At 35.0% G+C, this 57,671-nt stretch carries 45 protein-coding genes (2 of these 45 running past the window's edge); 22 read left to right on the forward strand and 23 right to left on the reverse strand.

Annotated features, from left to right (window positions below; all coding sequences use genetic code 11):
- Positions 1–1,022: the 5' end (the start) of a lantibiotic dehydratase gene (locus tag VB798_RS20980; protein WP_323689197.1), read on the reverse strand. It extends 2,083 nt beyond the left edge of the window; the window shows 1,022 of its 3,105 coding nt (coding positions 1–1,022); it begins with the start codon at positions 1,020–1,022; its stop codon lies off the left edge, out of view.
- A gap of 321 nt (positions 1,023–1,343) precedes the next feature.
- Here VB798_RS20980 and VB798_RS20985 point away from each other — a divergent pair, with 321 nt between their 5' ends.
- The 5 genes from VB798_RS20985 to VB798_RS21005 all read left to right on the forward strand — a co-directional run bounded on the left by VB798_RS20985 (position 1,344) and on the right by VB798_RS21005 (position 7,527).
- Positions 1,344–3,524, forward strand: coding sequence for a penicillin acylase family protein (locus tag VB798_RS20985; protein WP_323689198.1), 2,181 nt, complete (start codon positions 1,344–1,346; stop codon positions 3,522–3,524).
- A 110-nt stretch (positions 3,525–3,634) separates the two neighbouring features.
- Positions 3,635–4,642 carry a fatty acid desaturase gene (locus VB798_RS20990; protein ID WP_323689199.1) on the forward strand — a complete coding sequence of 336 codons (1,008 nt, stop codon included), beginning with the start codon at positions 3,635–3,637 and terminating at the stop codon, positions 4,640–4,642.
- Positions 4,643–4,892: 250 nt separating this feature from the next.
- Positions 4,893–5,678, forward strand: coding sequence for a coiled-coil domain-containing protein (locus VB798_RS20995; protein WP_323689200.1), 786 nt, complete (start codon positions 4,893–4,895; stop codon positions 5,676–5,678).
- Positions 5,679–5,760: 82 nt separating this feature from the next.
- Positions 5,761–6,933: a PQQ-dependent sugar dehydrogenase gene (locus tag VB798_RS21000; protein ID WP_323689201.1), complete on the forward strand. Its 1,173-nt coding sequence runs from the start codon at positions 5,761–5,763 to the stop codon at positions 6,931–6,933.
- A 195-nt stretch (positions 6,934–7,128) separates the two neighbouring features.
- Positions 7,129–7,527, forward strand: coding sequence for a c-type cytochrome (locus VB798_RS21005; RefSeq protein WP_323689202.1), 399 nt, complete (start codon positions 7,129–7,131; stop codon positions 7,525–7,527).
- Positions 7,528–7,581: 54 nt separating this feature from the next.
- Here the strand turns inward: VB798_RS21005 and VB798_RS21010 are convergent, their stop codons facing one another.
- From VB798_RS21010 to VB798_RS21045, 8 genes are all read right to left on the reverse strand, one after another.
- Complete coding sequence (locus tag VB798_RS21010; protein ID WP_323689203.1) at positions 7,582–8,535, reverse strand: arabinan endo-1,5-alpha-L-arabinosidase; 954 nt, start codon at positions 8,533–8,535, stop codon at positions 7,582–7,584.
- A 63-nt stretch (positions 8,536–8,598) separates the two neighbouring features.
- A complete protein-coding gene (locus VB798_RS21015) occupies positions 8,599–10,518 on the reverse strand; it encodes a glycoside hydrolase family 97 protein (protein ID WP_323689204.1) in 1,920 nt (639 codons plus the stop codon).
- Between the two features lie 153 nt (positions 10,519–10,671).
- Entirely contained in the window at positions 10,672–12,660 is a 1,989-nt protein-coding gene (locus VB798_RS21020; protein WP_323689205.1) for an alpha-L-arabinofuranosidase C-terminal domain-containing protein, read from the reverse strand.
- Positions 12,661–12,737: 77 nt separating this feature from the next.
- Positions 12,738–13,706, reverse strand: a complete 969-nt coding sequence (locus tag VB798_RS21025; protein WP_323689206.1) for a glycoside hydrolase family 43 protein — start codon at positions 13,704–13,706, stop codon at positions 12,738–12,740.
- A gap of 27 nt (positions 13,707–13,733) precedes the next feature.
- Positions 13,734–15,203, reverse strand: coding sequence for an arabinan endo-1,5-alpha-L-arabinosidase (locus tag VB798_RS21030; RefSeq protein WP_323689207.1), 1,470 nt, complete (start codon positions 15,201–15,203; stop codon positions 13,734–13,736).
- A 157-nt stretch (positions 15,204–15,360) separates the two neighbouring features.
- Complete coding sequence (locus tag VB798_RS21035) at positions 15,361–16,905, reverse strand: RagB/SusD family nutrient uptake outer membrane protein (protein ID WP_323689208.1); 1,545 nt, start codon at positions 16,903–16,905, stop codon at positions 15,361–15,363.
- A 24-nt stretch (positions 16,906–16,929) separates the two neighbouring features.
- Positions 16,930–20,142: a SusC/RagA family TonB-linked outer membrane protein gene (locus VB798_RS21040; RefSeq protein ID WP_323689209.1), complete on the reverse strand. Its 3,213-nt coding sequence runs from the start codon at positions 20,140–20,142 to the stop codon at positions 16,930–16,932.
- A gap of 512 nt (positions 20,143–20,654) precedes the next feature.
- On the reverse strand, positions 20,655–21,698 hold the full coding sequence (locus VB798_RS21045; protein ID WP_323689210.1) for a FecR family protein: 1,044 nt from the start codon (positions 21,696–21,698) through the stop codon (positions 20,655–20,657).
- Between the two features lie 294 nt (positions 21,699–21,992).
- Between VB798_RS21045 and VB798_RS21050 the strand changes: the two genes are divergently transcribed.
- The 3 genes from VB798_RS21050 (at position 21,993) to VB798_RS21060 (ending at position 25,529) form a co-directional block, all read left to right on the forward strand.
- Positions 21,993–22,583: an RNA polymerase sigma factor gene (locus VB798_RS21050; RefSeq protein WP_323689211.1), complete on the forward strand. Its 591-nt coding sequence runs from the start codon at positions 21,993–21,995 to the stop codon at positions 22,581–22,583.
- A 318-nt stretch (positions 22,584–22,901) separates the two neighbouring features.
- Positions 22,902–24,359: an APC family permease gene (locus VB798_RS21055; RefSeq protein ID WP_323689212.1), complete on the forward strand. Its 1,458-nt coding sequence runs from the start codon at positions 22,902–22,904 to the stop codon at positions 24,357–24,359.
- A gap of 468 nt (positions 24,360–24,827) precedes the next feature.
- On the forward strand, positions 24,828–25,529 hold the full coding sequence (locus VB798_RS21060) for an SDR family oxidoreductase (RefSeq protein ID WP_323689213.1): 702 nt from the start codon (positions 24,828–24,830) through the stop codon (positions 25,527–25,529).
- 122 nt (positions 25,530–25,651) lie between these two features.
- On the opposite strand, the gene VB798_RS21065 is transcribed toward VB798_RS21060, so the two are convergent.
- The 3 genes from VB798_RS21065 to VB798_RS21075 form a co-directional block, all read right to left on the reverse strand.
- Entirely contained in the window at positions 25,652–26,608 is a 957-nt protein-coding gene (locus VB798_RS21065; RefSeq protein ID WP_323689214.1) for a hypothetical protein, read from the reverse strand.
- A 754-nt stretch (positions 26,609–27,362) separates the two neighbouring features.
- Positions 27,363–27,989, reverse strand: a complete 627-nt coding sequence (locus tag VB798_RS21070; protein ID WP_323689215.1) for a Uma2 family endonuclease — start codon at positions 27,987–27,989, stop codon at positions 27,363–27,365.
- Positions 27,990–28,072: 83 nt separating this feature from the next.
- Positions 28,073–30,499, reverse strand: coding sequence for a zinc-dependent metalloprotease (locus VB798_RS21075; protein ID WP_323689216.1), 2,427 nt, complete (start codon positions 30,497–30,499; stop codon positions 28,073–28,075).
- A 59-nt stretch (positions 30,500–30,558) separates the two neighbouring features.
- Here VB798_RS21075 and VB798_RS21080 point away from each other — a divergent pair, with 59 nt between their 5' ends.
- A complete protein-coding gene (locus tag VB798_RS21080; protein ID WP_323689217.1) occupies positions 30,559–31,509 on the forward strand; it encodes an EamA family transporter in 951 nt (316 codons plus the stop codon).
- 36 nt (positions 31,510–31,545) lie between these two features.
- Entirely contained in the window at positions 31,546–32,460 is a 915-nt protein-coding gene (locus VB798_RS21085) for an alpha/beta hydrolase (protein WP_323689218.1), read from the forward strand.
- A gap of 88 nt (positions 32,461–32,548) precedes the next feature.
- On the opposite strand, the gene VB798_RS21090 is transcribed toward VB798_RS21085, so the two are convergent.
- The 4 genes from VB798_RS21090 to VB798_RS21105 form a co-directional block, all read right to left on the reverse strand.
- A complete protein-coding gene (locus tag VB798_RS21090) occupies positions 32,549–33,544 on the reverse strand; it encodes a glycosyltransferase family 2 protein (protein ID WP_323689219.1) in 996 nt (331 codons plus the stop codon).
- 404 nt (positions 33,545–33,948) lie between these two features.
- On the reverse strand, positions 33,949–34,635 hold the full coding sequence (trmD, locus tag VB798_RS21095) for a tRNA (guanosine(37)-N1)-methyltransferase TrmD (protein WP_323689220.1): 687 nt from the start codon (positions 34,633–34,635) through the stop codon (positions 33,949–33,951).
- Between the two features lie 15 nt (positions 34,636–34,650).
- A complete protein-coding gene (rimM, locus tag VB798_RS21100; protein WP_323689221.1) occupies positions 34,651–35,178 on the reverse strand; it encodes a ribosome maturation factor RimM in 528 nt (175 codons plus the stop codon).
- Positions 35,179–35,309: 131 nt separating this feature from the next.
- Entirely contained in the window at positions 35,310–35,846 is a 537-nt protein-coding gene (locus VB798_RS21105) for a 30S ribosomal protein S16 (RefSeq protein WP_323689222.1), read from the reverse strand.
- Positions 35,847–36,175: 329 nt separating this feature from the next.
- On the opposite strand from VB798_RS21105, the gene VB798_RS21110 reads away from it, so the two are divergent.
- The 3 genes from VB798_RS21110 (at position 36,176) to VB798_RS21120 (ending at position 40,152) form a co-directional block, all read left to right on the forward strand.
- Positions 36,176–36,724, forward strand: a complete 549-nt coding sequence (locus tag VB798_RS21110) for a gluconate 2-dehydrogenase subunit 3 family protein (RefSeq protein ID WP_323689223.1) — start codon at positions 36,176–36,178, stop codon at positions 36,722–36,724.
- A 54-nt stretch (positions 36,725–36,778) separates the two neighbouring features.
- Entirely contained in the window at positions 36,779–38,503 is a 1,725-nt protein-coding gene (locus VB798_RS21115) for a GMC family oxidoreductase (protein ID WP_323689224.1), read from the forward strand.
- Positions 38,504–38,829: 326 nt separating this feature from the next.
- The gene (locus VB798_RS21120; protein ID WP_323689225.1) at positions 38,830–40,152 is read left to right on the forward strand and encodes a DEAD/DEAH box helicase; all 1,323 of its coding nucleotides are present in this window, start codon (positions 38,830–38,832) and stop codon (positions 40,150–40,152) included.
- Positions 40,153–40,330: 178 nt separating this feature from the next.
- Here VB798_RS21120 and VB798_RS21125 read toward each other — a convergent pair whose 3' ends face one another.
- Positions 40,331–41,101, reverse strand: coding sequence for a TerC family protein (locus VB798_RS21125; protein ID WP_323689226.1), 771 nt, complete (start codon positions 41,099–41,101; stop codon positions 40,331–40,333).
- An 816-nt stretch (positions 41,102–41,917) separates the two neighbouring features.
- On the opposite strand from VB798_RS21125, the gene VB798_RS21130 reads away from it, so the two are divergent.
- From VB798_RS21130 to VB798_RS21155, 6 genes are all read left to right on the forward strand, one after another.
- Positions 41,918–43,594 (forward strand): amidohydrolase, encoded by a 1,677-nt coding sequence (locus VB798_RS21130; protein WP_323689227.1) that lies wholly within the window; start codon positions 41,918–41,920, stop codon positions 43,592–43,594.
- A 222-nt stretch (positions 43,595–43,816) separates the two neighbouring features.
- Positions 43,817–44,581 (forward strand): SDR family NAD(P)-dependent oxidoreductase, encoded by a 765-nt coding sequence (locus VB798_RS21135; RefSeq protein ID WP_323689228.1) that lies wholly within the window; start codon positions 43,817–43,819, stop codon positions 44,579–44,581.
- Positions 44,582–44,597: 16 nt separating this feature from the next.
- On the forward strand, positions 44,598–45,266 hold the full coding sequence (locus tag VB798_RS21140; RefSeq protein WP_407654178.1) for an SGNH/GDSL hydrolase family protein: 669 nt from the start codon (positions 44,598–44,600) through the stop codon (positions 45,264–45,266).
- 6 nt (positions 45,267–45,272) lie between these two features.
- On the forward strand, positions 45,273–46,127 hold the full coding sequence (locus VB798_RS21145; protein ID WP_323689229.1) for a fumarylacetoacetate hydrolase family protein: 855 nt from the start codon (positions 45,273–45,275) through the stop codon (positions 46,125–46,127).
- A gap of 153 nt (positions 46,128–46,280) precedes the next feature.
- Positions 46,281–47,108 carry an amidohydrolase family protein gene (locus VB798_RS21150; protein WP_323689230.1) on the forward strand — a complete coding sequence of 276 codons (828 nt, stop codon included), beginning with the start codon at positions 46,281–46,283 and terminating at the stop codon, positions 47,106–47,108.
- Positions 47,109–47,149: 41 nt separating this feature from the next.
- A complete protein-coding gene (locus VB798_RS21155; protein ID WP_323689231.1) occupies positions 47,150–47,932 on the forward strand; it encodes an L-fucose dehydrogenase in 783 nt (260 codons plus the stop codon).
- 263 nt (positions 47,933–48,195) lie between these two features.
- On the opposite strand, the gene VB798_RS21160 is transcribed toward VB798_RS21155, so the two are convergent.
- Positions 48,196–48,486: a putative quinol monooxygenase gene (locus VB798_RS21160; protein ID WP_323689232.1), complete on the reverse strand. Its 291-nt coding sequence runs from the start codon at positions 48,484–48,486 to the stop codon at positions 48,196–48,198.
- 12 nt (positions 48,487–48,498) lie between these two features.
- Entirely contained in the window at positions 48,499–49,095 is a 597-nt protein-coding gene (locus VB798_RS21165; RefSeq protein WP_323689233.1) for an NAD(P)H-dependent oxidoreductase, read from the reverse strand.
- Between the two features lie 94 nt (positions 49,096–49,189).
- Between VB798_RS21165 and VB798_RS21170 the strand changes: the two genes are divergently transcribed.
- Together VB798_RS21170 and VB798_RS21175 are read left to right on the forward strand one after the other, a co-directional pair.
- Positions 49,190–50,095, forward strand: a complete 906-nt coding sequence (locus VB798_RS21170) for a LysR family transcriptional regulator (protein WP_323689234.1) — start codon at positions 49,190–49,192, stop codon at positions 50,093–50,095.
- A 44-nt stretch (positions 50,096–50,139) separates the two neighbouring features.
- On the forward strand, positions 50,140–51,045 hold the full coding sequence (locus VB798_RS21175) for a histone deacetylase family protein (RefSeq protein ID WP_323689235.1): 906 nt from the start codon (positions 50,140–50,142) through the stop codon (positions 51,043–51,045).
- A gap of 40 nt (positions 51,046–51,085) precedes the next feature.
- Here VB798_RS21175 and VB798_RS21180 read toward each other — a convergent pair whose 3' ends face one another.
- A complete protein-coding gene (locus VB798_RS21180; protein ID WP_184135572.1) occupies positions 51,086–51,496 on the reverse strand; it encodes a hypothetical protein in 411 nt (136 codons plus the stop codon).
- 194 nt (positions 51,497–51,690) lie between these two features.
- Positions 51,691–52,914 (reverse strand): alpha/beta hydrolase family protein, encoded by a 1,224-nt coding sequence (locus VB798_RS21185; RefSeq protein WP_323689236.1) that lies wholly within the window; start codon positions 52,912–52,914, stop codon positions 51,691–51,693.
- A gap of 299 nt (positions 52,915–53,213) precedes the next feature.
- On the opposite strand from VB798_RS21185, the gene VB798_RS21190 reads away from it, so the two are divergent.
- Entirely contained in the window at positions 53,214–56,015 is a 2,802-nt protein-coding gene (locus VB798_RS21190; protein ID WP_323689237.1) for an outer membrane beta-barrel protein, read from the forward strand.
- A gap of 182 nt (positions 56,016–56,197) precedes the next feature.
- Here the strand turns inward: VB798_RS21190 and VB798_RS21195 are convergent, their stop codons facing one another.
- Together VB798_RS21195 and VB798_RS21200 are read right to left on the reverse strand one after the other, a co-directional pair.
- Positions 56,198–56,965 carry an SDR family NAD(P)-dependent oxidoreductase gene (locus VB798_RS21195; RefSeq protein WP_323689238.1) on the reverse strand — a complete coding sequence of 256 codons (768 nt, stop codon included), beginning with the start codon at positions 56,963–56,965 and terminating at the stop codon, positions 56,198–56,200.
- A gap of 36 nt (positions 56,966–57,001) precedes the next feature.
- Positions 57,002–57,671: the 3' portion of a carboxypeptidase-like regulatory domain-containing protein gene (locus VB798_RS21200; RefSeq protein ID WP_323689239.1), read on the reverse strand. The gene runs 419 nt beyond the window's last position; 670 of the gene's 1,089 nt are visible here — the last part of the coding sequence; the start codon falls outside the window, past its right edge; it ends in the stop codon at positions 57,002–57,004.

Consider the following 57,671-nt stretch of genomic DNA (forward strand, 5'->3'; position numbering starts at 1 on the left):
ATAAAATCACTTTGCGTTGGATTCTCTCTTTTTTCACTTACTTGAATCAAAAGCTCAGCAATTTCACTTAGTACTTCTTGATAAACAGCCGAAAGTTTGTTCTCTTGAAATAGATTGACCAAATCTGTTTGAAACAACTTTCCTTCTTCAAAAGGAACGCCAATTTTCTTGATAAGCGATGTGATTTCTTGATAAGCACTTATGTCATTCGTTTGCTTATTATCAATTGCTTTTAATTGATTTTCAATGCTTTGTAAAGTTTCAAGATAATGTTCATCGACATTGTTTTTTTGAAGTACTTTAATGATTTGTTGCGTCAACCCTTCACCAGTAATGGCTGGTTCTAATTCATTAATCAAGAGTTGAGCATCAATTAACTGTTCGATGAAACCCAAAGCATCTTCTTCCGAAATATCATCGTCTATCAAAAGTGGCGCAATTTCCGACATTTTTGCTCCTTTTTTACAAGCATCTAACACCAAAGCAATGTATTCAGACCATTCAAAAGCAGAAATTTGATGTGTTCTTTTTCCATCAACATATTTATACTCTACATAGCGAATTTCTTGACCAATTTGATAAATACTTGAGTTTGGGAAATACAATAAATGACTTTTTATGAGAGGAATTTCTGATAAACTTTGTGCCAAAGCACCAGCATAGTGCATGTCTAAACGAGTACTTCTCCTTTTTTCTGAAGCGATAGTCAAAGCCGTTTCATCACTCCATTCAATCACCGAACAACCTGCAAAAAGTCCAAAAGGAGTACATCGACTACACATTCTGGAATAATATTTACTGAGCGAAAAAACTATTTTTTGAGCTTTTTTGACATCAGTAATATTACCATCTTTCCAAAGTTGCGCTTCATTGAAAAGTACGGGGGATGCCAAATAAAGTGCTTCTGAGAAAGGCGGATGGTTGAGTAATGTTTTAAGGAAATCTTCAGAAATATCATCTGCAAATGGAAGCGTGGGCGTTCTTAGAATGATTTTTTTCAGAAATTGATATGAATTCGACATTAAAAGCTAACGATTGGGTTTGACGGTATTACCAAATTTAATGCTTAATGCCTAAAATTGTACGAATTGATAATTTTTATTATCGTTTTAAAGAATACTTACAGGAAAACTTATATTCTCAATCATTATTTTTCTTAATATATATCACTATAAACCCTTTAGAAAAATCATTGATAAAGCTTCATTATTTCCCCAATTTTCGGAAACAATTCATTTATTAAGGCAGAAAGAGATAAAGTTTAAAGCTATAAGTGGCAGAAATTTCTATGAATTTTGTATGTTTGTTTATACAGAAAACTTCATCATTCAATAAAATCAAATATGAAAAAAGTTATTTTACTGCTTTTTCTTCCTTTCTCTATTTTCGCTCAAAAATTTTCTAGTGCTGAAATCAATCGTTTTAAGCAACAGGCTCAACGAGTAAATATCATTCGGGACAATTGGGGAATTCCGCATATTTATGGAAAATCTGATGCAGATGCTGTTTTTGGTTTACTTTATGCGCAATGCGAAGACGATTTCAAGCGGGTAGAAATGAATTATATTGAAAAATTAGGACGAATCTCTGAACTAAAAGGTGAATCTGAATTATATAATGATTTACAAATTCGTTTGTTGATTGATACAACAGAAGCCAAAGCTGATTATCAAAAAGCAGCACCTTGGTTAAAGAAATTATTGAATGCTTATGCGGATGGAATAAATTATTATTTGTACACGCATCGTACTGTAAAACCGGCGATGTTGACTCGTTTTCAACCTTGGTATCCTTTATTGTGGACGGATGGAAGTATTGGTGCAATCAGTACTGCAGATTTAAGTATTGCCGATTTAAAGAATTTTTATTCAGGCAATTTAGTGTCGGCTGTGGCTGTTCCAAAGCTTTCTGACCATCAAACAGGTTCAAATGGTTTTGCTTTTTCTCCGAAAATTACGGCTTCGGGCAATGCCATTTTGTACATAAATCCGCACGTTACTTTTTACTTTAGGCCAGAAGTACAGGTAGTCAGTGAAGAAGGATTAAATGCTTATGGAGCAGTTACTTGGGGGCAAATGTTTGTTTATCAGGGTTTTAATCCTTATTGTGGCTGGATGCACACTTCAAGTAATGTAGATGTTGCAGATGTTTATGCAGAGAAAATAGTCAAAAAAGGGGAAAAGTATTTTTATGAATATGAAGGCATGTTAAAGCCCGTTTCGGAAAAAAAGATTACGATTAGTTATCAATCAGGAAATGAATTAAAGAAAAAAACTTTTAAGACTTACTTTACGCATCACGGACCAATCATGGCAAAAAGAGATGACAAATGGTTGAGTTTAAAGTCTTATAACCGTTCAATTGTCAGCTTGATTCAGAGTTGGAAACGAACCAAAGCCAAAGGTTTTGAAGAATACAAACAAGTAATGGCTTTGAAGGCGAATACTTCAAACAATACAGTTTTTGCAGATAATAAAGGAAATATTGCTTACTGGCATGGCAATTATATCCCGAAAAGGGATAATCAATACAATTGGGCAAAACCAGTTGACGGTTCAATTGCGGCAACAGAATGGAAAGGTTTACATGCAGTTGATGAAACCGTTCATTTGTATAATCCAGTGAATGGTTGGTTACAAAATTGTAACTCAACGCCTTTTTCGGTAGCAGGATTGAATAGTCCAAAACGAGAAAATTATCCACCTTATATGGCACCAGATGGCGAAAACTTTAGAGGTGTAAATGCTGTAAGAGTATTAGACCGTGAGAAAAAATACACGATTGATAAAGTAATTGAAGCTGGCTACGATACTTATTTATCAGCTTTTGAAATATTGATTCCTGCTTTGATAAAAACATTTGAATATGAAGTAAAACCAAACGATTCACTTTATAATCAATTAAAAGCACCGATTGAAGTATTGAAAAAATGGGATTATCATTCGTCTGAACATTCTGTCGCTACTACTTTAGCGGTTGAGTGGGCTCAAAAACTAAGTCCTGTCATTCAAAGATTGTATATTGACCAAGGAGAAACAGATCAAGTAGAGAATACGAAAAGGTTTGCTGCAAATGCTACGGTTGCTCAATTGATGCCACCTTTGGTGACAGTAGTAAATGATTTGACTAAAAAGTTTGGTACTTGGGAAGTCGCTTGGGGAGAAATCAATCGTTTTCAACGATTAAATGGAGATTTGCAAGCCAAGTATAACGACAACGAACCAAGTGTTCCAGTAGGTTTTGCTTCTGCTTTATGGGGCTCTTTGCCTTCTTATAATAGTCGATATTATCAAGGAACGAGCAAAAGGTACGGAGTAGGAGGAAACAGTTTTATTTGTGCGGTTGAATTTGGGAAGAAAATTAAAGCAAAATCGCTTTTAGCAGGTGGCGAAAGTGGTGACCCATCTTCTAAACATTTTAATGACCAATTGTTGATGTACACAAAAGGAAAATTCAAAGATGTCCTTTTTTATAAGGAAGATGTCTTGAAAAATGCAGAAAAAACATATCATCCAGGCGAATAAGTGTAAATATTATGAAACAAATTGATAAAACGTTTGGTTCGCAGTATATTTGAAAGATTTTTAAATAGAATTTAAACAGTAATTTCAATAACGAATTAAATTAACATTAAATGGCGTATCAACAAGATTTTACTCATGTTACAGGTTCTGAACCTCACCGCTTGCGTACAAGGCAGATTTTAAAGGCTCACCCAGAGGTTAAGAAGTTAATCACTAAAAATCCGATGACGATGGTTTGGATTTTGGCTTGTGTGTCACTTCAAATCCTGATGACTTATTTGGTGAAAGACCAAGCATGGTACATTATTTTGGCTGCAGCTTGGTGTATTGGCGCTTTCCCTTCACATACTTTGTTTATTTGTATTCACGAAGCTTCGCATAACCTTGTTTTCAAAAAGCCTTCTTGGAATGTTTACGCTGGTATCATCGCTAATTTTCCTTCTTTAGTGCCAACAGCTATTTCTTTCAAAAATTACCATTTAAAGCACCATGCTTTTCAAGGAGTTCATGAGTTAGATGCCGATTTACCAGATTATTGGGAAGCTAAACTTATCAATAACTATTTTATTGGTAAAGCCGTTTGGTTATTGTTATTTCCTATTTTCCAAGTAATTCGTACACTTCGTTGTTTAGAATTAGCAGTAATTGACCGTTGGGTAATGATGAATATCATCGCTCAGATTGCCTTTGATGCTGTAATTTGGTATTTCTGGGGATGGTCAGCATTAGGATATATGGGCGCAAGCTTTATGTTCTCTGTAGGGTTACATCCACTTGGTGCAAGATGGATTCAAGAACATTATTTAGTATTAGATAAAGACCAAGAAACTTATAGTTATTATGGTGGTTTGAATTTAATCAACATGAATGTAGGTTACCACAACGAACACCACGATATGCCTTCAGTACCTTGGAATAATTTGCCAAAATTGAAAGCTGCTGCTCCTGAATTTTATGATGATTTGAAATATCATACTTCGTTTGTGAAATTATTTTTTACATTTTTATTCAGTCAAGAAGTAGGTTTATATTCAAGAATTGTTAGAAAAGAAAGAGGTCGTGTAGGCTTAGACGACACTTCAATTCCTGATATTCAGATGGCTGAACAAAAATTATAATACAATTTTATAATTTTATATAAAAAGAATCGTTCTAAATAGCTCCAATTTTGGAGCTATTTTTTATTTTAAGGAAAATCGAAGTTACCATACAAGACTTATTGCTTTTTTAAGAATAAAGTGCGAAGTTTGTTAAACAAAAACCCTTTGCTAAACATAATACTGAATGTTTTGAGGCTCCTCAAAACATTTTTTCGTTGTTATCCCTAATACATAAAACTGTATTGAAATTCAGTAAGAAACACTAAAAATGGCAAAGAAAAACAAATTAAGAATCATCAACTACGTCAAGGATGGAGTGGTATTAAGAAGCGAAGTAGCACCAGAACCCCAAAAAAGAATTACATCAAAGTGGACTGAGGAGGAAATTAATTTCTTAAAAGAAAACTTTCAACATTTAACATCTAGAGAAATCTCAGACAAACTTGGTAGAAGCTGGGAATCAGTAAGAGGGCAACTCAAAAGGTTTAAACTTACTGTTGGAGAAGAACTCAGAAAAGTACGTCAAGCAAGTAGAAAAGGTGTTCCATCGGGTAGGGAAGGCGTTACAAAATGGTCGGAAGAAGCCATCAATTATCTAAAAGAACATCATTATACAAAACCTCTTCCTGAAATTTGCGAACATCTAGGTTTTAGATACGGAGTCGTCTATAAAAAGATGCGTTCTTTAGGATTAAAAGTAAATCCTGAAATTGCTTTAAAAGTAAGAAAAGAAGGTATTGGTCGAATCAATGCCGAAAAGAAGGCTTATTTTAGTTCAGAAGATTTTCTTGAAAAACAACGAAACAAGCAAATCAAAAAACGCACAAACTCAATTAAGCAACGTTTAATGAATAGAGAACTTTCTGAAATTCAGAAGATTCAGAATGAGATAAAAGCTGCCACAAAAAAAATTGAAAAGAATGATGCGTTGATTAACAAACTTGTGAATGAAAAACAGAATTTAAGAGCAGAAGTAAAACGTTCGGAATTAAGAATTAAAGCTATTACAGATAAATTAAACTCGTCTGTTCAATATGCTGAAACCAGTGTTTAAGTAATTAAATACATAGAAATCAGTACAGCCGAAAATGTGTTTTTCATTAACTTTATCACAAACAAAGAAAATAAACTCAACAATGAAAAAACAAATTTTCTCTATTGGAGTCCTTCCCTTATTGGCTGGTCTTTTAATATCTACAGATGCGATAAGTAATGTACATATCAACAAGGACACTCCTGTTTCTAAAAAAGTAGCCAAATCTAGCACAGAAGGTTTAAAAGTAGAAACGGTTGTTACAGGCTTGAATGTGCCTTGGGGAATTGCCTTTTTGCCAAATGGAGATATGTTAGTTACTGAAAGAACTGGTCAATTAAGATTAATTCATGAAGGAAAACTTGTAGCAGAACCTATTCAAGGGCTTCCTCCGATTGTTTCTAAAGGACAAGGTGGACTTTTAGATATTAAACTTCATCCAAATTATGCTAAAAATGGCTGGATTTATTTTACTTATTCTTCGCCAGCGGCAGAAGGAGAAACAGGTAAAGGCTCGAATACAGCTTTGATGCGAGCAAAATTGGTTGGAAATTCATTAACAGAACAAAAAGTAGTCTTCAAGGCTACTCCAAATGTCACCACAAATCACCATTACGGCGGAAGAATTGCTTTTGATAGAGCTGGATTTTTATACTTAACAGTAGGAGAAAGAGGGCAACAAGATGAAGCACAAAAACTTACAACTTTCCAAGGAAAAGTAGTTCGTTTGCATGATGATGGTACTGTGCCAACAGATAACCCATTTGTAGGAAAAGACGGTGCGAGACCTGAAATCTATTCTTATGGTCATAGAAATCCACAAGGTTTTGTGATTAACCCAACAACTGGTGACTTGTGGGAACATGAACATGGTCCACAAGGCGGGGATGAAGTAAATATTTTGAAAAAAGGAGCAAATTATGGTTGGCCAGCTATTACTTTCGGAATTGGCTATGATAATTCTGTTATCAGTCCAGATACCGCACGTGCTGGGATGGAACAGCCTGTTACTTATTACAGACCATCTATTGCTCCATGTGGAATGACTTTCGTGACAAGTAAGAAATTCCCAGATTGGAAAGGTAACTTATTGATTGGTTCATTGAAGTTTAATTATATCAAACGTTGTGTAATTAAAAACAATAAAGTCGTAAGTCAAGAAACGATTTTTGAAAATATTGGTAGAGTAAGAGACATTAAAGAAGGACCAGACGGAAACATTTATGTAGCTGTTGAAAGCACAGGTTCAATCGTGAAAATTAGTCCAGAGAAATAGATTTTAGCAAATGGCTATCGGTCTTCGGTCATCAGCAGTCGGTTTTATCATTTAAAGCGAACTGTTGATGGCTAAAAGCTTACAAAAAAATCTGATAATCTAAAGCTGAATATTGATGACCAACATTCGACTGCTGAAATCCGACGACCGAAATCTGATGACCAATATCTGACAGCCAAAATCCCCTAAAGAAAAATGAAAACTATTTTACTGATTGCTTCGATGTTATTTCTTTCTCCATTTTGGCGTCAGAATGAAGATGAATTAGCAGAGAGTATTGCACGTGGCAAAGAAATTTATCTCAATAATTGCATCGTTTGCCACATGGGAAAAGGAGAGGGTGTCGAAAAATTGAATCCACCTTTGGCTGGTTCAGATTATTTGATGAAAACCCCCGAAAAGGCCATTAAAGCTATCAAATTTGGATTAAAAGATTCGATTGAAGTAAAAGGTGTAAAGTATAATGGCATGATGCCTGAACCGGGATTAGAAAATGAAGAAATCGCAGATGTGATGAATTATATTTCAAATTCTTGGGGAAATAAATCAGCTAAAATTATTGATGTTAAAACAGTAGAGGGAATCAAAAAATGATTCCCTCTTTTAGCTTTGGTAACTTTTCAAAAGTTGTCAAAGCTAATTTATTTATTACTTCCTCTTAAAATAAGGCCAGCCTTTTTTAAAGCCCATTTCTAATAAATTGATTTTAGATTTTCCTTGGTCTTCTGCATCATAATAATGAATAGAAACAATGTTTTTACCTTTTTCTCTTAGCAAACCTACATGTCCTGGTCCTTGGAATTTACCTTCTGTTCTTAGAATAACCGTTCCTCCACCAGCATTCAAATCTTTCCCTGTTTGATCTAAAAATGGTCCTAAAGGATTTTTAGAACGCCCACAAACGATATAATAAGTACTGTTTAATCCTTTGCAACATAAACCATTATTCACAAAGAGGTAATAATATTCTCCTTCTTGAATCAAGCAAGATGCCTCCCAATCCGATTCTCTGCCACCAGCTACTTTTTTGATACTTTCTCCTGTTTTGATTTTTCCAGAAACAGAATCTAATTCTACCGCCCCAATTCCTCCAAAAAATGAACCATAAGTCATCCAAATTTTACCTTGTTTGTCTTTTAAAATACTTGGGTCGATGGCGTTGAAATCTTTTCTTTCTTTAGAAGCTACCACCATTCCTAAATCCGTCCATTTGTATTTTGGTGAATTTGGGTCAAGCGTTTCGTTTGTGGTTAAACCAATAGCAGATTGCGTTACGCCAAAAGATGAACAAGAGTAATACAAATAATATTTTCCGTTCATGAAAATACAATCGGGAGCCCAAAAATGTCCTTGAAATTTTGGGACATATTCTTTAATCCAAGTTGGGAAAGAATCCTTTTTGTAAACCGTTTGAGGTGATATTTTCCAGTTTTCTAAATCACTTGAATAAGTAGCTTTGATGCCGTTACCCGTTGAGAAAATCCAATAATAATTTCCATCTTTTTGTATCGTGGAAGGGTCGTGAGATTCAATTTCTCCCGTTTGTGCTTGGATGCTATAACTGAAGAGTAAAGAAAATAAAGCAAAAATGATGTGTTTCATATTTTTTTGGGAAAAATAAAGCCCATAAAGCTTTAGTAAATCTGAACTTTATGGGCAAAAAAACTATTCAAAAACTGCTACAAAACCGCCGTTGGCTTTTAAGGAGATTTTTGTTTGATTATTTGAAATGTTCATTGGAGATTCTTTCAAGAGTACTTGTTCATCGTCTGTAATCAATTGAGCTTTTTTGTTTTTCAAGAAAGATAAATCAAGGCTCAAATCTTTAGCAATACCTTCGCCATTGATGCCAGCCACGTACCATTTATTCCCTGACTTTCGAGCAACGACAAATAATTTACCCGGAAAACCATCGATAAAACGAGTTTCATCCCAAGTACTTGGTAAGGTTTGCAAGAATTTTTGAGCGAATTCAGGTACATGATTCATGCCTTCTGGTGCTTCCGCAAAATGTTGAATACCAGAAATAAAGACAACCGATAAAGCTAATTCAAAAGCTGAAGTAGTACGTCTTTTAATATTTGGTACTTTATATAAATTCATCGGCGTAAAATCCATTGGGTCGAAAGCATTGCGAGTAAAAGGCAAAGTGGTACAATGGGCAGGCTGTTCGTCGGCAGCAGCTTGGTCGAAAGTAACCATTTCAAAACCTTTTACTGCTTCGGCAGTCATTAAATTCGGATAAGTTCTATGCCAGCCTCTTGGTAAAGTTGCTCCGTGAAAATTCACTAAAAGTTTTGCTTTTGCCGCATCTTCCAAAATATCCAAATAATATTTAATCATTGATTGTCCATCGCCGCCAAAGAAATCAATTTTTACCCCAGCAATACCCATTTCCTTGATTTTGTTGAACTCTTTTACTCTGCTTTCATGCGTTAAAAGCATTCCTTTTGGATGATACTTCACGGTATTCCAATCGCCTGCTGAATTATACCAAAGTAACAATTTTACATTTTTGGTTTTAGCATAATCTGCCAACCATTTTGTTTTATCATAGCCAATTCTAGTATCCCAATCGGCATCAATCAAACAATATTCCCAGTGCATTTTAGCGGCAAAATCGATATAGTCTTTCGTTGTTTCAAAGTTGACAGATTCGTCTTTTTTAATAATCCAACTCCAAGATGCTTTTCCAGTTTGGATAAATGAAGTATCCATTTTAACAGCAGGTTTAGCTAAATCTGTTCCTAAAGTAGATTCTGTGATGGTTTTCAATGAACCCAAAGCGATTACTCTCCACGGCGAAAGCCAAGGTAAAGTGGATTGCGGATTAAGTTCGCCGCCTGTAAATACTTCTGGAGCTTGTGGGAAGCCAATTTTATATTCACTATTAGGCGATTCTGCTCTTAAACGAGTTGCACAATAGGTGCCATCCAAACCAGCTTCTGTCAACAAAACCCAAGTGCCATTACTTTGAAAAAGTGCAGGATATACCCAACCAGCTTTGATAGGCGAAATAATACCTGCTAAAATGTTTTTCTGATAAAATTCTTCATAAGAAGGATGGCAATGTTCCCAACCTGTTTGGGCATCACTCATGGGTTGAAGCCAAGCTTTGGTAGCTTCTGGAAATTTGAAAGAAGTAATTTCTTCACTGATTTTTTTAATATCAGTTGAGTTCTCAGGGAAGAAATATCTAAAAGCTACACCATCGTTTGAAACTTGAAAAATAATGTCAAGTTTTTTGCCTTGTGCGTTTTTCAATTTAAAAACCTGACGGTTGGCTATATAGGTAATATTACTTTTTTTGGTTGTACGAATTGTGTATTGATCTTTTACCAAAGTCGGTTTACTTGATCCCAATAATGCAAGCCCTTTTGTGAAATCTCCGTCTTCACGAATAAGTCCTAAACTGGAAGATGCTAAAACAGTTTTGCCTTGGAAGCTTACTGAATACTTTGCCTGCTGATTTTTGATGGAGAAATCAACAACAATTTGACGATTTGGACTGAATACTTTTTGTGAAAAAGCACCAAAAGAAAGCAATAAAAGAAGGAATACTTGTAATGATAATTTTAGGTTCATTGTAAGGAAAGATGGTTTGATGAGTAATACATAAACTAAATCAATAAAACTCTTTACAGAATTTAATGATTGTAAAGTTCAAAAAAAATCGCCTTATCGGATAGATTTTTGATGGATAATCTACTCGACAAGACGATTTTAATGGCTATTTTATTATAACAACTTAACTCTTAGTACTGTAAATGAATTTGGTGCTAAAGTCAAAGAGATTTTTTTCTTTGGATTTAGGGTGATAGTCTCTTCTACTGGACTGATGTTTGTTGCATTTTCAAAAGTATTTAAAGCTTCTGGATTAGCATTTTTCAAGACAATCAATTTAGCTTTTGCATCGATTTTTTTGATGCCTTCTAAATTTACTTCACGTACTTGCTCTTTGTCTGAAACATTGGCAATTTTCAAAATTACTTCATTGGTTTTTTTGTCTAAAATACCCGAAGCATATAATTCTTCTTGACCAGTAAGCGGTGTTCCATTTTGAGTGGTAGTCAAAACATGCGTTCCTTTATTAGTAGAATACAATTTTTGTACATAATAGTTTGGCGTACCATACGAACGAAGGTTATCTACCCAAATCATATCGGGTGTCCATTGCCAGCCTTCTGCATGTGCAAAAAGTGGTGCATACGATGCCATGTTAACTACTTGTGCATTACGTTCTAAGCCTGTCATAAAGGCTGCTTCTGATAAAGCACATTTCCAATTGTTTACATTTTTTACACTAACAGTTTTGTCACTTTGTGCAGCATATTCACCTGCAAATATTTTTGAACCATTACGGTCGTAAGAATCATAACGACCAGCATTTTTCAAGAACCAATCAGGAGTACGGTAATAATGTTCGTCAATAATATCAGCATTCATTGCACGTAACTCTTTGTTCAAATAATCAAATCTATCGCCACTAGGGTCAGTACCAGCACTGTTTACCAATTTGATATTTGGATATTTTGCTTTGATAGCCTTCGTAAACACTTTTAACCGTTCTACATATTGTGGACCCCAGTTTTCATTACCGATTCCTAAATATTTTAAATCGAATGGTGCTGGATGACCCATGTCTGCACGTACTTTTCCCCATTTAGTATTAGGTTCGGCATTGGCAAATTCAATCAAATCTAGGGCATCTTGCACATACGAATCTAGTTCATTGACAGGCACAACTTCAGCGGTATTGAATTGACAAGCCATTCCGCAATTTAAGATTGGAAGCGGTTCAGCACCAATGTCTTCTGCCAATTGGAAATATTCAAAAAAGCCTAAACCAAAGGTTTGAAAATAATCTGGTGCTGGGCGATGAGCAAATTCTACGTTCCAACGGTTAATAATCAACTGACGTTCTTCAACAGGACCAAGTGTTTTTTTCCATTGATAACGGTTGGCTAAATCTATACCTTCTACGATACAGCCACCCGGGAAACGAATAAAGCCTGGTTTCATATCTGCCAATAGTTGAATCATATCTGCACGCATTCCCCCTGGTCTTTTCTTCCAAGTATCTTCTGGAAATAATGAAACCATATCAAGGTCGATTTCTCCATTTCCTTCAAACCAAATTCTAAATTTTCCTTTTGCTTCAGTTTCAGTGGCACTGAAACTGATGGCTTCTTTTTTCCAATCATGTCCGTTTCCAGTAGGGATAAGGGTTGTTTCGCCGATAATATTACCTTTTGAATCAAGTAATTCTAAGTGGAATTTTACTGAGCCTTTTTGATGACGATACAGTACTGAAAAATCATATCTCAGTCCTTTTTTAATTCCCATTCCTTTGAAGCCTTCGTTGGTAATTCCTAGTTCTCCTTTAGAAATGTTATTGGCTTTTACACTGATAAATCTTGGATTAACAGTATTACCTTGGCGATTCTGAATGATAATATCGCCTTCTTCTGCCTTTTTGCGTTCAATTTTCCATCCCATCCAAGGCTTAGAAAATTCAAAAGAGCGGTTTTTAACTAATTCAGCATAGATACCACCATCAGCACCCATGTTAATATCTTCAAAAAATACTCCCCACATGGTAGGCTGAATTTCAGCAACGGGCTGTGTGGCTTTGATATTAATGACTGGGGTTTGAGCTTTTGTTGATACTGGCAAGGCAATTGCAGAAGCGAGTAATGAAAAGACCGTTAATTGTTTGAAATTCATGAGATATATTTAATTAAAAGAAAAATTTGTCGTTAGCCAATGTATTTAAGTAAATGCAGGGTAAAATTACTAAAGATTTATTTAACTGCTTTTACTCCTTCAGAAGTCATGACGATTCTTTTAATCGTTCCATCTGAATTATATTTTAAATCATCAATACAAACCGAACGGTGGAAACTTCCAGCATCTGGGACTAAGGCTCCATTGTGATAAACAAAGTAAGATTTTCCTTTGAAATCAATAATAGCATGATGATTGGTATTACAATTTCCCGCAATTTCGTTGATAGTTCCTTTAAATTCCCAAGGACCATTAATGCTTTTACTCATTGCATAAACTGTTTTTTCTGGAAATTCAATCGAGTATGAAAGATAGTACCAGTTTTTGCGTTTGTGTACCCAAGGCGCTTCTGTAAACTTTGTAGGAAGATTCACTTTCATGATTGGTCCATCCAACTCTGTCATATTATCTTTTAATTTGGCATAATAACAAAAAGTATTACCCCAGAAAAGATAAGCCTGTCCGTCGTCATCAATAAAAACAGATGGGTCGATATCATCCCAACTGATTTTTGTATCTCTGGTCATGTCATTAGTAATAATTGCTGAACCACGAGCATCTGTAAATGGTCCAGTCGGACTATCAGAAACTGCCACACCAATGGCTTTTCCATGAATTGTTCCATGTTCTACAGCTACGTACCAGTAATATTTATTTCCTTTTTTTATTACTTGCGAAGCCCAAGCATCGCCTTTTGCCCAAGTAAAATTTTTAGTATTTAATGGGCTTGGATGTTCTTTCCAATTAACCATATCTGTAGATGAGTAACAAAGCCATTCGTTCATTACATAGCGTTGTTCACGAGTTGGCGCCTCATCATGACCAGCATAAATATAGACAGTTCCATTGTCAACCAAAGCTGCTGGGTCGGCAGTGAACTTGTCTTTAACTATGGGGTTGCCAGACATTTTTACTTGAGCATTTACTGAAAAGCTGAACAATACTTGTCCCGCAAATAATAGTTTTAAAAGGTTTTTACGATTCATGATTTAATTTTAATTGATATATAAATACTATTTTTTCTTTCCCCAAATACTTGTCCCTTTGTTATTCAATCCTGTAAAAATGATGGTTTCTTTTTTATTTTCCCAGTCACGACCTCTATCTACATATACTTGGTCTGTAAAACCATTACTCCATTTTAGTTCTAACCAAGGTGCAATATACGTCCATTTGTTCGCTGCATCGCCATTGATAGCACCACTGGCATTCAATGTTAAATTAGTAGCATACTGAAAATCTGGCTGACTTTGTTCCTTATCATAACCCGGAACAATTTTGTAACCAAGAATAATTTGCTCCCAATCTCCAACTAAATCATTACTGGTGATTGCCGTTGTAAACTCACCAGCATAACGTTCAGGCGAGGCTACAGGCCAGCCGTCTTTTGTCCAATATAGCTTTCTGCTATGAAGAATCATGAAATTTGAATCATTTCCCGGACGTCCTTGATGACTAATATAAAATTGACCATTATTTTCAAAAACAGCACAGTGCGAAACTCCTTGCCAGCCAGCATGACCATTGAATTGATATGGTGCAATAATCATTGGTCCATGGTCTTGATTGGTATTTACATCTTTTCCATCATAATCATAAAAAGGTCCTTGTGGAGAATCCGATTTTGCTACACGAACATTGTATTTAGTTGCCAACCAATCGTAAGCGATAAACAAATAATATTTCTTTTGTTCTTTATTATAGATGATTTCTGGCCCTTCGATATTACCATTATATACGCCACCTGTAAAACCACGATTGGCAATTCTTTTACCTTTATCACCTGGACTCAAAGCTAAACCTGTAGCTGGGTCGAGTTGTAATATATAAATTCCATCCCAAGCAGAACCGTAGTACATCCAATGTTTACCTTGTTGGTCAATGAGTACAGTTGGGTCTATTGCGTTGGTTTGTATCGTATTATCGTCTTTAGAAACTACTGTTAATCCTTGTTCTTTCCAAGGACCAGTAGGAGAGGAGGAAGTTGCTAAACCAATAGCACTTAAACGAGGTTTAGCTGATGAAAGCGAATAATATAATCTATATTCGTTCCCAACTTTAATAACATAAGGAGCCCATAATGAATTAAAAGGCGTTCCTCCACCTTGTTTAATATAATCAGCTCCTTTTGTTGGAAGTCCTTCGAAAACCCAACCGTAAAATTTCCATTCAATTAAATCTTTAGAAGAACGAATTTGAATACCGGGACGAATATCCGTTCCGTAAGCAACGTCAGTATTGTAACAGTAATAAGTATCACCGTCTTTAATGATTGAAGGGTCGTGAACATTGTAGCAACCCCACTTCAAATAATTTGAAGCTGGTGCAATATCTGCATAATTATCTTTGATAGAATTAATATCAAAAGTTGTGGGTGTAGTTGTGGGCAAAGGTTGGATGACAGTATCAACTTTATCGCTACTACAAGCGGCCAAAAATAAAGTATAAGAAATAAAATATATTGTTTTTTTGAATTGTAACATGAGTAGGATAGGTTGGGTTGATGAATAGAAATTCAGTGATTGTTTATTTTTTTCATTAGGGGGTGACTTAAGTCGCCCCCTAATGAAAAAAATACTTTAGTTAAAAGTGGTTTAATGAAAGTAAAACTACCGTTCACTAAACCACTTAATCACTCAATTAATAACTCAAATTTTGTTTTACACCTGGGTTATTATCTATTTCATTTTGTGGAATTGGGAAGAATTCACGACCAGCTTTGAAAGTATTAAATTCAGGGTCCCTTGATTTCAACCAAGCTAATTTAGTTGGGTCATTCAACCAACCCCAACGACGAATATCATCGAATCGGTGACCTTCTAAACTAAATTCCAATAAACGTTCATGACCAATTTGTTCACGCATTTGTGCTTGTGTCATATTTGGTTTTACAGTTGCTAAATTTGGTAAACCAACACGGCTTCTCACTTTTTGAATAAGTGGATAAGCAGCAGCAGTTTGTCCTGTTTCGTTCAAACATTCAGCATACATCATCAATACATCAGCATAACGCATCAATCTTTCGTTGATACCCGAACGCCAGTCAAATTCATCCGCTTTGGTATCATCATTAGCATATTTACGGCAATACAATGAATTCAGAGCTCCAGCATTTCCAGCATATCTTACCGAGAATTCTTTTCCATAAACCATCAAACCCGGTTTGTTGTAAAACATAGTGGCAACTAAACGTGGGTCATCTTTGCCATCCGTTGTTTTTTCTTCCAAGAAATCATTAAAGACAGCTCTTGTTGGTTGAACGTCCGTCCAGCCCAATCCATTTGCACCATAAGTAATTGCTCTTGCAGAAACTCTACCCCACGAAGCAATTGGCTCGCCACCCCAGTTTAAGTCTGTTCCACCTGCCGTGCGTTCGAATTGCACTTCAAACAATGATTCTTTATTGTTTTCATTGGCTTCAGTAAAATTGTCACGATAGTTTGGTACTAAATCATAAATACCTAAATCAATTACTGCTTTGAATTGAGTCGCTGCTTCTGTGTATTTATGGTTTGTCAAATATGCTTTTCCTAAATAAGCTAACGCTGCACCTTTTGTAGCACGACCTAAATCTGTACCAGCATAAGTAGTAGGAAGCATATCTGCTGCTTTCTTGAAATCTTCCATTACTTGTGCCCAACCTTCTGCTTCTGTAGATTGTTTTACAAAGAAATCTTTGGTTGATTGCACTGAATTTGTTGGTAACATTACATTTCCAAACATATTCACTAGGTGATAAAAGTATAAACCACGCAAGAAGTAAGCTTCGCCCAAAATGCGTTTTTTAAGATTGGCATCCATCGTAATTCCTGGAACGTAATCTAATACTTGATTCGCTTTAGAAATACCTTCATAATATGCTCCAAAAGCCCAGCCATAAATTGCCCAGTTACCAGCATTCATGGCAAATTTACCTGAGTTATACATTTGATCCCAAGGACTATTACTCATTGCATCATCGCCACGGTTATCTAATAACAATGGTGTTGAACGCATATAACTGCCATCAATTGCTAAACTTAAGTAAACTGAATTAATCCCTTTTAAAGCGTCCTCATCATTTTTCCAGAAAGTAGAAGATGTTTGAGAATTTGGGTTTACTTGATCTAATTTATCTTCGCAAGAAGTAGTTATCAATAAAGTTGCTGATAAGGCAATGATAACTTTTTTGTTAAATATTTTCATTGTAATAAATTCGTTTGAGTGAAATTAAAAACCAACTTGAACGCCCAATAATACTGCTCTTGGGTTAGGATATGAACCATTATAATAACCTCTGCTGAACAATCCATCGCTTTCGCCCATAAAGTCTGGGTCGAAGCCTTTGAAGCCAGAAACTAAGAATAGGTTTTGTCCTGAAACATAAAATCTCACTTTGCTTACTTTTAATTTATTTACGATTGAAGTCGGTAAAGTATAACCTAACTGAGCATTCTGTAGTCTTAAATAGGTGCCGTTTTCAACAAATCTATCAGAATCTCTACCGTTTGAATTTGGGTCACCAATGATTGGTCTTGGAACGTTGGTATTGGTATTTGATGGAGTCCAGTAGTTCAAAGCATCTGTTGAACCATTACTGTATTGCAAGCCCATCAAATCACGATACATCCCATTGTATATTTTGTTACCACCACTACCTTGAATGAAAGCAGAGAAATCAAAGTTTTTGTAAGAAGCGTTGAAGTTCGTTCCGAAGTAAAAAGTTGGAATCGTATTTCCTAGATAAGTACGATCATCAGAAGTAATAACTTTATCGCCATTCAAATCTTTGAATTTTACATCACCAGGGGCTGCATTGGTTTGTGTTGCATGGTTTTTAACATCATCAGCATTTTGGAAAATACCTTCAGAAACATATCCGAAAATCTGACCAATTGGTTGACCAACCTCTGTTTTACTTGCCGCTCCATAAATTGGATTATTCGTTCCACCCAAAGCCAATACTTTATTTGAAAGCGTATGGAAGTTTGCTGAAACTGCATATTTGAAATCACCAGTTTGTTGGCGGTAGCTAGCCGTAAATTCAAGTCCTGAGTTACTCAAAGATGCGGCATTCGTTAAGATTGAACCATTTGTTGCTCCCACTGAAGTAGGGATTGGAATATTTGCCAATACATCATAAGAACGGTTATCGTAATATTCAACAGAAAAAGAAACACGGTCTCTGAATAAACCTAATTCCATTGCAGCGTTTGTAGTACGTTTACTTTCCCATCTGATTGAAGGGTCAACAACTTGAGTTCTGATAGCACCCGGAGCTAAAACTCCACCAAATACATAACCTGTGTTGGTATTGATATAAGTATCTGTCAAATAATCACCTACATTTTGGTTACCCAAAGCACCGTAACCTCCTCTTAATTTTAAAGAACTGATTGCTTCTGGAAGTTCAATATCATTGTGAACATTCCAAGCTACCCCAACAGAAGCAAAGTTTCCATAGCGATTTTCTGGTCTGAATTTAGAAGAACCATCACGGCGATAATTTACAGTCAATAAGTATTTATCTGCATAATTATAGTTCAAACGAGCCAACACAGATGATAAAGTAGCTTTTGAATCCCAACCTGTTACACTTTTACCGTTAGCTGTATTTACAGCAGTATTCATGTTCAATACATAAGGTTCAACTAAGCCTTTTGCACTTGCTTCAGTTCTTGAATAAACACCTTGTTGGAAAGTATAACCCGCCAATGCTTCGATTTTATGTTTACCAAATTCATGCGAATAGTTCAAAGTGTTTTCAGCCAAAGTCGTCAAGTTATTTTCTCTTTTCTCGAATAAATAGGCATTAGGCGTTAGATAATAAAACCCTAAATCATACTTTGGTTCGAAGAATAAGTATCTAGTATCAATACGGTCAGCGCTTAATTGAAGTTTGTATTTCAGGTTTTTCAACAATTCTAATTCTCCAAAAACTGAACCTAAAAACCTATTACGAGTATCAGTTCCTTTCAATAAAGAGTTCATCCCGATTACGTTTAAAGTAATGGCTCTTTGTGTGTTTTTATCAGCACCACCAAAACCACCTAAACGATTTTCGTCATACACTGACATTGTTGGAATGGCTGTCAATAAACTAGTGATAGCGCCTCCAAAAACGGCATGTTCACGAGTATTTTCTGCGCCAATTTTCTCTGAATTGGTATAGCCAATTTTTGCTCCGAACGAGAAAATACCCTTTTTACCAGAAATGTTTCCGTTGAAAGTATAACGCTTGTAGTTCTGTGGACCAGTTACCGTTGAGCTATTGTTGAAGAAACCTAATGAAGCACTTGCTTTGACGGTTTCTGAACCGCCTGAAAAACTTAAGTTATGGTCTTGAATATAACCTGTTTTCAAACCTTCTTTTTGCCAGTTTGTATTTACATTACTGATATAAGCTGGGTTGGTAGGGTCGTTGGCAGGAGCAATTGTTAAACCAGCATTTAATTCTGCGGCACTCACAACATTTTGGTAGCCTACTCTGTCCATTACTGAAATCGTTTTTGCGATATTTTGAACACCAGCATAAGCATTATAATCAACTTTTAAAGGACCCGCTTTGCCTTTTTTAGTCGTGATAATTACTACACCGTTCATCCCTCTCGAACCATAAATCGCACCAGCCGAAGCATCTTTCAATACTGAAATAGATTCAATATCATTCGTAGAAAAATCAAAAGGACTATCTACTAAAACTCCGTCAATCACAAAAAGAGGATTATTATTTGTCAATGAACCAATACCACGAATTTTGATATTCACAAAACCACCAGGTTCACCTGAACTTTGTACTGTTACACCCGGAACTTGTCCTTGTAAAAGTTTTGCAACATCATATGAAGCGGTTTTCTTAGCATCATCAACTTTTACAATACCTACTGAACCTGTTAAATCTTTCGCTTTCTGAGTACCATAACCTACCACAACTACTTCGTCTAAAGCTTTAACATCTGACAATAAATTGACATTGATTAATTTACGACCAGCTACAGCAATTTCTTTAGAAACATAACCGATTGAACTAAAAACTAAAACGGTAGCTTCATTATCAACTTCCATCGAAAACTCTCCTAAAGCGTTTGTAACAGAACCTTTGTTTGTTCCTTTAATTAATACGCTTGCTCCGGGAATTCCGTCACCACTTTCGCCACTTGTTACTTTCCCTTTAACTGGAAAGCCTGCAACTTTGATTGATTGAACGGATTCACCACCTAAAAAACTGGTTTTTCTGTCATTAGAAGCAATTACGTGAATATGTTTTTTTACTTGTTTGAACTCCAAATTTACTTCTTTCGATAAAAATGCAAGAATTTCAGTCAATGAACGGTTTTCCATGCTCATCGTTACTCTCATTTTATCATTCAAGAAAGCATCATTGTAAGTAAACTTGTAAGCAGTTTTCTTTTCAATTTCTTTAAAAACTTGCAAAATGTTCATTTTATCGACTCTAAGAGTCAATCTCGTTTCATCAAAGCTATTAGCTTGAGCGTGAATAGACCCGATTACGTTCAAAATGAGCAAAAATATTGCTACAAAAAGATATTTTGAACACCGCACACTTGGTAGTAAATGAATTTTCATAAATTTGTTATTGTATTTTAAATACTTATACTTTTTTAATGCTTATCCTCCAAACGCCAATTTTTAGGATAATTTTATTAAAGGTTCTTTTGCTTTGTATATTGATTGTGTTGCTATTTTCTTGCAGAAAAACAGTTGACACAATCATATACAATTCAAAAACCCTTAACTAGTGTTGTTTGAATTTCTTAGTTTCATGAAATTTAGAAGGGTTTTATTGATTAAAGACTGATTAATTTTGAATAATAATATATTAGTAGTTAGGTAATTAATGAATACAATTTAGTTGACATTTTTTTTCGTAAATAGCTGATAGTTAGAAGATTGAAATGCTAGTCGCCAGTCACTATTTACTAATCACTACTTAATCAATTGTGAATGAGAATTGTTTTGCCAGCTATTTCGTATTGAAAGCCAGAAGTAAAAGCAATCCCTTGCATGATATTTTCAAGTGTTTCTTGCTGAAATTCTCCACTATAATGTCCTTTTAGCTCAACATTGGGAAGGACGATGATATTTACTCCGTACCAAATCTCTAACTTTGTAAAAACATCAGTAAAGTTATCGCCATCAAATACTAATACTCCTTTTTTCCAACCAGTTGCTTTTTCAAGGTTCACTTTTGTTTTTAGGATATTAGCTGTATTATCTAAAGTTCCCATTTCATTAGGAGTAAGGAATTGAGACTTTCCAGATGCTTTGTCTTCCATTTTTACTTTTCCAGTTGCTACAGCTACTTGTACTATTTTTTCATTAGCGTAAGCTCTAACATTGAATGATGTTCCTAATACTTGCGTTTTTACTTTGCCTGTTTCCACAATAAAAGGTTTCTTCTTATTTTTAACAACTTCGAAAAATCCTTCACCAACAAGCGTAACTACTCGATTGGTTTTGCTAAAAGCTACTGGATAATTGATGCTACTTCCAGCGTTGAGATGTACAATACTGCCATCTGGTAATATTACTTTGGTGCGTTGTCCTTTATAAGTAGTGGCTACTTCTATTGAATTGTCTGAGCGAACAATGCTGAAAGGAGCAGGATTTTCGTTACTTGTCCAATAAACACTTCCAATAAATGCCATAATAACAGAAGCTGCTGCCGAAAGTCCGAATAATGTTTTTCGGAAATTGATTTTGCGAATTAACTTTCTATCAGCGTCATCTTTATTTTGTTTAAATGCTTTGATTTGTTCAAACATTTTATCTTGTTCTACTTCGTCAAGCATAAATTCATTTTTATAATGCAGAGATTTCACGAATCGTTTTGCCAACAACAAATCGCTTCTTCTTTCTGGATGCTTTTCTGACCATTCTTGCCAATGTTCATCCAACTCAGCGTTTGGTTGGTTAACCCAATTCACAAAATTTGGGTCTTCGAGTAAATCTTTTATTTGTTCAATGTTAGAGTACATATTTGTAGGTTTTCAATTAATAAAGACAAACAATGCTAGGATGACCATAGCAAAATCAATAAAAAATGAATTTATAGTGAATAAATTGAATAATTCATTGAAAATTAAGGTATTAGCTTCTGTTTTATTTTTAATTATTCTATGATATTCTGTAACTAAAAGTATTTATGCGTAGAAAAGTAAAAGTTTTTATTTTTTTTATACAATTTGTTGGTTTTGTAAATATTTTATTATCTTTGTGTATGATTGTGTCAACTTGACACAAGTTTTCAAAAGCTCAACGAACATAATTAGATGGATAAAGTATCTGACAGCCAGCTTTGGAATGAGTTTCTAAAAGGAAGTGATTCTGCCTTGGAGACGATTTATCGCCAATACGTGAATGTATTGTACAATTATGGTCGTCAATTTTCAAGTGATACGGATTTGGTGAGAGATGCTGTTCAAGAGTTATTTTGTGAATTGATACAAAGTCGTGAACGTTTGGGTGCGACAACCTCGATTAAGTTTTATTTATTGGCAAGTTTGAGAAATAAGTTAGTCCGTAAAGTAAAACATGAAGATAGATTTTCTAGTTTGAATGACTTTGGCGGAGATTTTCAGATTGATTTTGCCGCAGATTCAGATATTTTACGTGAACTTTGTTTAGATCAGTCGGGAGAACTTTTACAAGAAGCATTTAATAAATTACCGATAAAGCAAAGAGAAGCAATTTTATTATACTTTTACGAAGATGTGAGTTACGAAGAGATTGCCCAAATCATGGAAATGACGAAAGTAAAATCAGCAAGAGCCTTAATTTACAGGGCATTAGATTCTTTACAAGAGATTTTTAATGTTGGTTCAAAATACTCCTATCCTTGGGAATATCCATTGGTTGGTTAGATTTACTCTCTGGACAAATATTCATAAAAAAATTCCCGTTTGAATTGAATTTCAAACGGGAATTTTTCACTTTAAAACTTATAGTAATTAGTTTTTGTAGTAAAACTCGCTTGAGAATGAGTTTGTTACATTTTTTAATTTGCTTTAAAATGGGACTAAGGTTTTGTAGTAGGTTACATAATAATATTATAATGAAAATGGATATTGGAGTTAAGGAAGTAATCTCTAATCATTTAACCCTAATAAATCCCCAAATTTTGAAATCAAGCTGTCTTTCGTTAAGTTTGTTAATCAACCAAACTAACCAATAAATCCTTGATGGAAAAAAATACTTCTCCCACTACTTCACAAGAACTAAAAAAAGAACTAAGCCTAACTGATGCCACTATGATTGTGATTGGCTCTATGATTGGCTCTGGTATTTTCATCGTTTCAGCAGATGTTACTCGTAACTTAGGTTCTCCCGGTTATCTATTACTGGCTTGGATTATCACTGGGATAATCACTTTGATTTCAGCACTTTCTTATGGCGAATTGGCGGGTATGATGCCCAATGCTGGCGGTCAATACGTTTATCTCAGAGAAGCTTATAATTCTTTAACGGGTTTCCTTTTTGGCTGGACTACCTTTTTGGTTATCGAAACTGGAACGATTGCTGCCGTTGCCGTCGCTTTTGCCAAATATACTGGTGTTCTGCTTCCTAATTATATCGGTACTGAACATAAATTCCTTCTTTTTGATACCCAACAACTTTTAGCAATCGCCCTTATTTTACTCCTAACTTTCGTGAATGTTCAAGGTGTAAAGAATGCTAAATTGGTTCAGCTAATCTTTACAGTTACCAAAATTGGGGCTTTATTGAGCTTGGCTGTTGTTGGAATAATTGTTGGTTCAGACCCTAAAAAAGGGATGTGGGCAATCAATTCAATTGATTTCTGGAGTCCAGTGAAAATTATATGGGAAAATGGTAAAATTATGGATTACGAATACTTGTCGGGCATAGGTTTATGGTCGGCAATGGGTTTGGCTTTGATTGGTCCATTGTTTTCTTCATCGGCTTGGAATAATGTTACTTACACCGCTGGCGAAATGAAAAACCCTAAACGTGATATTCCATTAAGTTTATTGTATGGAACGCTAACGGTAAGTGCTTTATACATTCTGGCAAACATTGCTTACTTAATGCTTTTGCCAGTACAAGGACATCCCAATGCTGAGGATACGCTTTCAAGAGGGATAATGTTTGCAACGAATGATAGAGTAGGGACAGCTGCCGCTGAAATGATTTTCGGCAATCCTGCTACTATCATCATGGCGATTTTTATCATGATTTCTACTTTTGGCTGTAATAATGGTATCATTTTATCGGGAGCGAGAGTCTATTATGCGATGGCAAAAGATGGACTTTTCTTCAAAAAAGCAGGTGAACTCAACAGTAAAGGTGTACCTGCTTTTTCATTATGGATTCAATGCGGATGGGCTTGTTTATTGTGTTTAACAGGTACTTATGGTGATTTATTAGATTATACCGTTTTTGCCATTTTAGTATTTTATATATTGACCATCGTTGGAGTATTCGTTTTGCGTAAAAAACAACCCAATACTCCACGTCCATACAAAGCTTTTGGCTATCCCGTTATTCCTGCGATTTATCTTTTATTTGCTACGGGTCTCTGCGTGAATTTATTGATTTACAAGCCCGTACCATCTTGGGCAGGTGTTGGCATTGTAGCTTTAGGAATTCCTGTTTTCTATTTATGGAAAAAGAAAGCATAAAAATAGTACAACAGATTTCCAATCTGTAGAAAACAATAGAACAGGTCAAAAGCAAAACTTCTGACCTGTTTTTTATTAATTTAATCGTACCAATGTGGAATTGAAATATACTAATCATTGACCAAGCCGACAAATTACCCAACTTCTAATCATACCAATGTGGAATTGAAATGATAAATACATTTGGTCGGGTTTGAGCAACAATTCTTTTAATCGTACCAATGTGGAATTGGAATATTGGGCTTAAATCTTTCAAATCTTGCCGAACATCTTCTAATCGTACCAATGTGGAATTGAAATGCGATTTACATCATCTCCAAACAACATAAGTACCGATAACCCAATACCGAAACTTTTTTGCATTAACAGAAGTTGAACAAGAACAGTACAACGGATTTCCAATCCGTATAATTATAGCATTGACGGATTGAAAATCCGTGATACAAACTTATTTCAAAATCAATCAACATGACGAAAATTGCTCTTATTACTGGAGGTTCAAAAGGAATCGGATACGGCATTGCCGAAGTATTAATCAAAGAAGGAATCAAAGTGGCTATCACAAGTCGTTCGCAAAGTAGTGCAGACGAAGCTGCATCAGAATTGAATAAAATCAAAGAAGGTTTCGCCATTGGGATTGAATCAGATGTAAGAAATTTGGCTTCTCAACAAAATGCTGTTGATACGATTCTTGCTACTTGGGGAAGATTAGATTATGTAATTGCTAATGCAGGAGTAGGTCATTTTGCACCGATTCAAGACTTAACTGATGAACAATGGCAAGAAACAATTGATATTAACTTAACTGGTACTTTCAATAGTATTAAGGCTTCTTACTTGGCTTTGAAAGAAACTCAGGGATATTTTATCACAATTTCAAGTTTGGCTGGCACTAACTTTTTCCCCAATGGCGGAGCATATAATGCGAGTAAATTTGGTGTGGTAGGTTTCTCTCAAGCCATTATGATGGATTTAAGAAAAGATGGAATCAAAGTAACAACGGTTATGCCGGGTTCTGTCGCTACCCATTTCAATGGACATTCTCCATCTGAAAAAGATGCTTGGAAGATTCAACCAGAAGATATTGGTCAGATTGTAGCAGATTTAATCAAAATGCCTGCAAGAACTTTACCAAGTAAAATAGAAGTTCGCCCAACGATGCCAGCGTAATTAATTGTGATTGAGTGAATTGTGAATCTTCTGAATTTATTACAATTGTAGAATATTTTCCTTTTTTCTTAGCAGGTGAATTTGTTCACCTGCTAAGAAAGTCTTTAGCTCCAGTATGCTACTTAATTATAAACAAACTCAAGTTGAAAAAGAGGCTTCTGCTTTTTCTTAACAGGAGGAATCGAATTGATTTTCAACGTAATAAAATCTGTATCTGTAGAAGAACTATAGTTGGTATCGGTATTACTTTGTTCCGTCCAATTTCTGGTAAGTACTTGTAATTGCTTTTTCAATTGCTCGAAATTAGCTTTTACTTCTTCTTCACTTTCGCTTTCAAATAATACGCTTTTGTAATTGGCAGTTTGTCCATTATTATCTTTAAAAATAAGAGCATTTTTGCCACTTACTAATTCAAGATTAGTCTTAAAACTCTCTAAACCAGCCGTTTTATCTTTCTTTTCTTCTTTTTTATCCTTCTTGATTTTCTCGCCAGTGATATTTTTAAAGTTTTCCTTTTTCGATTTCTCCAAAGCCTTAAACTGATTCGCAAAAGTTTGGTCAAGTCCAGATTCTATTGCCGAAGCCGTAGTAATGGTTTTCGCAATTTTATATTTTCCTAATTGTCCAGCATCCATCGAAGTCGCCAACAAAGTATAAGTCCCCGTTACAGGAGCAACATAATGAAACTTATTGATGCTATTGCCTTTGAAAGGCTGAGAATCATAGCTAAGTTCTTGCTTATCTTTAGCAGGTGTTTTTAAGCTCAACATTACTCTAAAATTAGCAGAAGAATGTTCTAAAAAAAGTTCTTCGCCAGCATGTAATAGCAATTTATAAGAATCATAATAACGTTTTTCACCGTTTTGATTAGCCGTTAAATCTTTTGGGCTAAGACTCGCCTCCACAAAATCCTTTGCTTGTTGCACACCAGCTTTCAGCGGATTTTTATTGAGTAATTCAGTCGAATCAATTTTTGAAACTTTAACAGCAGGAGTTTTTTTTGCAGGCTTTTTCTTTTGAGCAAAAGTATTAAAACAGAAAGTAAGAGGAAGTAAAATAAATAACAACTTAGTTTTCATTGTATGGGAAATTTTGGGATTTCACGCAAGAAGGCACAGAAAAATAAAACATGCAAATTTTAAGCAGATTTTGAGAGAAATTAATATTGAATAAATAGTAAGAAAGCTAACCTTGGTGGATAGCATTTCATTATGTCGATTTACTCCTGAACGTTGCAGGAAGGAATTTCAATGTGCCGATTAGCTCCTGCACGTTGCAGGGAGGAATTTCAGCGTGTCGATTGTCTCCTGCACGTTGCAGGAAGGAATTTCAGCGTGTCGATTGTCTCCTGCACGTTGCAGGAAGGAATTTCAACATGTCGATTTGCTCCTGCACGTTGCAGGAAGGAATTTCAACGTGTCAATTGTCTCCTGCACGTTGCAGGAAGGAATTTCAATGTGTCGATTGTCTCCTGCACGATGCAGGAAGGAATTTCAGCGTGTCGATTTGTTGCTCCGAGTTGGAGGAATGAATTTCAGTGTGCCGATTTGTTGCTCCGAGTTGGAGGGAGTAATTTCAGCGTGCCGATTTACGTCCTTTGTGGTGTTTTACGGGGTCGCCTAGATCACCAAGCCTTGCGTCAGCAACTCGTCATCTCATAATCTTCAAGATTATGAGTATAAAATTAAGTTTTTTAGCATTGAAGGTTGGTTCGTTGCTGGCGCTCATCTCGTTGGAGAAAAACTCCAACGATGGCGAAAAGGTCATTAAAAGAAACAAAAAGCCCAATCATTCAAAGGAACAACTGGGCTTTTTGTTTAATAATAAAGATGACTATTCCTCAAACTTAATTTTATGGTAAATATCCGCTAAAGAAATACTGCTGTTTTCTACGGGAAGGGCATCTTCAAGGCTATAAAAATCTTGATTAATCCAAGTATTGGGGTTTTCAGAACGAATAAAAGTTGAAACACTTACTTTTTCTGGATTAATATAAATCACTTGATGAAGGCTACTCAGTAATTTGTATTCCGACAGTTTTTCTGATAAATCAAAGGCCTTGGTTGCTGGCGAAAGTACTTCTACGATGATATAAGGATTGGTGATGATAGCACGAGACTTTTCTTTAAAAACAGGATTTCCTTTTACCACCATTACATCGGGCATATAATAACCTCCCTCAAATTTGGGAATTTGCACACCAGAGTTACTTCCTAAAACAAGAATATCATCGTTGTTGAAAAAAAGCATATTGAATATTCTACCCAGATTCATAACAATGGCTTCATGCCATAATGATGCTAATCCCATAGTAATAATTTCGTTTTCATGATATTCTATTTTAAAAGGCAATTCCTTTGTCACAGAAAAGAAGTCTTCTTCTGAGGCAGGGATGCGTACCAATTGCTGAGTATTCAACTCAGTTAAAATGGTTTCTTTCAAATTTTTAGCAATAACCATAGCCTTGTTTTTTATCAAATTTAAACAAAATCTACCAATGTAGCTTTGACAAATTTTAAATTTGTCAAAGCTCAGTAATCAAACTAAAATTCATCTTCACAACCAATCGGAGCACCCGGAGGCAATTCTTTATGAGCCGTTACTTTGGCTGCTGAAGGATTTTTCATTCTTTCCAAAGCATAGTCTAAATGTGCTTGATAGCTGACATCTTTTACGCTTTTCTTAGTTTCTTCAATGTATGCTTTTAAGTCTTTCAAGCTTTTGCCCATCAATGCTTTTACTTGGTAACTCGCTTTTTCATTGACACTTAAAGCTAATAAATGCGTGAGCAAAATTTGTTCAGTTTGTAATTGTACTTCTAATGCTAAACCAGTTTTGCGGGGTAATTTCCAAGTATTTTCAATTAATTGTGTATTGAGTTCGTCTAAAGTAATACCTTCGCCACGAGCCGCATATTCTACCATTCTTGAAGCACGTTCTGGTTGTAATAAAAATTGTAAAGGAAAATCTGCCGCCGACTCTGCCGCTGAAAGTGCATCAAAGGCTAAACCTGTTCTTTTCTTAAACAATTCTCTTGAAGCATTATAACCAGCAGGACGAGGAGGAATTGATTTAATAATGTTTTCTGGAAGCGTTAAAACGTCAGGACTCAAACATTGAATGGCAGCTTTTAATGCTCTTTGTTGTGTTTCTTTTGAAACCAAAATCGTTGGAATTTGTCCGTCGCCACGCACCGCATAACGATAGTCAACGCTACCCACAATTTTGGAAACTGCTTCAATTTGGTAACGATGTAAATTATAAATCGGCACTAAAGCGTCTTCCAAAAATGCCATCGGTACGCCTTCACGAATGGTTTTTTCGCCAAAGTTGGCTAAAGCTTTTTCTCTTACTTTCAACAAAACGTTTAGGTTTTCGACTGGGTCTTTGCCCTCATCCCAAAGATGTGCGTTTGGACTCGCTGAACCAGCAGGACGAGCATCTTGGTCAGTTAAAAACAATAAACCTTTGTTGCGAGCATCTTGTAAAATTTTATTTAAACCTGCTTTTTCATCTGTTCCTTTCGGGAAATCTTGGTAGCCAAAAGCGATAGAAGTTTTGTCCCATTCGCCAATGCCCACAGCATAAGCATCTGATAAATCAACTTCACCTTTTGCATTTAAACTTACTCTTGGATGCGGATAGTCCATCACCGAAGCACGATTATTAGTACTCGCCGAATAGTTGTGCATAATTCCTAATGTGTGTCCAACTTCGTGAGCGGCTAATTGTCTGAGACGTGCCAAAGCCATTTTTAACATAGGGTCTTTTTCTGGATCTAATTTCTTGCCATTTTCAAAAGGAGAAAGTAAACCTTGAGCAATCAGATAATCTTGACGAACACGCAATGAACCCAAAGTAACATGACCTTTCAAGATTTCGCCAGTGCGTGGATCAATCACCGAAGCACCATACGACCAACCACGAGTAGAACGATGCACCCAGTTGATAACATTGTAGCGAACATCCATTGGGTCGGCATCATCAGGTAATAATTTTACTTGGAAAGCATTTTTATAACCAGCAGCCTCAAAAGCCTGATTCCACCAAGCCGTTCCTTCCATCAAAGCTGAACGAATAGGCTCTGGCGTACCATTATCTAAATAATAAATGATGGGTTTTACAGCTTCCGAAACTTTGGCATTCGGGTCTTTTTTCTTCAAACGATGTCTAACAGTGTAATATTTCTCAACGGGTTCGCTCACTGGTGTTGAATAATCGAAATAAGAAATCGCATTGAAACTTGAACGTGGGTCAAATTCTCTTTTTTCGTATTGATTATCGGGCAATTGCACAAAACTGTGGTGCATTCTCAAGGTAATTGCCTCAGCACTTGGCGTAACAGATTTTACAAATCTACCTGCATCACTTCCCCCTGTAAACGTTAGGCTTACTTCAAATTCTGAGTTTAAAGGAAAATTTTTGGTACGTTCAAAATACATTGCCGAACGAGATTTATCTAAAGCGTATGAACCTTCGCCCATGCCTTTGATGCGGTCGGTAACGCCCATGGCATCTTGCATTAATAAATCGGTTATTTCTACCAAGTACTTGCCATTTTCTTCGGCTTCAATGGTAAAACCTGCTAAAGTAGATTGAGCAAAAGATTGCGTTACGGCACGCTTTTCGTTGCTATCGTTTGTGATAGCACGATACTTTAAATTAGGTTGAATCAATAAAATTTTTCTTCCTACTTTATTGAAAAACACTACTTTTTCATCGCCCAATAAGCCACGGTCTAACCCAATATCATTTGAACCCAAACCAGCAGGCAATGAAGTAATGTATAGGAATTCTTGGTTGAGGTTAGATACTTCTAACCATACTTTTCCATTGTCTTCATCCCACCAATAATTCATAAAACCTTCGTATTTTTTGAAGGAGGCAGTCTTTTCAGAAATACTTGGGAGTTTGTCAGCAAAGGTTTGAAAGCAAAAAAAGAGTAGGATTAATAAAGGTAATTTTTTCATGTTTGATGAATTAATTATTGTTTGTTGAAAATATACAGGCAGAAGCCTTCTTAAATTTCGTGAAAAAATCTCAAATTTGGGGTATGAATCAACAAAATCATCAATTAAAAATCTGGGCGGGCTTAATTACACTATACTTAGTTTGGGGTTCAACCTATTTAGCTTTACGTTTTGTCGTAGAAACAGTTCCATCCATGATGGCATCTGGCTTTCGAAATCTTATCGCAGGAACTATCCTTTTTATTTTTTCTATCATCAGTAAAAAGTATCAGAAGCCTACTCGTAAAATGCTGTTTACAACCATTGTTACGGGATTTTTGATGCTTACTTTTGGCAATGGATTATTTACAATTGCGGCAAAATGGATACCTTCAAGTTTTTCAGCATTGTTCTCAGCCATAGGGCCAGTACTGTTAGTTTCTTTGCTTTGGTTGATTAATCATGAGAAACCAAATCTTAGAGTAATTGCAGGGGCTTTTCTTGGAATTGTCGGCGTTGGTATTTTAATGACATTGAAGTCATTGGCTTTAAAAGGCTATGAACAATATTATATGCTTGGTGTATTATTCTTGTTTTTAGCAATTTTTGCTTGGAATTTTGGCGTTGTCATTGTAAAAAGAGCCATGATTTTTGATTTCCACGCTTCGCAAATTTCTGGAATGCAAATGATGACAGGCGGAATATTTTCGTTGATGATTAGCTTAGGTTTAGGAGAATTCAATCACTTCGATTTTTCAATCATTCAGCCTAAAGCATATTTATCTTTTATTTATTTAGTAGTTTTTGGCTCTAGTTTGGCTTTTCTAGTTTTTAACTGGTTATCTAAAGTAACTTCGCCAACTTTGGTGGCTACTTATACTTATGTGAACCCATTGGTGGCAATGATTTTGGGTTCATTATTTGCTGGCGAAAGCCTTCATCCATTAATGCTTTTGGCGGGAGCAATTATTATTACAGCCGTAATTTTAATCACTACTGCAAGAAATAAAACAACCGTAGAAAATACTTGACACAGCACATTAATTTTATCTTTCAAAACCAATCTTATGAAAAAAATCATTTTAACATTTACTTTATTATTAAGCATGAAGTACGCACAAGCGCAACAAGAAATGCCATTGTATTCAAATGGTGTTCCGAATGCTAAACAAGTACCGAATACACAAAAGTCTGTTACGGATAAAAATGGCGTACTCCGAATATCTGAAGTAACAGTGCCAACATTAACAGTTTATCCAGCCGATGCCGATAAAGCTAACGGAACTGCCGTGATTATTTGTCCGGGTGGAGGTTATGGTATTTTGGCGGCTAGTCACGAAGGTTCGGATGTGGCAAGTGTTTTTAATAAAATGGGCGTTACTGCTTTTGTATTGAAGTATCGTTTGCCTAATGACAATGCTCAAATTGATAAATCAATCGCACCTTTACAAGATGCACAACACGCATTAAGAACTGTGCGTAAAGATGCGAGTAAGTACGGAATCAATCCAAGTAAAATTGGCATTATGGGTTTTTCAGCTGGTGGACATTTGGCTTCAACGGCAGGAACACATTTTGATAAACAAGTAGGAGAGGTAACAAGCGAAGTTTCTGTTCGTCCAGATTTTATGATTTTGGCTTATCCTGTAATTACTTTTAAAGATTTTGGTCATGCGGGATCAAGAATTAATTTAGTTGGTAAAACAGCAGACCAAACCTTAATTGATGAATATTCAAATGAATTGCATGTTACGAAAGATACCCCACCAACATTTTTAGTTCATGCTGGTGATGATACGGCTGTGCCTGTGAAAAATTCTTTGGTCTTTTATGAAGGATTACAAAAAAATGGGGTGTTGGCTGAATTGGTGATTTATCCAAAAGGCGGACATGGTTTTGGTTTAAATAATAAAACCACGAATGAAAAATGGATGGACAATGTGAAGAATTGGATGGATTCTTTAGGATTATTGAGTAAATAGCTTTGAGTATTAAGCTGTGAGTTTGAAATTTTTCTCAAACTCACGGCTTTTTGTTTTAATTTAATGAATTTATAACCGATAACGGCAACTAACGGAATCTTAAATCAATATTATCATTCACTTCAATTTTATAAAAACCTTTTATTTTGAAGACCGTTTTCCAGAAGAATTTTAAGAAAACTAATGTTTTTAAGGCAAATATTTTCTGACTTCTTAGTTCAAAGAATGGATTTCGGAGTTTGGAAATATTGACAGAGATTTTCCACAAGTAAAAGAAAGTCGCTAATGAAGTGTAATGAAAAATGAGTAAAAGATAGAACCCCAAACCATATTCTTTACGAATCCAAAGTAAGTTGGACACTTGCATTTGCGTTCCAAATCGGTTGATAGGGGAGATGTTCGTTCTTCTAAACGGAGAATCTTTTTCTAAATGAATAAATTGTATTTCCTCAAAACAGCAGATTTTTCCAACCTTTCTTAGCCTGCCAGCCCATTCAAAATCTTCGGCATACATAAAAAAGTCTTCATCCATTTTGCCCGCTTTTTCGATGGTTTTTCGAGCAACCAACATAAAAGCACCACAACATAATTCAGATTGATTGGGGTCTTCAAATTGTGGTTCAGGAAAAATCTTTTCTAAATACTTGTTCATCGAATTTGGAGCGATAATCAAGAATTTCAAAAACTCATTTCTATTTCTGAAGTATGGCATTTTTACCAAATCAGCCGTTACTTGTATTCCCCCAATTGCCGAAATATCTGGATTTGCTTTAAGTTTTTGCCAAGCTTTAAAAATTGAATTCTCGAAAAGTAATGTATCGGCATTCAACAATAAAAAATAATCTCCTTTAGCAATTACCATTCCTTGATTATTTCCTCTTGAAAAACCTGAATTATAAGTACTTGCTACCCAAACGATATCTGGATGAACTGATTTGATGATATTTTCAGAAGTATCTTGTGAATCATTGTCAACCACAATTACTTCATAACTAACATCTTGCGTAAATTTTTTGATAGAACTAATACAATTAACTGTTAACGTTGCTGATTTATAATTGATAATGATAATCGAAACATCCATGCGAAACTGATTATTTGAAAATTCTAAGGACTAATTTTCTATAAAATTACAATTAATTCAGTTGGGGCTTAGGTTTATTGATAGAGTAATTTATGAATAGCCTGTTATTTCCTTAAAAAAAACCTTGATTGATTGTTCTGGAAAAGTAAGCATACAAAAAAGCCCGATGCCACAGACATCAGGCTTTCTAAATATAATCCTTACTTTATTTAATGTTATTGTCTTTGAATCGCTATTAAATTGTATCCCTCTCACATATTCTCTTCGTTACAAAAATAATAAAAAATCCAAATAAATAAACATATAATACAATTATTTGTAAGAATTATTTATTTTTTTTGATTTCGCCTTTATTCTTTATAAAAAATGGCTCAATCAATATCTTAAATCACTCAAAATGATGGCTACAAACCACTTTTTTGGTATAAATCTGGTCTTCTCGCTTTAGTGCGTTCGATTGATTGTTCGAATCTCCATTCATTAATTTTGGCTTCATGCCCAGATAAAAGTACTGGCGGTACACCAATTCCTTCAAATTCAGCAGGACGAGTATAAACTGGAGGCGCCAAAAGATTATCTTGAAAAGAATCTGTCAATGCCGAAGTTTCATCATTTAATACGCCCGGAATCAATCGAATAATGGCATCTGCACAAACTGCCGCTGCCAATTCTCCTCCAGAAAGTACGTAATCACCAATTGAAATTTCTTTGGTGATAAACATATCACGTACTCTTTGATCAACACCTTTGTAATGTCCGCAAAGAAATAAAAGATTTCCTTGCAGTGACAATTGATTGGCTGTTTGTTGATTGAAAGTTTCGCCGTCGGGCGTCATGTAAATGATTTCGTCGTAATGTCTTTCACTTTGTAAATGGCGAATACAACGAGCAATTGGCTCTACACTCATCACCATTCCTGCACCTCCACCAAAAGCGTAATCATCTACTTGGCGTTGTTTTGAAAGAGAATAATCTCTTAAATCATGCAGAATGACTTCTACATGACCAGCCTCTTGTCCACGTTTTAAAATTGAATGAGCAAAAAAGCTTTCCATCAATTTTGGCACTACCGAAATAATATCTATTCGCATGGTCGGAATCTGGAATTAGTCTTCTAAATACACTTCTAACAAACCTTCTGGTAAATTTACATGAAGTATTTTTTGTTCTTTTTCTGCTTGAAGTATAATTTCATCAATCACAGGAATTAATACTTCTTTACCTTTATAATCCATCACCAACAAGTCCTGCGCTTGCATAGAATGCACAGTTTGTACTGTACCTAAATGACCTAAATTTTTATCAACTATTTGGAAACCAATGATTTCGTGATAATAGAATTGGTCATTATCAAGTTCAGGAAGTTCATCTAATGGCAAAAAAGCTTGAAGATTAATCATTGCTTCCGCTTTTTCAAAAGTATCAATATCTTCAAAATGTACAATCGCACGATTGCCAGAAAGGCGGTAGCTTTCAATAAAATAAGGAACTAATTCCCCTTTTACTTCCAAGAAAAGGCTTTCTAAATCTTCATAATCTTCAGGAAAATCTACATCTAACCAAAGGATTACTTCGCCTTTTAGTCCATGTGTTTTGGTGATTTTTCCTAGTTCAAAACAATCCTCTTTAGTCATTGCTATATTTTTAGTATCAACGATACTTATTGTCTTTGTTGGAATGAACCAATGTGTACAAATAAAAAATGATACAAAACAGCTTATTAAAAGAGTTTTGTATCATTTTTAAAGAAATTTCTTTGAGAAAATTACTCAGCAGATTCTGTAGTAGCTTCTTCACCTTCAGCTGCTGGAGCTTCAGTTTCTTCTGCAACAACTTCTTCTTCTACAGTGTTTTTCTTAGCAATTGCAGCAGCACGAGCAGCATTGATTTCTACTTCTCTTGCTAAACGAGCAGCTTTATCAGCAGCTTTGCTTGCATCAAGACCATCAGCTTTACCAGAGATTTTTAAATCTTTGCTAGTTTTCCAGTCATTGAATTTAGAATCAGCAATATCTTGAGAGATAGCACCTTTGTTAACACCCACTTGCAAGTGTTTTTTCAACAATATACCTTTATATGACAAAATTGCACGAGTAGTATCTGTTGGTTGAGCACCGTTTAAAACCCATTTCAAAGCACTTTCTTCATTCAAATTGATTGAAGCAGGGTTTGTGTTTGGATTGTACGTTCCGATTTTCTCAATGAATTTACCGTCACGTGGAGCTCTTGCGTCAGCAATAACGATGTCATACATCGCTAATTTTTTACGTCCACGACGTGCTAATCTAATTTTAACAGCCATTTTTTATTTACGTTTTAGTGAAGGAACCCGTCCTTCGGTTATGGTATTTGTAAATTGGAGTGCAAAGATAGTTAAAATTAAGGATTTAACAATGCTAGAATGATAAAATATTTTACAATAACATAAAAAGAATACAATTTGAGGTTAACTAAGCATAATTAATATTTACTCAGTTGAAAAACATTCTATCATTAAACAATTGCTTTGAATTATTCCTGCACTGATTTACATGGTTAACAAAAAGTACTTTAGCGAAAAATAATGCAAATTTTTGCAATATAAATGTAATTTTACGTTCAGATGAATATAAACAAAACTTAAATAAATACATGAAAAGAAGAGACGCAATTGCCAGAATGGCCTTAACGATGGGAGGAATTCTATCTGCTGGTACTTTGGCAACAGTTTTAGAAGGCTGTAAATCAGGCAGTTCATCGGTGGCTACAGGTGTTAGTTTTTCGCCTGAGCAAAGTGCAATGATTGCTGAAATTGCTGATATTATTTTACCTCGCACTCAAACGCCTGGTGCAATAGATGCAAAAGTGCCTGAGTTTATCCAGATGATGTTGAAGGATTGCTACAAAGAAGATCAGCAAAAAGCTTTCTTTGAGGGCTTAACTAAATTGGATGAAGACGCTAAAAAGGCTAATAATACAGAATTTTCTAAATCGACACCAGCGCAAAAACTGGCTTTGATTAAAGCAGAAGATTCGGCGAAGGAGCGCTCTGAATTCTGGAAAACAATGAAAGATTTGACAATTTTGGGATACTTTACCTCTGAACCTGGAGCTACCAAAGCTTTAGCGTTTTTAGAAGTGCCGGGTAAGTATGAACCAATCAAATTACAAAAAGGACAAAAAGCTTGGGCTATGAGCTAATTGTTTTCGAAAGAAGTCAAATATTTATTCATTCAATTTCAAATCAATACGAAAGTGGAAATTACAGGAACAGGAAATAAAGCAAATACCTATGATGCCATTGTTGTTGGCTCAGGAATATCAGGCGGTTGGGCTGCCAAAGAATTATGTGAAAGAGGTTTAAAAGTAATCATGCTTGAAAGAGGGCGTGATATTAAACATATTCAAGATTACCCGAATGCTACTAAAGCTCCTTGGGAATTTGAACATCGTGGTCGTGTAGATAACAAATCTGCTGAAGAACATTATATCGGTGTCCGTACTGGTTATACCGTAAATGAACCTTGGAGAGACATGTTTGAAAACGATAAGGAAAACCCAATTGTTGAGAAAAAACCAATCGACTGGATTCGTGGATACCATGTTGGTGGTCGCTCTTTGATGTGGGGGCGTCAATCATATCGTTTGAACGAAATTGATTTTGAAGCAAATGCCAAAGAAGGTATTGGTACAGACTGGCCAATTCGTTACAAAGATTTAGCTCCTTGGTATGACCACGTTGAGAAATTTGCTGGTATCAGTGGTAATAAAGATGGTATTGATGTTTTACCGCATGGCGACCATTATTTGCCAGCAATGAACATGAACGCTTTGGAAAAAGAATTGAAGAAAAGAATTGAAAAGGAATTTTCTTCACGTCATTTCATCATGGGGCGTACTGCTCACTTAACGGGTGAATCTAAAATTGCGTATGATTTAGGTCGTTCGCAATGCCAGTTCCGTAACCGTTGTATGATGGGCTGTCCTTACGGCGGATACTTCTCTACTCAATCTTCAACTTTACCAGCAGCAGTAAAAACTGGAAATTTAACACTTCGTCCTGATGCTATTGTTCAAGAAGTAATTTATGATGATAAATTGGGTAAAGCTGTTGGTGTAAGAATTGTTGACCAAAATACTTTACAATCAATTGAATATTTTGCAAAAATCATTTTCTTGAATGCTTCTGCTTTTGGAAGTACAGGAATTATGTTGAACTCAAAATCTCAACGTCATCCGAATGGTTTAGGTAATGAATCTGATCAATTAGGTCGTAACATTATGGACCACCATTTAGCGGTTGGTGCAAGAGGTGAATTTGAAGGTTTGGAGGATGACTATTACTATGGTCGTCGTGCAAATGGTATTTATATTCCAAGATACCGTAACTGGGGAACTGACAAACGTGATTATTTACGTGGATTCGGTTATCAAGGTGGTGGTTCTCGTGAAGACTTTGGTCGTGGTGCTGGACAAGAAGGTGTTGGTGCTGACTTTAAAGATGCTTTAAGTTATCCAGGTAAATGGACATTTAATATTGGTGGTTTTGGTGAAGTAATTCCAAATCCTGAAAACAGAATGACGCTTGACCCAACTCAAAAAGATAAGTGGGGAATGCCATTATTAGTGTTTGATGCAGCTTATGGCGACAACGAACTAAAAATGCGTGTCGATATGAAAAACGATGCCGCAGAAATGTTAGAAAAAGCAGGTTTGAAAAATATTGTTGCTTATGATGACCAATCTAAACACTTAGGAATTGGTATTCACGAAATGGGAACTGCTCGTATGGGTACTGATGCGAAAAACTCTGTGTTGAACAAAAATAATCAAGTTTGGGGTGCTGACAATGTATTTGTAACAGATGGCGCAGCGATGACATCGGCTTCATGTGTAAACCCTTCACTTACTTATATGGCTTTAACAGCAAGAGCAGCTGCTTATGCAGTTGATGCTTTGAAAAAAGGTGATTTAAAATAGATGTTGGATTTCTGATGTCGAATTTTGGATTTCAGAAAATACATAATAGTAAACAGAAAGTCCTCAATTTTAATTAATTGGGGACTTTCTGTTTAATAAGTAAGAGTTGTGAGTGATGAGTTGTGAATTGAAAATTTTAATTCACATAGAATACCCTTTGTTTCATGAATGCTTCTTGGAATAATATAAAATTGTTTTATGAATTATTTACTGTAAAAGCATAAAGCCTAATGCCTAAAGCGGGCAACAATCCAATGATAATTGCCTATTAATTTATCTTTCAGGAAGTTTCAACCTACCTTTGTGATAATAATCAAATTACGGTCATGACTTTCGAAGAATTAAATCTTAATAAACAATTACTTAACGCCCTCAACGATTTGGGCTTTACTTCCCCAACAGCTATCCAAGAAAAAGTTTTTTCGGTAGTGATGTCTGGTAAAGATGTCTGTGGAATTGCACAAACTGGAACAGGAAAAACGTATGCTTATTTATTACCTTGTCTTCGTCAGTTGAAATTTTCAAAAGAAAAAGACCCACAATTAGTTATTATCGTTCCAACTCGTGAATTGGTAGTGCAAATTGTAGAAGAAGCCCAAAAACTTCTTACTTATATGAGCTACAAAGTTCTGGGTGTATATGGTGGCGTAAATACGAAATTACAAGTTGCAGAATTATTGGAAGGTGCTGATATTTTAGTAGCAACACCCGGAAGATTGGTCGATTTAATATCAGTAGGTGCATTTACTGGAAAATCTGTCAAAAAATTAGTTATTGATGAATTTGATGAAATGTTAAATCTTGGTTTCAGAGCGCAATTGAAAGTTGTTTTTGGAAGATTACCTCAAAGAAGACAAAATTTACTTTTCTCTGCTACGCTTAATGAAGAAGTAGAACAACTAATTGAAGATTATTTCAATAGTCCAGTAAGAGTAGAGGCAACTCCCGTTGGCACGCCTTTAGAAAACATCAGTCAGTCTTATTATGAAGTACCGAACTTTTATTCAAAGGTTAATTTCTTGAATTTATTATTAGAGAAAGATGAAACGATGAGTAAAGTATTGGTTTTTGTTTCTACCAAACATTTAGCAGATGTATTGTTCGAACAGATGAATCCAGAACAAAGTGAATCAATAGGCGTGATTCACTCGAATAAAGCACAAAAACATCGTTTTGATAGTGTAATCAAATTCCAATCTGGCGAATGCAGAGTCTTAATTGCTACTGATATTATTGCAAGAGGATTGGACGTAGCAGAAGTAACCCACGTTATCAATTTTGATTTGCCAGAAACACCACAAAACTATATTCATAGAATTGGTAGAACGGGTAGAAAAGAAAGAAAAGGCATTGCAATTTCATTTGTGGTAGAAAAAGAGAAAGAATATCTTTCTGAAATTGAGAATTTGATGAATTACCAAATTCCAATGCTTGATTTACCAGAAGATTTAACGCTTTCAACTAAAATTTTACCTGAGGAAATAGAAAGAGTAGTAATGAAAACGATTCAAGTGAAAGCAACCAAACGTGAAGATGTAGGTCCAGCTTTTCATGAGAAATCTGAAAAGAATAAAAAGGTAAATGTAAGAAGAAACCATGCCGAAGAAATGAAAAAGAAGTACGGAAGAGCTTACAAAAAGAGAGAGTAAGTAAGAGTGATGAATTGTGAACGAAAAATTATAAGCTGTCTATCGGATATAGTTTAACTGATTGAGTATAAAAACAAAAAAGCGGTCGAAATTAGTTTTTCGACCGCTTTTTTTGTTTGACTATAGTTCAGTTAGGAACGTAATGTCGGTAGTAAAAGCACCTTTTTTATGAATAAAACTATTTCTTCTTGCTATGATGCGGGTAATTAAAGAAATAAGAAGTAAGCAACGGAATAGCAAAAATCCCAACGGTTAGCATAGATACATAAGCATCAGCTTCTTCGCTTTCCATGAATTTAGCAATTGGATTTTCTGGTAGAAAATGCGTGAGTAAAGATAAAGTCAGCTTTAAACCCAATACACCGATTACTAAAAAGGCTGCTGTTTCCAAAAAAGGATACTTTTCCATTAATTTCACAAAAGCTTGTGCTACGAATCGCATCGCTAAAATGCCGATAAACACCCCAATGCAAATCAAATAAATATTATCTGTGAAAGCTACTGCCGCAAAAACGTTATCAATAGAAAAAGCTAAATCCATTACTTCCACTAAAAAAACGGTAGCCCAAAATGGTCCTAATGCTCCTAAAGTAACACGGTAAAGCCAATTACTTTTCTTGTCTAATAAGTCATCATCTTGTTGTGGTGTTGCTTCTTTTTTGAAGTAATCATAAGTAAGGAATAATAAATATAATCCACCAATTGGTTTCAACCACCAAACTTGTACTAAGTACGACGCAAATAAAAGACAAAGACCTCTAAAAAAATATGCACCAATAATACCATATTTCAGCGCTTTCTTTCTTTTTTCTGGAGACAAATCCATGACCATTGTTGCCAAAACTGCTGCATTATCAACGGAAAGAAGACTTTCAATCAGAATTAAATTCCCCACTACCAAGGCCGCTGCGCCTAAATCATTACCAAAAATTTGATGCAAAAAATCCATAAATATTGTTTTGTGTTCAAAAGATTCCCAAAGTTACAAACTTTGATGCCTAAAAGATAAGGCAAGCAAGAATATTAATTTGATTGGTTTAATAGGATTGTAAATGGATTTTAAAAGCTTTTGATAATCAAATATTGTCAGTTAAGAAACAGCCAATTACAATTATGAAACAAATGCTTACATTTGAGAAACAACATCTTACAATGAAGAAATAGATACTTACATTTGAGAAACAGCATCTTACACTAAATAAACGAGTGCTGACATCTGAGAAACAATATATTACAATGAAGAAATGATTGCTGACAGTTGAGAAATAGCCAATTACATTAAAGAAACGAATGCTGACAGTTGAGAAACAACACATTACAATGAAGAAACGAATACTGACAGTTGAGAAATAGCCTATTACAATGAAGAAATAAATACTGATAGTTGAGAAACAGCCAACTGTAATAAAGAAATGAGAGCTGATAGTTTAGAAATAGCCAACAACAATGAAGAAAGCCCTAACAACAACAAAGAAATGAAGATAAGTATTAAAGAATTAAGGATTAGCAGCTAAGCAATAGGAAATTAAAAGAGTATTCAACTTAATTGATGTCGTGATTTTACAGAGGCTTTCTTAAAATGCAATATACTGAAAACTAGAATAGGTAAAATCTACTAAAAGTAAAATAATGCTAAGCAAAAACCCTCTAATGATAGCATTTTTAACATTTCTATATCAAAATAATCATTGAAAATTATTAAATTTAGTAAAGCTGTCTGTAAACATTCATCTTCAAACCAAACTATCTTTAATTATTCATCAACATGAAAAAAAACTTTTACGCATTATTCAACCTAATGCTTCTTTTTTGGCTATGTCAACCAATCATTTTTGCTCAATCTAAAAAAGCATCGACTGTCAGTACTGAAATTACTTTAATTGATGCCAAGAAATTAGAAAAGCTCCGTAAAGAAATTTTAGAAGAAATAGACAAAAAGCAAGTCTTTTCTCAGCAAATGGTCGATATGATTTTTAGTTTTGGCGAACTGGGTTTCCAAGAATATGAAACTTCTAATTATATTACCAACATTCTCGAAAAAGAAGGTTTTACCATTGAAAAAGGTGTTTCAGGTATTCCAACAGCGTGGATTGCTAAATGGGGAAGTGGCAAACCTGTTATCGCTTTAGGTTCTGATATTGATTGTATCCCGAAAGCATCACAAAAACCGGGTGTAGCCTACCATGACCCAATTATTGAAGGCGCACCGGGACATGGAGAAGGACATAATTCTGGACAAGCGCTTAATATTACGGCAGCTTTGGTGATTAAAAAAATCATGGAGCGTGAGAAGATAGCTGGGACACTTGTACTTTGGCCGGGTGTAGCGGAGGAATTAGTTGGAACTAAAGCAATTTTTGTACGTGATGGTCACTTTAAAAATATTGATGCCTGTATTTTTACACACGTTGCCAATAATTTGGGCGTTCAATGGGGTGACAATGGAGGGAATGGACTAGTATCCGTAAAATTTAATTTTGAAGGCGAAGCTGCCCATGCGGCAGGCGCACCTTGGAGAGGCAAAAGTGCTTTGGATGCCGTTGAATTAATGAATATCGGCTGGAATTTTAAAAGAGAACATTTGTATCCATCGCAACGCTCGCATTATGTTATTGTTGATGGTGGCGACCAGCCCAATGTTGTGCCATCTAAAGCATCTGTTTGGTATTATTTCCGTGAAAGAACCTATCCGAAAATCAAAGAATTATACGAATCTGGTGTTGCTATCGCCAAAGGAGCAACGATGATGACGGGAACGACGATGTCTTACGAAGTACTAGGAAGCGCTTGGCCCGGACATTTCAATAAACCCATTGCAGAGAATGTTTTTGAACATATCAAAAGAGTAGGTTTACCAAAATGGTCGGAAGAAGACCAACTGTTAGCAACTTCATTGCAAGCAGAATTGAAATCGCCAGAGAAAAAGGGATTAGCCATGAAAATAGATACAACTATCGAGCCTGTTTTGGTAAGTATGGGCGGAGGTTCAGATGACATCGCTGATATTTCTTGGAATCTTCCTACGGTGGTGTTGCGCTATCCTTCTAATATTCCGGGTTTACCGGGGCATCACTGGGCTAATGCTATTTCGATGGCAACACCTATTGCACACAAAGGAGTAACCGCTGGAGCAAAAGTAGAAGCACTTACTTTATTAGATATGTTGGTGAAACCAGATTTGATTACAAAAGCTTGGGATTATTATAAAAACGAACAAACCAAGGATGTAAAATATGAATCGTTGATTTCGCCGACGGATAAGCCCGCTATCAATTTGAATCAGCAAATTATGGCGAAGTTTAGACCTGAAATGAAGAAAGTATATTACGACCCTACTAAATATAAAAGCTATATGGAACAATTAGGAATTACTTATCCAACTGTTCGAAAGATAACTCCAACAGAAGGAAGTACAACTACTGGAAAGAGTGGAGGTAATTAAAAGCAAAACAAATAGCGTATTATCATCACAAAGAATTTAGATTGCGTAAACAATAGAAATTGCTTGATTCGATAAAAAGACGACTGATATAGTCGTCTTTTTTTGTGTTTATCAATAATTATTAGAAAAATTTAGGGTATGTTTCCGTAATAAACTACTTATACATTCTGATTACTTTTTTTCATTAGAAGAAGCCAAACAATCAAGAAAAAATCATAAACAATGTTTTCATTAACTAACAAGTCAGTCGTAATAACAGGTGGAGGTTCGGGAATTGGTCGTGCAATCTCATTATTATTTGCCAAACAAGGAGCAGAAGTAAATATTCTTGAACTCAATGAAGCTGCCGCACAAGATACAGTAGCAGAGATTCGTTCAGAAGGAGGCAAAGCCAATGCTTATGCTTGTAATGTAACCAATCAAGATGCCGTAAAAACAGTATTTGCAACTATTGGTCGTGTAGATATTCTGATTAATAATGCAGGAATTGCTCACGTTGGTAATCTTGAAAAAACTTCAGAAGAAGATTTTGATAGAATTTTCAGCGTAAATGTTAAAGGCGCTTACAATTGTTTATACGCAGCCGTTCCGATGATGAAAGAAGTAAAAGGAGGCGTTATTTTAAACATGGCTTCGGTAGCTTCATCAGTTGGCATTGCAGACCGTTTTGCCTATTCAATGTCGAAAGGAGCAATTTTAACCATGACATTATCTATCGCCAAAGATTACTTAAAAGATAACATTCGTTGTAATTGTATTTCACCAGCCAGAGTACATACACCTTTTGTAGATGGCTTTTTAGCGAAGAATTATCCGAATAATATCGAAGAAATGTTCGAAAAACTTTCGGCTTCACAACCAATTGGTAGAATGGCTAAACCAGAAGAAATCGCTTTTCTAGCATTATATTTATGTTCTGACGAAGCAGGTTTTGTAACAGGTTGTGATTATCCGATTGATGGAGGATTTATTAGATTGAATAACTAAATTTTAAACAATACTCATGAAAAAACTATTGCTATTATCGGTATTATTCTGGTCGATGACCTCTTTTATTCAACAAGAAAAACCTAAAAAAATCATTTTCTTTGGAGATTCTATCACGCAAGCAGGCGTACAGCCCAATGGTTATATCACTAAACTGCAAGAAATGATAGACAAAAAAGGAGACAAAGCCAATTATGAATTGATTGGTGCAGGTATCGGAGGCAATAAAGTTTATGATTTATACTTACGTTTAGAAGATGACGTATTGAGCAAAAAGCCAGATTTAGTAGTAATTTACGTGGGTGTAAACGATGTTTGGCATAAAGCAACTTCAGGAACGGGAACAGACCCCGATAAATTTATCAGATTCTATCAAGCATTAATCAATAAGATTCAAGCAAGTGGAGCGAAATTGATTTTATGTACTCCAGCAACCATTGGCGAAAAAACTGATTTCAGTAATCAACAGGATGGAGATATGAATCAGTACAGTAATTTTATCAGAAATTTGGCAACGAAGAATAATCTTCCACTTTGTGATTTAAGAAAAGAATTTCTTGGACACAATTTGAATAATAATCCAGAAAACAAAGATAAAGGCATTTTAACAACTGATAGAGTTCATTTAAACGAGCTTGGAAATCAATTTGTTGCCGATAAATTATTCCCTTTAATTACAAAATAAATTGTTATGAAATTATTTAGATTTGGAGAAGTAGGTAATGAAAAACCTGGTGTAATCTTAGAAGAGAAATGGTTAGATGTTTCTGCATACATTCAAGATTATAACGAAGTTTTTTTTGAAAATGATGGCTTAGATAAACTAAGTTTATTGTTAGTAGAAAAACAAAATGAATTAGAAGAAATTCCAGCAGGAGTACGCATCGCTTCTTGTGTGCCTCGTCCTTCAAAAATTGTTTGTATTGGTTTGAACTTCGCAGATCACGCTCGTGAAACTGGTGCAGCCATTCCAGCAGAACCAATTATTTTCTTCAAGGCGACGACTGCACTTTCTGGACCAAATGATGACATCATCATTCCTAAAAATTCTGTAAAAACTGACTGGGAAGTAGAATTAGCCTTAGTAATTGGCAAAAAAGCACAATATGTTGACGAAGCTGATGCTATGAATTATGTAGCAGGATATTGTTTACACAACGATGTTTCTGAAAGAGAATTCCAAATTGAAAGAGGAGGGAACTGGAGTAAAGGAAAAGGTTGTGATTCATTCGCTCCACTTGGTCCATTCCTAGCAACTACAGAAGAAATTGAAGATGAGAATGATTTAAATATGTGGTTGAGTGTAAACGGTAAAACAGTTCAAAACAGTAATACTGACCAATTGATTTTTAAAGTACCAGCTTTAGTTTCATACTTGAGTCAATTCATGACTTTATTGCCGGGTGATGTGATTTCAACAGGAACACCTCCGGGAGTAGGTTTAGGGTTTAATCCTCCAGTTTTCTTGAAAGAAGGCGATGTTGTTGAACTAGGAATCGAAGGTTTAGGAACACAAAAGCAAACCGCTAAAAACTGGAAAGCATAATTTTTTATTTAAAAATAAGTTATGTAGTTTGAAAATTTGAAAATGGAGAGAATGCAAAGGAGTTTCGAGCTTTGTGTTTTATCTTTAGGTAATTAAAGCTTACCTCTTTTCAAGTTTTCAAACTATTTTAATTTTAAATAAAAAACAAATCTTATGACGATAGATTCACATCAACATTTTTGGCAGTATGACGCACAAAGACATGATTGGATTTCGGAAGAAATGAAAGTTATTCAACGAGACTTTTTGCCAAGTGATTTAGCTCCAATTTTACAAGAAAATAATATTTCGGGTTGTGTAGCAGTACAAGCAGACCAAACATTGGCTGAAACAGATTTTTTGATTGATTTAGCTAATAAAAACGATTTTATTAAAGCAGTAGTGGGTTGGGTAGATTTATTGGCAGTTGATGTTGACGATACTTTAGAACAATATGCTGAACATAAAATAGTAAAAGGTTTTAGGCACATTGTTCAAGGTGAAGCAGATACTGAGTTTATGTTGAGACCAAAATTTAAAGCGGGAATTACCGCTTTAGGCGCTTTTGATTTTACTTATGATATTCTAATTTATCATTATCAATTAGAGCAAGCCATTCAATTAGCTAAGTTCTTTCCCAATCAAAAATTTGTGTTAGACCATATTGCCAAACCAGATATTAAGTCTGGGGAGTATGCAGCATGGCAAACCAATATTAAGAAATTAGCTTTACATCAAAATGTATATTGCAAATTATCAGGCATGGTTACCGAAGGTGAATGGAAAGATTGGAAAGTATCTGATTTTAAAATTTATTTAGATACTGTTGTAAAAGCCTTTGGCACAGAGCGTATCATGTACGGTTCCGATTGGCCAGTTTGTTTAGTTGCAGCGCAATATGAAGAACAATTAGGGATTGTCAATGAGTATTTTTCTGCTTTTTCTAGTTTAGAAAAGAAAAAGGTCATGGGTGCTAATGCACTCAAATTTTATAATATTTAAACCTTACCAGAGCCAAATAAAACTCTGGTAAATCTTTTAACATGAACTTAGGACTTAAAGAAAAAGTAATTATCGTTTCGGGCGGTGCAAAAGGAATTGGCGAAGGCATTTCTGGCGTATTAGCTACTGAAGGAGCTTATGTAGCAATTGTAGGCAGAAATGACGCTGATAATCAAAAAGCAATTGAGAAAATTCAGGCAGCGGGCGGACAAGCGTGGTCGTTCGTAGCAGAATTATCTCAACCAGAAGAATGTAAAAAAGCCATTGATGAAGTAGTGGCTAAATTTGGCAGAATTGATGGAATTGTGAACAATGCTGGTGTAAACGATGGCGTAGGTTTAGAAAGCGGAAATTATGAACGTTTTGTAGCATCATTACACAGCAATTTGATTCACTACTACTTATTGGTGCATCATGCTTTACCTTATTTGAAAGAATCAAAAGGAGCAATTGTAAACATTGGTTCTAAAACGGCTGAAACTGGACAAGGTGGAACTTCTGCTTATGCGGCTTCAAACGGTGGAAGAAATGCCCTTACTCGTGAATGGGCAGTTGAATTATTACCTTATGGCATACGTGTCAATGCGGTAATTGTGGCGGAATGTTATACACCATTGTATGACCGTTGGATTAAAACTTTACCAAATCCAGAAGAAACGTTAGCGAAAATTACAGACAAAATTCCATTAGGAAAACGCATGACTACTTCAGAAGAGATTGCCAATATGGTAGTGTTTTTAATGTCAAAACGTTCAAGCCACACAACTGGACAATTAATTTATGTAGATGGCGGTTACACGCATTTGGATAGAGCTTTGTTGTAGGGTTTTTAATTTTTCTTGTTGGTCAATATGAGTAAACCTAAATTTTTCCTCTAAAAAGAGAAATTTAGATGTTCTTGGATTTGTTCTCGTCCTTACTTTTCTTTCCTTGATGAAAGAAAAGTAACAAAAGAAAATCAAGAATTCCTAAACTCGCTTCGCTCAAACAGTAGGAATTCATTGCTCATCAATCACAAAAAAGCGGTCGAAATTAGCTTTTCGACCGCTTTTTGATTTTTTAATACTGGATGATTCTTGTTTATTCTCTAAGCTATTTTCTCTGCTTGATAAACCGTTACTGGTTCTTCCAATAATTCATCGAATTGAGCAACGAAACTACCAATATAAGCTTGCTGATTGTGGTTTTCTAAACCTGCCATACTTTCCCAAATTTCGTGAAAAGTAAACAGATTTGATTCATTGATAGATTGGTGCAAATCATATTGAATACAAGCTGTTTCTTTTCTGGATTCAGTTACTAAGTCTGTTAAAATAGCTTTTACTTTTTCAACATGTTCAGGTTTGCTTTTTACGATAGCCGTCAGGTAAATATTCATTTTGAAAGGATGTTAGTTTAAAAACGTTTTACGGAGATGTTCTTGATACAGATTCATATCTCTTGCAATATTACTATTTTTCTCTACATCGTGAAAATGAAAACTCTCAAGTGGCTTCATTCCTGTAAAAGCATTCATTCTGTGAAAACCAAATAATGGACCATCATCTACACTTCTTTCCATGAAAAATTCATTCGGTAAAGTAAACGCTTCTTTAGGTGCATTCCACGAAGTCGTCAGCATATACTTTGTGTTTTTTAACATTCCTCCCGTACCATAATTGATAGCAGGGTTCGCTGATGAACGTCCATCACTATGATAAATACCCTTGTTATAACCTTCAGTAAATACAACGTCAATATACTTTTTCAAATCATGTGGTAATTGAAACCACCAAATGGGCGTATGATAAATAATTACATCTGCCCAAACATATTTTTCAACTTCTTCTTTAGGGTTATATTCTTCGTTGATGTTCGTAGTTTTTACTTCGAAATCAGCATGTTGATTGAAAAAACTAATACTTTCTTGGAAAATTGTTTCATTGAATCTTCCGCCAGAATGACCGAACTTTTGTCCGCCATTAATGATAAAAATTTTTGTTGTCATGATTTCTTTGTTATTGATGGAACAAAAGTAGAAGGCGAATATGTATTATAAAAATAAGATGATTTATAGGAAAGTATCATTAAAATAATAGCAAATGGTAAACTTAGAATGGTATCGAACTTTCAAAGTAGTGTATCAAACAGGAACTTTGACCAAAGCAGCAGAGCAATTATTTATTTCGCAACCTGGAGTAAGCTTACATTTAAGTTCGCTGGAACATTATGTAGGCTATAAATTATTTGATAGAACGGGGCGTAAAATGATTCCGACTGAAAGAGGCAAAGTACTCTATAATTTTACCATGGAAGCTTTGAGTAAATTAGAAGAAGCCGAGAAGAATTTTCAGAAAAGTACTGAAAAACACACCCCAACCATTAGCTTAGGAATGTGTTTTGAAGCCTTTCAAAATGCTTTAGAGGAATTTATTCCAAGCTTTGATTTTAATATCATTCTTCAGTTTGGAGAATATCCTTTGATGATTGAAAACCTAGAAAAAGGTATTATTGATTTAATCGTTACGCCACAAGTATTAGAAAAAGAAGGTATCGAATACTTTCCTTTTTCTGCTGAAAAAATCATTATGGTCGGTGGAAACGAAACAGATTTAGAAGCCTTCAATAAAGTACTAGCGACCAACGATGACGAAATGCTAGAAAAATGGCTTAAAAGTCAAAAATGGTATGGAACAACGGGCGATATGGAACACCTGAGGCATTTTTGGCAATTGAATTTTAATAAGTATCCAGATTTTCGTCCGAATTATATTGTTCCAAATTTGAATTCTATTATTCGGTGTTTAGCACAAGGACAAGGTTTGGCAATTATTCCAGATTTTTTATGTCAGAATGAAATTGATAAAGGAAATATTCAGTTAATCTGGGAAGGGAAAAGTATTTTAAAAAACACTATCCATTTTGCTCATCGTAAAAAGACAATTTATGATAAGGAAATAGCTTTGATTAAAGAAAATATAGCGAGTAAAATGAAGGGAATTAACTAAGTAAGTTAGAATCTATAGAAACATCTGAAAGTTAAAGTTATTTTATGTTAAAAATTGCTTATTCTCCAATATATCAACATCCATTGCCAGAAGGACATCGTTTCCCTATGTTAAAATATGAGCTTATTCCTGAGCAACTTTTGTATGAAGGTACTTGCAATAAGGATAATTTCTTTACGCCCGAACCTGTTACTGAACAATGGATTTTAACAACGCATACAAAAGCATATTGGGAAGATTTGAAGTACTTGAGGCTTGAACCTAAAATGATTCGAAAAATCGGCTTTCCCTTATCAGAGCAATTGATTTTAAGAGAAACGATTATTACTCAGGGAACGATAGATTGTTGTCATTTTGCTTTAGAAAATGGTATTTCTATGAATGTAGCTGGCGGAACACATCATGCTTATTCCGACAAAGGAGAAGGTTTTTGTTTATTGAACGATGTGGGGGTAGCGGCAAATTATTTACTGGAAAATCATTTAGCCACAAAAATACTAATCATTGATTTGGATGTTCATCAGGGAAATGGAACGGCAGAAATTTTTAAAAACAATTCAGCTGTTTTTACTTTTTCAATGCACGGAAAAGAGAATTATCCATTGCATAAAGAACAATCTGATTTAGATATTGAGCTGAAAACTTATACTAAAGATGAAGAGTATTTGAATATTCTTTTCGAAACATTACCTAAATTAATCAAAGAGCAGAAACCTGATTTTCTCTTTTATATTTCGGGTGTTGATATTTTAGAAACCGATAAATTAGGGAAATTGAGTGTGTCGAAAGAAGGATGTTATCGAAGGGATGAATTTGTATTTGAACAAGCTATCGAAAATAAATTATCAATAGTTGTATCAATGGGAGGAGGATATTCTCCTAAAATAATTGACATAGTAGAGGCTCACTGTAATACTTTTAGGTTGGCTCAAAAGATGTTTTTTGAATGAAAAAGGCTGATAAGAAATCTTCTTACCAGCCTTTTTATCTTTAAAAAATAGAAATATCGTCTTTGAAAGTATCTGTTTTTTTGTCTTTTTTTACTTTTTCAAAAGTTACTTTCTTAGTTTTGCATTCTGTTTTTAAGCCTTTTTGAATCTGTAAATTATGTTCAAAAAACTCTATGGCTCGCTGCACTTTCTTTTTATTGATGGTCAGGAAATACGGTTGACGACCATTCTTTTGTATCAAACGGGCGTCTAGTTTATAAATAGTTCCTTCTGGGAAATCAGCGATAATTTTTGTTGGGCAACCAATTTTTAGGTCGCAGGGAATAGCTTGTCCATCAATGGTTTTTAATCTCGGACGGTTACGACGAGTATCAAAGTACACCTTAGCGTAAATGTCCAAGAAGATTTTCTTCTCTAATTCGGGCATTTCAGAAATTAGCGAAAGTTGCATTGATTTTTAAGGGATTTTAATGGTTTTGATAAAATTATAAACAATAATTCAAATTTTCAATAGCCTAACAAGAGTTATGAATTATTATTTATGAATTATGAATTTTAAGTATTAATATTTAGCACTTCAATTCAAGTAATAACGACTTTAGTTTACTGATGCTATCTAATCATTTTACTTAGATTTAACGCTTTTTATTTTTTACCATTGAAAAAGTTGAAAGTTCCGATGGCATAATCTTGTAAAGTTGAGCCATGTGTTCCACCAGCCTTTGTGATTAAAGTAACATTGCCACCTTTTGCTTTCATGGCAGTAACGGCTGTAGATGAATTCAGATAAAATACTTGTTGATCAGCATTGCCATGATACAATTGTGTCTCTGTTTTTGGAGCCCAGTCAAAAACGTCATTGTCTTTCACGGCGTTTAAAAATTGAGTATCTGTTCCATCATTGATATTCTTTTTGAAAGCATCAGCAAAAGCAAGATTGAAACTTACAGGTACATTTGCATTATTACCATTGTTTTGAATATCTGTAGCATAAGGTTCCTTGAAATAAGTATTCATCGCTCTGTTGAGTCCGTAAATACGGTTATAAGTTTGTACTACCCAAATATAAAGTTGATTGTACTCTGGAATCGCATGAGTAGTTTCATTAATCAAATACTTCATGAAAGCCGTTTTATTATAAGCGCCAGCACCACAAGAAGAAGCCACTAAATTGAATTCAGTTGGGAATTGTTCTTCAATTTTCTTTTGTAAAGACATCGTTGCAAAACCTCCTTGAGAGTAGCCCGTAATCATCAATTTTTTACTCCAGTTTAGTTTTTCAGTCGTAATAAATTCTTTAGAAGCACGAATCATATCCAAACTTGCTTGTGCTAAACTTTCACGATGTTCATAAGGATGAACAATACTTTTTGAAGCTCCGTAGCCAATATAATCTGGACAGGCAATAATGTAACCATTTGAAGCGAAAAGGGAAGCAATTGTATAAGATTCGCTACTTGTTCCATAGTTTGATGGAGCATCGTTATCAGAACGAATCGTTCCGTGTTGCTGGCTGATTAACGGTATCGCCTCAGTAGTTTGTGGTACAATTAAAGCACCCGAAGCTTGAATTTCAGTGCCGTCTGTATTTTTGGTTTTGTAAATAATTTTATAGGCTTTGATGTCATATTTCAACAAACCGCTAATGAATATTGCTACAAGTGGGTCGTTGATTCCGCCCGTTAGCACATCAGTTCTGGTTTTTAGTACATCTTTTGAATAAGTACCAATCAGCGTGCTACTTACTAAGTACTGATTACTTGGGATTGGGTCTGGGTCACTGATTTTATTCTTACAACTTGCAAACCAAATGCCTAGACAAGTCATTAAGAAATATAATACTATTTTGTGTTGTTGAGGTTTATTCATTTTGTTGTTTTTGGTTTACTAACGATGAAGACAATTAATTATTTAAGAAATGAGGTCCAAAATTTGGTATTTGTTTAAGGGATTCAAAAAAAATAAATTTTATCATTAAACCATTATCATTGGACAGAATCTAAGGCATTTATATGAATTATCAAAGATAAACAATCCTTACAAATTCAAATTTACCATAAAAGAAATTAATTAGAGATAAGTCGCACAATTATTCGTGCTTGTCTCAAATCTGAGTGCTTCGACTACGTTTTTTTAAATTTGTGTTAAAATAAAAACAAACTTTCGCTATGAAAAAATTATTTATCCTCTTAGCCCTAATCCTATCTTGTACGAAATTCTATGCTCAAACAGTAATTAGCGGAGAAATTAGAGAGATGGCTACCCAAAAAACTTTGAAAAGTGCTTATGTATCACTTGTTAATCTTGCAGATTCTACCCGTAAAAGAACCATTCCTACCAACGATTTAGGAAAATTTCAATTTGCTCAAGTAAGAAAAGGAAATTATTCTATCCGTGTAAGCTTCTTAGGATATAAAGAACTCAGACAAAATATTACGGTTGCAGACGAGCCAAGTATCGCTCTAGGCACAATGCTATTGATTGAAGATAGTCAGACCCTCAACGAAGTAAAAGTAGTTGGGCAAGTAGCTGGGGTAATTCAGAAAAAAGATACTTTGCAATTCAACGCAAGAGCTTACAAAGTAAATCCTGACGCTAATGCTGATGAATTAATTGAAAAATTGCCGGGTGCTGTTGTTGAAAATGGCAAAATGCAAATTCAAGGGGAAGAAATAAAACAAGTAATGATTGATGGAAAGCTTTTCTTCGGAAAAGACGCAACCGCAGCCATGAAAAATATTCCAGCTGAAGTAATTGATAAAATTCAGGTATTTGATCAATTGAGTGAACAATCACAACTAACGGGATTGGATGATGGTAATACGACTAAAACCGTAAATATTACAACTCGTCCTGATATGAGAAATGGTATTTTCGGTAGAAATTCAGCTGGTATTGGTACAAACGATTCTTATCGAGTAGGTTCAAGTATTAATCGTTTTAAAGGAAGTAGCCGTTTAACGGTTTTGTTTCAATCGAATAATATTAATCAACAAAACTTTTCTTCTGAAGACCTTACAGGAGTAGCAAGCGGAAGTGCGCAGTCACGTAGAGGTGGTGGCGGAGGTGGAAACCGTGGTGGCGGTGCTGGTGGCGGAGGAGACAACTCTAGCAACTTTTTGGTAAATAATCAACCGGGTTATAATACCACTAATGCTTTTGGCTTAAATTACTCGAATGAATGGGGAACAAAATTGAAATTGCAAGGAAGTTATTTCTTGAATCAATCAAGTAATTCTATCGTAGAAAACAGTTTTCAACAATATATTCAAAGCTCAAATGCTGGACAAACCTATGCTGAAAACAGTAATTCAAGTACAAAAAGCTTGAATCATCGTGCGTATTTTAGGTTAGAATACAAAATTGATGATAACAATTCATTAGTAATGACACCAAATTTAAGTTTTCAAACGACTGATGCGAACTCTGGTTATGACGGTGTTACTAGCTTGAAAGGAAGTAGCTTGAATGATGTTTTAAATAAAAATGCTAGTAATAATAACGCCATTAATTTTTCAAATAATCTCCTTTTCAGACACCGATTTGCTAAAATGGGTCGTTCGTTGACGTTCAATGTAACGACTACTTATAACGACAGAAATGCTGAAGGTTCGTTGAAATCTGTTAATAATTTTTACGGAACAAATCCATCTGCTAGAATTTTGAACCAGCGTTCAAATACTGATGCCAATGGTTTAGGGCTTTCTACAAGTTTATATTATTCAGAACCTATCAGTAAACAAAGTGCGGTTTTCTTGAGTACAAGTTTTGGTTATAATGAAAATCAGTCGGAAAAATATGCTTATAATTTTTCTGATTCAGAACAAACTTACAATCGTTTGGATACTTTGTTGAGTAACGTTTTCAATAGCGATTATTATAATTATAGAATTGGTACAGGTTTTCGTCAGTTTTCAAGAAATATGAATATTTCTGCCGAAGTGCGTTATCAAAATGCACATTTGATGAACGAACAAATTTTCCCTAAAACTTATAATTTAGATAAGAGCTTCAATAACATTTTGCCTTCTTTTTCAATGCGTTATAATATTAATGGTAATGCAAAATCTGTGCGTTTCAATTATCAAACACAAACCCAGCAACCAAGTATTAGCCAATTGCAAGAAGTAGTAAATAATAACAATCCATTAAGATTATCGACAGGGAATTCTTCGTTGACTCAGGAGTATCAGCATCAACTTTCATTACGTTATACGGCTACAAGCCCAACTACTTTTTCAAATTTTGTTACTTTGATGAGTGCTAATTTTGTAGTAGGAAATATTACTAACAGCAGTTTTATTGCTACAAGAGATACTGTAATTAGTAAAGACATTACTTTGAAAGCTGGTTCTCAACTTTCTCGTCCTGTTAATTTAGATGGACAGTATTCGGTGAGAGGTTTTATGTCTTATGGTTTTCCTGTGAAAGCTATCAAGTCAAACATCAATACCAATCTTACGGCTAGTTTTTCAAGAACGCCCGGTTTAATTAACACAGCTTTGAACTACAGCGATTCTCAACGTTATGCTTTTGGATTAGTGTTGAGTAGTAATATTAGCCAAAATGTTGACTTCACGATTTCGTCAAATTCAAATATTAGCTTTGTTCAAAATACCATCTCAAACAGTTTGAACAATAATTACTTCAACCAAAATGTAAAGTTGCGTTTGAACATTATTTTCTGGAAAGGAATTGTGTTTAATACTGATGCTACTTATTATTCAAATTCTGGACTTTCGTCTTCGTTCAATCAATCTTACACATTATGGAACATGGCTGTAGCGAAGAAATTGTTTGAAAAACAACAAGGAGAAATTCGTCTGTCCGTATTCGATTTATTGAAATTAAACACAAGTATTCAAAGAAACGTAACAACAACTTATATCGAAGACAATCAATCGAATGTACTTCAACAATATTTTATGTTGACGTTTAGCTACAATTTGAAGAAATATTGGAAAAGCTAGAAATAATTATGAGTTGTGAATTATGAGTGATGAATTGTGAATTTTATTCGCTACAACTGTTGAAAAAAAGAGAGTATTTATGAACTTGTTTTAAAGAAGAGCAATTTTTTAACTCACAACTCACAACTCACAACTCACAACTCACAACTCACAACTCACAACTCACAACTCACAACTCACAACTAATAAGGCGAAGGTCCAACAGAAGTCCAACCACCATCTACAACTATACTTTGACCAGTGATTTGTCTGGAAAGTGGAGAAACCAAGAAAAGTGCAGCATTGGCAATGTCTTGAACAGTAGCTGGGCGACCAGTAGGAGTAATCCTCGACCAAGTTTCAAGATAATTAGCATCGCTTAAAGTTCGTTCGGTAAGCGTTGCACCTGGAGCAACAGTATTGATATTAATTTGATGCGGGGATAGATCAACCACTAAATTTTTAGCTAGTTGTTCTATCCCCGCTTTTGTCATTCCATAAGCCGCCAAATATTTATGTGCTTGATGCCCCGTCACTGAAGAAGTTAATAAAATACTTCCGCCATGCCCTTGTTTAAGCATTTGTTTACTTGCTGCTTGTGTCAAGAAAAAAGTACCGAATAAGTTTACTTGTAAGATTTTTTGCATTGATTTTGGTTGATATTCCCAGAAATCTCCAAAAGTAGTAATGCCAGCATTGGCAATTAAAATATCTATTTTGCCAAAGCTTATTATTGTTTTCTGAATCAAGAGCTGAATACTTTCTAAATCAGCAACATCTCCACCAAAAGCTTCACAAAGTCCTCCATTTTCACGAATTGTTTTTGCTGAAGATTCCGCCAAATCCTCATCAATATCGTTTAGGATTACTTTCGCACCTTGTTCAGCTAGTTGTTTTGCAATTTCAAAACCAATGCCAATACCTGCGCCGGTTACAATCGCTACTTGGTTTTGGAAACGTTGTTCAAGCATATTCTTATGTTTTGTTTCGTACTATTTTAATAATTCTTATTCAGGCTCATAATCAGAAGGTAAAGCCGTTCCGATACGATAATTACCCATGCTTCCCGAAAATTTTAAGGACTGTGGAGGATATAATTCTCCTTGTGAAGTTAGGTATTTTACTTCATTTTTGTTGGAAAGCTCTATACTGGTATGTTCATAGCGCATGTAGCGATAACGATAATTGGCTTGTTTGTTATTTTTACCTTCATAAACAATTTCGATAGGAGTGTTAAGTTTGAGAAAGTACTGATGATTGACAGAATCTGGCTCTATCATTTTATCTAAATCTATCTGAAAAGCTTTGTTTGTTAACTTTAGATAGAAATCATTCATGTTGTAATTAACCAAAGTATCTTTAATCACTAAAAACTTATTTTCTTTCAATTGATGCCTTATCAAAGATTTAAAGAAATGGTTTGGTGAACCCCAATAAGCTTCTTTTCGGTTTTGTTCCCAAGTATTTTGTTCTGTTTGGTTTTGAGCTTTTAATGGTTCAAAACGAGTAATGCCTAAATAGGAAACATCGCCATTTGTTTTGTATTGAAACTCTTTCAAAGTACTAAATACTTTATAGCCAAGTTTGTGATTGATGATTACGAGTGGTTCATCACAACTGGCAAAGAGTTTGTTTTCTTCCCAAAACAGTCGGATTTTATTTCGATTTTCAATTTCA

The organism is Arcicella lustrica, assembly GCF_034930985.1.
Classification (GTDB): Bacteria; Bacteroidota; Bacteroidia; order Cytophagales; family Spirosomataceae; genus Arcicella; species Arcicella lustrica.

Excerpts from the sequence above, each read along its gene's own strand:
- VB798_RS20985 (WP_323689198.1), top strand. The coding sequence starts at position 1,344 with ATGAAAAAAGTTATTTTACTGCTTTTTCTTCCTTTCTCTATTTTCGCT.
- VB798_RS20990 (WP_323689199.1), top strand. The coding sequence starts at position 3,635 with ATGGCGTATCAACAAGATTTTACTCATGTTACAGGTTCTGAACCTCAC.
- VB798_RS20995 (WP_323689200.1), top strand. The coding sequence starts at position 4,893 with ATGGCAAAGAAAAACAAATTAAGAATCATCAACTACGTCAAGGATGGA.
- VB798_RS21000 (WP_323689201.1), top strand. The coding sequence starts at position 5,761 with ATGAAAAAACAAATTTTCTCTATTGGAGTCCTTCCCTTATTGGCTGGT.
- VB798_RS21005 (WP_323689202.1), top strand. The coding sequence starts at position 7,129 with ATGAAAACTATTTTACTGATTGCTTCGATGTTATTTCTTTCTCCATTT.
- VB798_RS21010 (WP_323689203.1), bottom strand. The coding sequence starts at position 8,535 with ATGAAACACATCATTTTTGCTTTATTTTCTTTACTCTTCAGTTATAGC.
- VB798_RS21015 (WP_323689204.1), bottom strand. The coding sequence starts at position 10,518 with ATGAACCTAAAATTATCATTACAAGTATTCCTTCTTTTATTGCTTTCT.
- VB798_RS21020 (WP_323689205.1), bottom strand. The coding sequence starts at position 12,660 with ATGAATTTCAAACAATTAACGGTCTTTTCATTACTCGCTTCTGCAATT.
- VB798_RS21025 (WP_323689206.1), bottom strand. The coding sequence starts at position 13,706 with ATGAATCGTAAAAACCTTTTAAAACTATTATTTGCGGGACAAGTATTG.
- VB798_RS21030 (WP_323689207.1), bottom strand. The coding sequence starts at position 15,203 with ATGTTACAATTCAAAAAAACAATATATTTTATTTCTTATACTTTATTT.
- VB798_RS21035 (WP_323689208.1), bottom strand. The coding sequence starts at position 16,905 with ATGAAAATATTTAACAAAAAAGTTATCATTGCCTTATCAGCAACTTTA.
- VB798_RS21040 (WP_323689209.1), bottom strand. The coding sequence starts at position 20,142 with ATGAACATTTTGCAAGTTTTTAAAGAAATTGAAAAGAAAACTGCTTAC.
- VB798_RS21045 (WP_323689210.1), bottom strand. The coding sequence starts at position 21,698 with ATGTACTCTAACATTGAACAAATAAAAGATTTACTCGAAGACCCAAAT.
- VB798_RS21050 (WP_323689211.1), top strand. The coding sequence starts at position 21,993 with ATGGATAAAGTATCTGACAGCCAGCTTTGGAATGAGTTTCTAAAAGGA.
- VB798_RS21055 (WP_323689212.1), top strand. The coding sequence starts at position 22,902 with ATGGAAAAAAATACTTCTCCCACTACTTCACAAGAACTAAAAAAAGAA.
- VB798_RS21060 (WP_323689213.1), top strand. The coding sequence starts at position 24,828 with ATGACGAAAATTGCTCTTATTACTGGAGGTTCAAAAGGAATCGGATAC.
- VB798_RS21065 (WP_323689214.1), bottom strand. The coding sequence starts at position 26,608 with ATGAAAACTAAGTTGTTATTTATTTTACTTCCTCTTACTTTCTGTTTT.
- VB798_RS21070 (WP_323689215.1), bottom strand. The coding sequence starts at position 27,989 with ATGGTTATTGCTAAAAATTTGAAAGAAACCATTTTAACTGAGTTGAAT.
- VB798_RS21075 (WP_323689216.1), bottom strand. The coding sequence starts at position 30,499 with ATGAAAAAATTACCTTTATTAATCCTACTCTTTTTTTGCTTTCAAACC.
- VB798_RS21085 (WP_323689218.1), top strand. The coding sequence starts at position 31,546 with ATGAAAAAAATCATTTTAACATTTACTTTATTATTAAGCATGAAGTAC.
- VB798_RS21090 (WP_323689219.1), bottom strand. The coding sequence starts at position 33,544 with ATGGATGTTTCGATTATCATTATCAATTATAAATCAGCAACGTTAACA.
- trmD (WP_323689220.1), bottom strand. The coding sequence starts at position 34,635 with ATGCGAATAGATATTATTTCGGTAGTGCCAAAATTGATGGAAAGCTTT.
- rimM (WP_323689221.1), bottom strand. The coding sequence starts at position 35,178 with ATGACTAAAGAGGATTGTTTTGAACTAGGAAAAATCACCAAAACACAT.
- VB798_RS21105 (WP_323689222.1), bottom strand. The coding sequence starts at position 35,846 with ATGGCTGTTAAAATTAGATTAGCACGTCGTGGACGTAAAAAATTAGCG.
- VB798_RS21110 (WP_323689223.1), top strand. The coding sequence starts at position 36,176 with ATGAAAAGAAGAGACGCAATTGCCAGAATGGCCTTAACGATGGGAGGA.
- VB798_RS21120 (WP_323689225.1), top strand. The coding sequence starts at position 38,830 with ATGACTTTCGAAGAATTAAATCTTAATAAACAATTACTTAACGCCCTC.
- VB798_RS21125 (WP_323689226.1), bottom strand. The coding sequence starts at position 41,101 with ATGGATTTTTTGCATCAAATTTTTGGTAATGATTTAGGCGCAGCGGCC.
- VB798_RS21130 (WP_323689227.1), top strand. The coding sequence starts at position 41,918 with ATGAAAAAAAACTTTTACGCATTATTCAACCTAATGCTTCTTTTTTGG.
- VB798_RS21135 (WP_323689228.1), top strand. The coding sequence starts at position 43,817 with ATGTTTTCATTAACTAACAAGTCAGTCGTAATAACAGGTGGAGGTTCG.
- VB798_RS21140 (WP_407654178.1), top strand. The coding sequence starts at position 44,598 with ATGAAAAAACTATTGCTATTATCGGTATTATTCTGGTCGATGACCTCT.
- VB798_RS21145 (WP_323689229.1), top strand. The coding sequence starts at position 45,273 with ATGAAATTATTTAGATTTGGAGAAGTAGGTAATGAAAAACCTGGTGTA.
- VB798_RS21150 (WP_323689230.1), top strand. The coding sequence starts at position 46,281 with ATGACGATAGATTCACATCAACATTTTTGGCAGTATGACGCACAAAGA.
- VB798_RS21155 (WP_323689231.1), top strand. The coding sequence starts at position 47,150 with ATGAACTTAGGACTTAAAGAAAAAGTAATTATCGTTTCGGGCGGTGCA.
- VB798_RS21160 (WP_323689232.1), bottom strand. The coding sequence starts at position 48,486 with ATGAATATTTACCTGACGGCTATCGTAAAAAGCAAACCTGAACATGTT.
- VB798_RS21165 (WP_323689233.1), bottom strand. The coding sequence starts at position 49,095 with ATGACAACAAAAATTTTTATCATTAATGGCGGACAAAAGTTCGGTCAT.
- VB798_RS21170 (WP_323689234.1), top strand. The coding sequence starts at position 49,190 with ATGGTAAACTTAGAATGGTATCGAACTTTCAAAGTAGTGTATCAAACA.
- VB798_RS21175 (WP_323689235.1), top strand. The coding sequence starts at position 50,140 with ATGTTAAAAATTGCTTATTCTCCAATATATCAACATCCATTGCCAGAA.
- VB798_RS21180 (WP_184135572.1), bottom strand. The coding sequence starts at position 51,496 with ATGCAACTTTCGCTAATTTCTGAAATGCCCGAATTAGAGAAGAAAATC.
- VB798_RS21185 (WP_323689236.1), bottom strand. The coding sequence starts at position 52,914 with ATGAATAAACCTCAACAACACAAAATAGTATTATATTTCTTAATGACT.
- VB798_RS21190 (WP_323689237.1), top strand. The coding sequence starts at position 53,214 with ATGAAAAAATTATTTATCCTCTTAGCCCTAATCCTATCTTGTACGAAA.
- VB798_RS21195 (WP_323689238.1), bottom strand. The coding sequence starts at position 56,965 with ATGCTTGAACAACGTTTCCAAAACCAAGTAGCGATTGTAACCGGCGCA.